The 41202-nt window shown below is 67.5% G+C and carries 37 protein-coding genes and 1 pseudogene (1 of these 38 cut by a window edge); 20 read left to right on the plus strand and 18 right to left on the minus strand.

Going from position 1 to position 41202, the window contains the following annotated elements; translation table 11 throughout:
• Together cobA and BLW38_RS08295 are read left to right on the plus strand one after the other, a co-directional pair.
• Positions 1–499, plus strand: the 3' portion of a protein-coding gene (gene cobA, locus BLW38_RS08290; protein ID WP_092816777.1) for a uroporphyrinogen-III C-methyltransferase. Its footprint begins 407 nt before the window's first position; the window shows 499 of its 906 coding nt (coding positions 408–906); the start codon falls outside the window, past its left edge; it ends in the stop codon at positions 497–499.
• Positions 496–1320, plus strand: coding sequence for a uroporphyrinogen-III synthase (locus BLW38_RS08295; protein WP_092816778.1), 825 nt, complete (start codon positions 496–498; stop codon positions 1318–1320). The genes cobA and BLW38_RS08295 overlap by 4 nt, the downstream gene beginning before the upstream one ends.
• A gap of 64 nt (positions 1321–1384) precedes the next feature.
• Here BLW38_RS08295 and BLW38_RS08300 read toward each other — a convergent pair whose 3' ends face one another.
• Together BLW38_RS08300 and BLW38_RS08305 are read right to left on the minus strand one after the other, a co-directional pair.
• Positions 1385–2749, minus strand: coding sequence for a hypothetical protein (locus tag BLW38_RS08300; RefSeq protein WP_092816779.1), 1365 nt, complete (start codon positions 2747–2749; stop codon positions 1385–1387).
• Positions 2746–3426, minus strand: coding sequence for a hypothetical protein (locus BLW38_RS08305; RefSeq protein ID WP_092816780.1), 681 nt, complete (start codon positions 3424–3426; stop codon positions 2746–2748). Before BLW38_RS08305 ends, BLW38_RS08300 begins: the two co-directional genes overlap by 4 nt.
• 91 nt (positions 3427–3517) lie before the next feature.
• Here BLW38_RS08305 and ligA point away from each other — a divergent pair, with 91 nt between their 5' ends.
• From ligA to BLW38_RS08330, 5 genes are all read left to right on the plus strand, one after another.
• Positions 3518–5740 (plus strand): NAD-dependent DNA ligase LigA, encoded by a 2223-nt coding sequence (ligA, locus tag BLW38_RS08310; RefSeq protein ID WP_092816781.1) that lies wholly within the window; start codon positions 3518–3520, stop codon positions 5738–5740.
• A gap of 122 nt (positions 5741–5862) precedes the next feature.
• Complete coding sequence (locus tag BLW38_RS08315; RefSeq protein WP_092816864.1) at positions 5863–6777, plus strand: ABC transporter ATP-binding protein; 915 nt, start codon at positions 5863–5865, stop codon at positions 6775–6777.
• Positions 6774–7667: an ABC transporter permease subunit gene (locus BLW38_RS08320; RefSeq protein ID WP_092816782.1), complete on the plus strand. Its 894-nt coding sequence runs from the start codon at positions 6774–6776 to the stop codon at positions 7665–7667. The genes BLW38_RS08315 and BLW38_RS08320 overlap by 4 nt, the downstream gene beginning before the upstream one ends.
• Before the next feature lie 163 nt (positions 7668–7830).
• Complete coding sequence (locus BLW38_RS08325; protein WP_092816783.1) at positions 7831–8433, plus strand: DUF7474 family protein; 603 nt, start codon at positions 7831–7833, stop codon at positions 8431–8433.
• 80 nt (positions 8434–8513) lie between these two features.
• Positions 8514–10319, plus strand: a complete 1806-nt coding sequence (locus BLW38_RS08330; protein ID WP_092816784.1) for a sensor histidine kinase — start codon at positions 8514–8516, stop codon at positions 10317–10319.
• A 62-nt stretch (positions 10320–10381) separates the two neighbouring features.
• On the opposite strand, the gene BLW38_RS08335 is transcribed toward BLW38_RS08330, so the two are convergent.
• Both BLW38_RS08335 and arcD read right to left on the minus strand, forming a co-directional pair.
• Complete coding sequence (locus tag BLW38_RS08335) at positions 10382–11125, minus strand: DNA polymerase sliding clamp (RefSeq protein ID WP_092816785.1); 744 nt, start codon at positions 11123–11125, stop codon at positions 10382–10384.
• Between the two features lie 175 nt (positions 11126–11300).
• The gene (gene arcD / locus BLW38_RS08340) at positions 11301–12791 is read right to left on the minus strand and encodes an arginine/ornithine antiporter ArcD (protein ID WP_092816786.1); all 1491 of its coding nucleotides are present in this window, start codon (positions 12789–12791) and stop codon (positions 11301–11303) included.
• 280 nt (positions 12792–13071) lie between these two features.
• Between arcD and BLW38_RS08345 the strand changes: the two genes are divergently transcribed.
• Positions 13072–15312, plus strand: a complete 2241-nt coding sequence (locus BLW38_RS08345; protein ID WP_092816865.1) for a hypothetical protein — start codon at positions 13072–13074, stop codon at positions 15310–15312.
• Between the two features lie 79 nt (positions 15313–15391).
• On the opposite strand, the gene BLW38_RS08350 is transcribed toward BLW38_RS08345, so the two are convergent.
• From BLW38_RS08350 to BLW38_RS08360, 3 genes are all read right to left on the minus strand, one after another.
• Positions 15392–15613: a DUF2249 domain-containing protein gene (locus BLW38_RS08350; protein ID WP_092816787.1), complete on the minus strand. Its 222-nt coding sequence runs from the start codon at positions 15611–15613 to the stop codon at positions 15392–15394.
• Positions 15614–15617: 4 nt separating this feature from the next.
• The gene (locus tag BLW38_RS08355; RefSeq protein WP_092816866.1) at positions 15618–15848 is read right to left on the minus strand and encodes a DUF2249 domain-containing protein; all 231 of its coding nucleotides are present in this window, start codon (positions 15846–15848) and stop codon (positions 15618–15620) included.
• A 150-nt stretch (positions 15849–15998) separates the two neighbouring features.
• A complete protein-coding gene (locus BLW38_RS08360) occupies positions 15999–16670 on the minus strand; it encodes a haloacid dehalogenase type II (RefSeq protein ID WP_092816788.1) in 672 nt (223 codons plus the stop codon).
• Positions 16671–16803: 133 nt separating this feature from the next.
• Here BLW38_RS08360 and BLW38_RS08365 point away from each other — a divergent pair, with 133 nt between their 5' ends.
• Together BLW38_RS08365 and BLW38_RS08370 are read left to right on the plus strand one after the other, a co-directional pair.
• Entirely contained in the window at positions 16804–17463 is a 660-nt protein-coding gene (locus tag BLW38_RS08365) for an NUDIX hydrolase (protein ID WP_092816789.1), read from the plus strand.
• A 106-nt stretch (positions 17464–17569) separates the two neighbouring features.
• On the plus strand, positions 17570–18409 hold the full coding sequence (locus BLW38_RS08370) for a CPBP family intramembrane glutamic endopeptidase (protein ID WP_394327077.1): 840 nt from the start codon (positions 17570–17572) through the stop codon (positions 18407–18409).
• A gap of 42 nt (positions 18410–18451) precedes the next feature.
• Here BLW38_RS08370 and BLW38_RS08375 read toward each other — a convergent pair whose 3' ends face one another.
• From BLW38_RS08375 to BLW38_RS08415, 9 genes are all read right to left on the minus strand, one after another.
• On the minus strand, positions 18452–19372 hold the full coding sequence (locus BLW38_RS08375; RefSeq protein ID WP_092816790.1) for a decarboxylating 6-phosphogluconate dehydrogenase: 921 nt from the start codon (positions 19370–19372) through the stop codon (positions 18452–18454).
• A 141-nt stretch (positions 19373–19513) separates the two neighbouring features.
• Positions 19514–20491 carry a phosphate ABC transporter permease PstA gene (gene pstA / locus BLW38_RS08380; protein ID WP_092816791.1) on the minus strand — a complete coding sequence of 326 codons (978 nt, stop codon included), beginning with the start codon at positions 20489–20491 and terminating at the stop codon, positions 19514–19516.
• Positions 20488–21432 carry a phosphate ABC transporter permease subunit PstC gene (pstC, locus tag BLW38_RS08385; RefSeq protein WP_092816792.1) on the minus strand — a complete coding sequence of 315 codons (945 nt, stop codon included), beginning with the start codon at positions 21430–21432 and terminating at the stop codon, positions 20488–20490. Before pstC ends, pstA begins: the two co-directional genes overlap by 4 nt.
• Positions 21433–21436: 4 nt before the next feature.
• Positions 21437–22405 (minus strand): PstS family phosphate ABC transporter substrate-binding protein, encoded by a 969-nt coding sequence (locus BLW38_RS08390; RefSeq protein WP_092816793.1) that lies wholly within the window; start codon positions 22403–22405, stop codon positions 21437–21439.
• Positions 22406–22517: 112 nt separating this feature from the next.
• Positions 22518–23834 (minus strand): histidine--tRNA ligase, encoded by a 1317-nt coding sequence (gene hisS / locus BLW38_RS08395; protein WP_092816794.1) that lies wholly within the window; start codon positions 23832–23834, stop codon positions 22518–22520.
• A gap of 90 nt (positions 23835–23924) precedes the next feature.
• On the minus strand, positions 23925–24518 hold the full coding sequence (locus tag BLW38_RS08400; protein ID WP_092816795.1) for a DUF7411 family protein: 594 nt from the start codon (positions 24516–24518) through the stop codon (positions 23925–23927).
• 1 nt (position 24519) lies between these two features.
• Positions 24520–24870, minus strand: a complete 351-nt coding sequence (locus BLW38_RS08405) for a DNA-binding protein (protein ID WP_092816796.1) — start codon at positions 24868–24870, stop codon at positions 24520–24522.
• A gap of 126 nt (positions 24871–24996) precedes the next feature.
• Entirely contained in the window at positions 24997–26385 is a 1389-nt protein-coding gene (gene metX / locus BLW38_RS08410) for a homoserine O-acetyltransferase MetX (protein WP_092816797.1), read from the minus strand.
• 93 nt (positions 26386–26478) lie between these two features.
• The gene (locus tag BLW38_RS08415) at positions 26479–27798 is read right to left on the minus strand and encodes an O-acetylhomoserine aminocarboxypropyltransferase/cysteine synthase family protein (protein ID WP_092816798.1); all 1320 of its coding nucleotides are present in this window, start codon (positions 27796–27798) and stop codon (positions 26479–26481) included.
• Positions 27799–28056: 258 nt separating this feature from the next.
• Between BLW38_RS08415 and BLW38_RS08420 the strand changes: the two genes are divergently transcribed.
• Positions 28057–28842 (plus strand): TrmB family transcriptional regulator, encoded by a 786-nt coding sequence (locus BLW38_RS08420; protein WP_092816799.1) that lies wholly within the window; start codon positions 28057–28059, stop codon positions 28840–28842.
• Between the two features lie 62 nt (positions 28843–28904).
• The gene (locus BLW38_RS08425; protein WP_092816800.1) at positions 28905–29792 is read left to right on the plus strand and encodes a hypothetical protein; all 888 of its coding nucleotides are present in this window, start codon (positions 28905–28907) and stop codon (positions 29790–29792) included.
• Between the two features lie 50 nt (positions 29793–29842).
• On the opposite strand, the gene BLW38_RS08430 is transcribed toward BLW38_RS08425, so the two are convergent.
• Entirely contained in the window at positions 29843–30466 is a 624-nt protein-coding gene (locus BLW38_RS08430; protein ID WP_143040825.1) for a DUF7344 domain-containing protein, read from the minus strand.
• 132 nt (positions 30467–30598) lie between these two features.
• Here BLW38_RS08430 and BLW38_RS15760 point away from each other — a divergent pair, with 132 nt between their 5' ends.
• On the plus strand, positions 30599–30790 hold the full coding sequence (locus BLW38_RS15760; protein WP_143040826.1) for a hypothetical protein: 192 nt from the start codon (positions 30599–30601) through the stop codon (positions 30788–30790).
• A gap of 155 nt (positions 30791–30945) precedes the next feature.
• On the opposite strand, the gene BLW38_RS08435 is transcribed toward BLW38_RS15760, so the two are convergent.
• Positions 30946–31494, minus strand: a complete 549-nt coding sequence (locus tag BLW38_RS08435) for a DUF7344 domain-containing protein (protein ID WP_321166954.1) — start codon at positions 31492–31494, stop codon at positions 30946–30948.
• A 343-nt stretch (positions 31495–31837) separates the two neighbouring features.
• Between BLW38_RS08435 and BLW38_RS08440 the strand changes: the two genes are divergently transcribed.
• The 7 genes and pseudogenes from BLW38_RS08440 to BLW38_RS16425 all read left to right on the plus strand — a co-directional run.
• The gene (locus BLW38_RS08440) at positions 31838–33451 is read left to right on the plus strand and encodes a vWA domain-containing protein (RefSeq protein ID WP_092816803.1); all 1614 of its coding nucleotides are present in this window, start codon (positions 31838–31840) and stop codon (positions 33449–33451) included.
• Between the two features lie 84 nt (positions 33452–33535).
• Complete coding sequence (locus BLW38_RS16500; protein ID WP_245710109.1) at positions 33536–35203, plus strand: SipW-dependent-type signal peptide-containing protein; 1668 nt, start codon at positions 33536–33538, stop codon at positions 35201–35203.
• Between the two features lie 136 nt (positions 35204–35339).
• Positions 35340–36962, plus strand: a complete 1623-nt coding sequence (locus tag BLW38_RS16240) for a CalY family protein (protein ID WP_245710111.1) — start codon at positions 35340–35342, stop codon at positions 36960–36962.
• A gap of 199 nt (positions 36963–37161) precedes the next feature.
• Positions 37162–37980 (plus strand): hypothetical protein, encoded by an 819-nt coding sequence (locus BLW38_RS08455; RefSeq protein ID WP_092816804.1) that lies wholly within the window; start codon positions 37162–37164, stop codon positions 37978–37980.
• Positions 37977–39590 (plus strand): hypothetical protein, encoded by a 1614-nt coding sequence (locus BLW38_RS08460; RefSeq protein WP_092816805.1) that lies wholly within the window; start codon positions 37977–37979, stop codon positions 39588–39590. Before BLW38_RS08455 ends, BLW38_RS08460 begins: the two co-directional genes overlap by 4 nt.
• Positions 39587–40822 (plus strand): signal peptidase I, encoded by a 1236-nt coding sequence (locus BLW38_RS08465; protein ID WP_092816806.1) that lies wholly within the window; start codon positions 39587–39589, stop codon positions 40820–40822. The genes BLW38_RS08460 and BLW38_RS08465 overlap by 4 nt, the downstream gene beginning before the upstream one ends.
• A gap of 110 nt (positions 40823–40932) precedes the next feature.
• A pseudogene (locus BLW38_RS16425) lies at positions 40933–41202 on the plus strand (hypothetical protein); the annotation flags it as partial.

Genomic DNA, 41202 nt, shown 5'->3' on the forward strand with positions numbered 1-41202 from the left:
GGCCGGCGTGCCGGTCGAGGTCGTGCCGGGCGTCACCTCCGCGATCGCCGGGGCCGGCGTAGCTGGGATCCCGGTGACCCACCGAGAGCACGCCTCCTCGGTGTCGTTCGTGACGGGTCACGAGGACCCGACGAAGGACGATTCGGCGGTCGACTGGGAGGCGCTTGCGGCCACCGGCGGGACGATCGTCGTGTTGATGGGCGTCGGCAAGCTGCCGGAGTACGTCGCCGAGCTCCGGAACGCGGGGATGGACTCGGAAACGCCGGTGGCCCTCGTCGAACGCGCGACGTGGCCGGACATGCGCGTAGCGACCGGGACCCTCGAGACGATCATCTCGGTCCGCGACGAAACGGGGATCGAACCGCCAGCCATTACCGTGATCGGCGAGGTCGCGGCGAGCCGTGACCGCGTGATCGACGTCCTGGAGAACGCCAACGCGGCACCAGTCGGGGCCGAAACGGAACGGGAACAGGAACCGGAACGGGGGACCGACCGATGAGCCGGCAGGTGCGCGTCGCCGTCTTCCGACCCGACGACGAGCGGATCGACGACGCGGTCGAGCTGTTGGGGTCGCTCGGTGCCGACCCGGTTCCGGACCCGATGTTGGCGGTTGAACCGACCGGGGAGACGCCGACGGACGCGCCATACGTGGTCCTCACGAGCAAGACCGGCGTCGAACTCGCCGACGAGCGCGGGTGGGAGCCGGCCGCGGACGCGACGCTCGTCGCGATCGGCCCCGCGACCGCCGCGGCGGCGCGGGAGGCGGGTTGGACCGTCGATCTGATCCCCGAGGAGTACACCTCCCAGGGACTCGTCGACCTGCTCGCCGACCGGATCGCCGAGGGAGGCGGGAGCGGCGAGGGGACTGCAGGCGCGGCGAAGCGGATCGCCGCGGACCAAAGCACCACGGGTCGGGGCGTCGCGATCGAGGTCGCACGCTCGGACCACGGCAGCGCGGTCCTCACCGAGGGGCTCGCGGCTGCGGGCGCCGACGTCCACGAGACGGTGCTCTACCGGCTCGTCCGCCCCGAGAGAGCCGGCCGATCGACCGAGCTGGCCGCCGCCGGCGAGCTGGAGGCGGCCGCGTTTACCTCCTCGCTCACGGTGGAACACTTCCTCGAAGCCGCCGCCGAGCGAGGGATCGAGGCCGACGCTCGCGAGGGACTCGCCGACGCGGTCGTCGGTACCATCGGGGACCCGACCCGGGAAACGGCCGAGGCGCACGGGATCGACGTCGACGTCGTTCCCGAGGACGCGACCTTCGAGTCGCTCGCGACCGCGGTGGTCGAACGGGCTGCGCCGAGCCACCGCGGCGAGTGAGCGCCTCGGTGCGGGATCGGCGCGGTGGCTCGGCGCGGAACTGGCCCGAAACGCGAGCCGGGCGTCACTCCCCGCTGCCGGCCCGGTCGTCGAACGTCGCCCACGCGTCGGGAAACGCTGTGAGCCGTGCCGCCGACAGCGTGTACAGCGCGTACTCCCGGTCCAGCCGGACCGTTCGATCCTCCTCGATCCAGCGGCGTATCCGGTCGTCCGTCGAGGCGAGCCGGGACCGTTCGGCCGCGAGGAAGTCGCCGCCCACGGTCGGATCAGCGGACGATGCGGGGAGGTTCTCGAGCGCCGCGACCGCCGACTCGCGGGCCGCCCGGACGGTCTCGGGCGTCGCCTCGCGATGTCCGCCCTCCTCGATGGTCCTTCGAGCGCGATCGAGTGCCCGCCGGTTGACGTCGAGTTCGAGGGCGGTCGCAAGCGATCGGCCGAGTCGGCGCCGGTCCTCGAACAGGGTCTCGTGGAGGTGCGAGACCACCCTGACGCCCTCGGTCACGATCTCCCGGGCCGGGTCCGCGTCGGTCCCGATCAGCTCGCGAGGATCGCCCGCGTCGTCAGTCGGGTATTCGGCCTCGCGAAAGTCCTCGCGGGCGGTTTCGAGCGCGGTCGTGAAGCGTTCCTCGTAGTCGACCGGCGGGCCGGCGCCAGAGTCACCGTCGCCGTCGACGCCAGCGTCGGCATCACCGTCTGCCGCGGCACGCTCGCGATGGCGCGCCGAGAGGTGATCCAGGGCCGCCAGCCGCGAGACGGCGCGTTCGACCTGGCCGGCCAACTCGCCGATCCACAGCGCGTGTCCCTCCGGCGCGGCGTGGTGATGCGTGGGCCGATCGAGATCGGTGCGGGCTCGATCGAGGAGCGACTCGAGGCGCACGGCGGTGAGCAGGGTTCGATGCGGGTCGATCCCCGCATAGGTGAGCGCATCCGTGCCGGTCGCGAGCCGATCGCGTGCGTCCGAGCGGGCCCCCTCGACGACGGACCGCCGCTCCGTCGTCGATCCGACCGCGGCGACCGTCTCGGCGGCGCTGCGGGCGTGTCCGCGGACCTCATAGGACTCCGCGAGTGCGTTGGCAGCAGCGGGTGCGTCCCGCACGGCGTCGAGTCCGCGAACCGCGCGATCACGAAACCGATCGATCTCCCGGCGTGCGGCCCCGTTCGGGACGTCGGCTGCGGTGAGCGGGTCCGGGACGTCGGCCAGCAGCGAGTCGATCCGGTCGACCGCCCCGACGACCGTTTCCCGGGTCGGCTGCACCGGCTCGGGCCGTGGCGGGGTCTCGACCGGCGACTCGATCGTTCCCTCGAGCGTCGCGGCATCGTACGTGGACGGCGTGTCCTCGCCGTGATCGAGGACGTCGAGACACCCGGCCGACGCGAGGGTCACTCCGGCGCCGACCGCACCGAGAACCGAGCGACGCGACCGGGTCACGCGTCATCACCGCCGTTTGTCTCGATCGACTCGGGTCGGCAGTTCGAGCTGGTTCCGAGCCCCATTCCCGACGGGGATGACTCGTAAGCCTGCGGGACGCGCAGCGCCGTCACGAGCAGGTGGCGGTCGTCCACCGCACAGGCCGCGTCCGCCGGACGGAGCTTCCGACAGCGGCTGGCGTGGAACTCGTCGTCCTCGATCTCGACGTACTCGGTCGAGAGCTCATAACAGGCGGCGATCGGCTCCTGGATCAGGACGGCCGACTCGGAATCGAAGTCGGTCGCTGCCAGAAACGACCGAAGCGCGTCGGTTCCCTCCGGCTCCCGTCGGAACCGCAGCCGATCGCGGTGGGCGTCCTCGAGGATGAACCACATCCGGTTTCGGAGCCGCCGGTCCGCGAGGTCGGGCGTCGGGGTGGCGGGAACGTCGCTCGAGTCGGTCACACCGCCGTCCGGATCAGTCGGATCGAACCCGGTCGGGATGATCGAGTCGAGCGACGGGTCACGGAGCGTCTCGACCGCGAAGTCGGTCGTGGCCGACTCGGGCGGGTGTGACGGGTCGTCGTTCACGGTTCGGCTGCGGGAGGACTGGCCGTCGAGACAGCCGGCCGCGGCGCTCGCCAGGACCGCTGCGCCCGCGGCGAGGAGGGATCGCCGGGACCGATGGAGGGCGGGCATACAACCGGCTGGGCCGTGCCACCCCAAATAGGTTGGGAACCCGTCCGGCTCGCGACGACCGCTTTTAGTCGATGGCGCAGACAGGAGTGGTATGAGCGACGAGCAGGATCGGGACGACGATCCGTCGCGGGATGCGGATCCGGACGACGAGCCGGCACGATACGCGGATCCGGCGGAGAACCCCTACGTGCGGGAGCCGCCGATCGAGTTCACGGACGTCGCCGAACTCGACGCGGCGACGGCCCGGGAACAGGCCGAACGCCTCCGCGCGGCGATCCGCGAACACGACTACCGGTACTACGTCGAGGCGTATCCGATCGTCTCGGACGCGGCCTACGACGCGCTCTTCGACCGGCTCGTGGCGCTCGAGGAGGCGTTCGACCTCCCGACCGAGGACTCGCCGACCCGGCGCGTGGGCGGGGAACCGGTCGCGGAGCTCGAGGCGGTCGAGCATACCGCGCCGATGCTCTCCATCGACCAGACGACCGATCCCGACGACGTTCGCGAGTTCGACGATCGCGTTCGGCGGGAGCTCGCGGAGTCGGAGGTCACCGTCGCCGGCGATGCCATCGAGTACGTCTGTGAGCCGAAGTTCGACGGCCTCTCCGTCGAGGTCGTCTACGAGAACGGCGAGTACGTTCGCGCGGCGACCCGGGGCGACGGAACGACCGGCGACGACGTGACCGAGCAGGTGGCGACGATCCGCGCCGTTCCGGGCCGGCTCCGCGGAGCGCCCGACGACGTGCCCGACATCCTCGCCGTCCGCGGAGAGGTCTACATCCCGCGGGACGCGTTCCAGGAGCTCAATCGCGAACGACAGGAGCGCGGCGAGGAGCCGTTCGCGAACCCCCGCAACGCCGCGGCCGGAACGCTGCGCCAGCTCGATCCGACCGTCGTCGCCGACCGGCCGCTCAGCGTCTTCTTCTTCGACGTTCTCGAGTGGACCGGGGCCACACCGGGGGATGACTCCGGCGGAGGAGGCCCCCGCGAACGGCCGGCGACTCACTGGGGGGAACTCGACGCGCTCGAGGGGTTCGGGCTGCGGCGGAACGACCGAACCGAGCTGGTGACGGACATTGAGGACGCGATCGACTACCGCGACCGGACCGCCGAAGTCCGCGACGAGCTCGCCTACGAGATCGACGGGATCGTGATCAAGGTGAACGATCTGGCGGCGTGTGAGACGCTCGGAACCACGTCCCGGTCGTACCGATGGGCGTTCGCCTACAAGTTCCCGCCGCGGACGGAGACGACGACGGTCGAGGAGATCGTCGTCCAGGTCGGGCGGACGGGACGGTTGACGCCGGTCGCCCTCCTCGATCCGGTCGACGTCGGCGGCGTCACGGTCTCGCGGGCGACCCTGCACAACCCCGCCGAGATCGAAACGTTGAACGTGAACGTCGGGGACCGCGTTCGGGTGTACCGCGCCGGCGACGTCATCCCGTACATCCCGGCAGTCGTCGAGAAGCGGAGTGAGGGAGCCTACGAGTTCCCGGAGGCGTGTCCCGTCTGTGACTCCCCCGTCGAGCGCGACGGGCCGCTTGCGTACTGTACCGGCGGGCTCGGCTGTCCGGCCCAGCTCGAGCGCGCGATCGAACACTGGGCGCGCCGCGACGCGCTCGACGTCGAGGGGCTCGGCCCGGAGACGGTCGAACAGCTCCGCGCGGCGGGCCTCGTGGAGTCGCTGCCGGATCTCTACCGGCTCGATCGTGAGGACCTCGCGGCACTCGACGGCTGGGGCGAGACGAGCGCGGAGAACCTCCTCGCGGAGCTCGAGGCGAGCCGGAACCCGCCGCTGCCCGAGTTCCTGGCCGCCCTCGGGATCCCGGACGTGGGCGCCGCGACGGCCCGGAACCTGGCGGCACACTTCGGCACGCTCGACGCGCTTCTGGCGGCGTCGGAGGCGGACCTCCAAGCCGTCGAGGACGTCGGGGAGACCGTCGCTGCGGAGATCCACGAGTTCCTCGACGGCGAGCGGAACCGCGAGACGATCGCCGAGCTCCGCGAGCTCGGGGTCGATCCGCAGCCCTACGAGACGGGGGCCGAGTCCGGCGGCGGGGAGTTCGAGGGATTGACCTTCGTGTTCACGGGCGCGCTATCGGTCCCGCGAAGCGAGGCGCAAGCGGTCGTCGAGCGCCACGGCGGCAACGCGACCGGGAGCGTCTCCGGCAACACGGACTACCTCGTGGTCGGCGAGGATCCCGGGCGGAGCAAGCGGCGGGACGCCGAGGAGCACAGCGTCGAGACGATCGACGAGGCGGCCTTCGCGAGTCTCCTTGCCGACCACGGGATCGAGTGGCCGCCGGAATCGTGACGAACGGAACCCCGGCGACCGCCGGAGTCGTGATGACCGACCGAACGGGCGGTGGCGAACCGACCCCCGCAAGCGCGTCGAACACCCACAACCATTTATCCGAACGGGCGGAACCGGGGCGTATGACAGCCATCGAGCTCTCCGGGGTGACCAAGCGGTTCGGGGAGTTGACCGCCGTCAACGATCTCGATCTGACCGTCGAGGAGGGCGACGTGTTCGGCTTCCTCGGGCCGAACGGCGCCGGGAAATCGACGACGATCAACGTGTTGTTGGACTTCGTCCGGCCGACGTCGGGGACGGTCCGTGTGCTCGGCCACGACGCCCAGGCCGACAGCGTCGCGGTGCGGGAGCAGACGGGAGTTCTCCCCGAGGGGTTCGACGTCTACGACCGGCTGACGGGGAAACAGCACGTCACGTTCGCGATCGAGTCAAAGGGGGCGTACGAGGACCCCGACGCGATTCTCGAGCGAGTGGGGCTCGCCGGCGACGGCGACCGCAAAGCGGGCGGCTACTCGAAGGGGATGCGCCAACGGCTGGCGCTCGGGATGGCGCTCGTCGGCGACCCCGATCTCCTCATCCTCGATGAACCGTCATCGGGGCTCGATCCGGCCGGTGCCAAGGAGATGCGCGAGATCGTCCGCGAGGAGGCCGAAGACGGGACGACCGTCTTCTTCTCCTCGCACGTGCTCGGACAGGTCGAGGCGGTCTGTGACCGCGTCGGCATCCTTCGCGACGGCCGGCTCGTCGCCGAGGACTCGATCGACGGGCTCCGGGAGGCGGTCGGGAGCGACGAGACGCTGATCGTCACCGTCGACGCGGCGACCGAGGACGACCTCGAGGCGGTTCGGGCCATCGACGGCGTCGCCAGCGCGGAGACGGACGGCGGCACCGTCCGCGTGAGCTGTGACAGCGGCGTGAAGACGGACGTGATCGGCGCCCTCGAGGAAGCCGGCGTGACGGTCCAGGACTTCACGACTCAGGAGGCCTCCCTCGAGGACCTCTTCATCGCCTACACGGAAGGGGAGGTGGCCGAATGAGCTATCGGGCAGTCGCGCGCAAGGACTTCCAGGACGCGGTCCGGTCCCGCTGGATATGGGTGCTGTCGGCGCTGTTCATCGTGGCCTTCGCCGGTCCGGCCCTGCTGCGGTTCACGCTGGGGATCGGGCTCGGCGACACCAACGAGGCGACCGGGATCACGGTGTTGTTCATCCAGATTATGAAGGAGGGAACCGCGATACTCGTGCCGATCATCGCGATCGTGGTCGGGTACGCGTCGATCACGCGGGAACGGGAAAGCGGGACGTTGAAGCTCCTGCTGTCGCTTCCCCACTCCCGTGGCGACGTCGTCCTCGGAAAGGTACTCGGTCGCTCCGCCGTCGTCGCGTTGCCGATCGCGATCGGATTCCTCGTCGCCGGGCTCGTGTTGATCCCGGCCGCCAGCTTGGAGGCCGTGAGCCGATTCGTCGCGTTCGCGCTGTTGACGGTCGTGCTCGGGGTCGTCTTCGTCGGGCTGGCCGTCGGGATCTCGGCGGCCTCCGAAACCGACCGACAGGCGATGGTCGGGTCGGTCGGCCTGTTCCTGCTCACCAGCCTCTTTTGGGGGACTGCGTCGAGCCGGATCGCCTCAGCGCTCAACGAGTACGCCGGCGTGAGTGTCCAACAGCAGTACCTCGTCGAGCTCGGGCTCAAGGTCGTCAACCCGGTTGCGGCGTACAAAACGCTAATCGACTCTCTCTATATGACCCAATTCGATGCACGTGTCGGGTTGTTCCAGTTTTTCTTGATCCCGAATCAAGATGCCATCGCGGCGCTCGGCAACGAGCTGCCGGTCGTCTTCACCGATCCGGTGATCGCCGCGCTGCTCGTGCTGTGGTTCGTCGTGCCGGTGTACGTCGGGATGACGGTCTTCGAGCGCGTCGATCTCTAGCTGGACCGGTCTTCCGGATCGGCCCTCCGAACGATCACTCGGATCGGTTCTGACACCGCGTTTCCGGGCCGTCGACGTCGATCGAACCGGCAACCGATCGACCGGGTGACGTCGATCGAACCGGCACGAAAGCCCTATTTCGGCCGGGAACAATCACTCGACAGTGCCGACGTTCCGTTACCCGTGTCCCGGCTGTCGCACCACGAACAGCCTCCACGAGGTCGACTGCGAGTTCGAGGGTGTCGACTGGCCGCGGATCGAGCGGGCCTACACCGATCTGTTGGCGGTGCTCACCCGGGAGCCGGACGGGATCGCGGAATCCGAGCTGCGGGCCGCGATCCCCGACGACTGGTCCGGCCTCCACGCGGCCGCGCTCGGGTTGTTGGAGCGTGAACAGCGTGTGGTCCGCGATGGAGGCGATGACGGACCCCTCCGGCTGTTGACCGCCGCGGAGTTCAAAGAGCGCGTCTCCGAGCCGACGCGGGAGCCGATGCGGACGATCTACGAACGCGGGTCGGTGCCGGGGTGTCACGACAACGCGGTCTTCGCGATGATCGCGTGGTACGAGATGGTCGGCCTCTCCTGGAGCGAGACGAAAGAACACGTGATCGACTGGCTGGAGACCTCCGGCGCGTGGGATCGGGGCGGCTTCGAGGAGTCGTCGCCGACGGAGCTCGTCGAGAGCAAGCGTCACGTCTACGACGCCGGGTACGGCTGGAAGGAGAAGGCGCAGGCCGCAAAACGCGTGATCGAACGGCACGGATGAAGCGCGAGGGGTCAACAGCGTGGACCGGGAAGGGACCACGACCGCGACACCTTTAGCACGCCGCCGTTCCTCGCCAGGGTATGGTCGGGATCACGACGCTCCCGTGGCCGGCGATCGGGTCGCTGGCCGCCGGAGTCGGCAGCCTCGCGCTGATCCGATACGTGCTCGACCACCGCGGAACGCCCGGGGCGAATTGGTTCATCGCGGTGTTGATCGCCCAGGCCGTCTGGTGTCTCGGCTACGGAGTCGGTCTGCTGGTCGCCGCACCGCGGGCACGGCTGGCCTTCGAGATGGCCGTCTGGATCGGAATCGTCTGGACCGGCCTTACCTTTCTGGCCTTCGCGCTCGAGTACACCGGTCGCGGGAACGTCGTTCACGGACCGGGCTACGGCGCGTTCGCCGTCTTCGGGATCGTGACCACGGCGGTGACCGTGACGAACCCGCTTCACGGCGCGATGTGGTCCGGCTTCGATCTCGATCCGGTCCTGGGTGTCGCGACGGTCTCGTACACGATCGGCGCGTGGGGGTATCTGACGCTGGGCGTTGCGACGCTGTCGGTCGTCGTGGCCGTGGTCCTGCTCGTGGACACGCTGTTGAGCTACGGACCGCTGTATCGGCGGGAGGCGGCCGCCGTCGCGTTGAGTTCGATCCCGCCGGGATTCGCCCTGCTGGCGTGGGCGTTCGAGGTCGGCCCGGTTCCACAGTTCAATCCGGCGCCGGTGATGTTTCTTCCGCACGTCGCGCTCGACGCGTACGCGTTCGGCCGGGCCGACCTCTTCGAGCGGAACCCGACGACGATCCGGGCGGCCGATCGGACCGCGATCGACGACCTGTCCGACCCGATCGTCATCCTCGATCTCGACGATCGGATCGTCCGGCTGAACGAGGCCGCAACGGCGGTCTTCGGCGAGGACGGAGCGTCACCGGTGGATGCGGGATTCTCCGCCGTCGTTGGAGTCGGTGCGGATCTCGACGCCGCGGCGGCGGACGACGGGACGCCGATCGATCCGATCGAACGCCGCGTCGACGGCCGGGATCGGACGTTCGCGGTGTCGGTCTCGCAGCTCCGTGATCCCGCTGCGACACACGTCGGATACACGGTGGTGTTCACGGACATCACGGAGCAGGAGCGGCGCCGGCAGCAGCTGGAGGTACTCAACCGGATCCTGCGACACAACATCCGGAACGACGCCGGAGTGGTTCACGGCTACGCGGAGTTGCTCGTCGAACGAGTCGACGCGGAGGACCGTCGGATGGCCGACGCGATCGAGAGACGCGCCGGCGCCCTGGCGGCGCTCGGCGAGAAGGCCCGCACCGTCGAGACGCTGATCGACGGTGAGCCGTCGCGACGGCTCTCGGTGGCTGCCCTCGTTCGATCGGTCGTCGCGGACGTCCGGGATCACGATCGACTCGACGCGTCGACCGCGGCGATCACCGTGGTCGTCCGGAGTGGTGAACTCGGCGACCCCGGCGACGGCGCCGAGGACGACGGGATCGACGGGGAGTTCCGGGAGGCAACCCTGACTGCGGCGGTGCGAAACCTCCTGGAGAACGCGATCCGCCATCACGACGGGGGCGGGAGCGAGCGACCGGACGGAAGCCCGTGGATCCAGGTCACCGTCGAACGCGACGGCGACGACGTCGTGATAACGGTCGTGGACGACGGACCGGGCATTCCCGATCACGAGCTCGAGGCGATCGCCGCCGGACGGGAGACGGCGCTCGAACACGGGTCCGGACTCGGGCTGTGGATCGTCCACTGGGCAACCGACGCGCTCGGGGGCACGGTCACCTACACGGACCGATCGCCGCGCGGGACGCGCGCGGAGCTTCGGCTACCGAACGGGGAGCGGCAGGGTGAGACGAAGGAGAAAACGGGGAGCTGAACCGGATGCCGGCGTCCGGAGACGGCCCGGATTGAGGCGATCGAGGAGGGCCCCGAACCGCGCTACTCGCTCTGGATCCGCGGAGCGAGCATGAACGTCACGTTGCCCATTCCTTCGGCGAAGGAGTAGTGGAGCTTGACCGGGAACTCCTCGCCGAGTTCGACGATCACCTCGGCGTCCTTGGGGATGGCCTTGTTCATGTCCTTCAGGTAGTCGAGCGAGAACAGCGAGTCGGCGGGGCCAGCCGTGAGATCGATGAGGTCGTCGCGCTCCAGGTTCAGGTCGACGTCGTCGGTGTCGCCCTCGGCCTCGATCGAGAAGGCCTCGGCGGCCTCGTCGATGCGGAGCCGAATGTGGTCCGAAACCATATCCGCGGCGGTGATGCCCCGGTCGATCTGGGCGCCCTCCAGAACGATCTCCGCGGGGAGATCGAGCTCGGGGATGTCGGGTTCCTGGCGGATGGAGTCCGGATCGATGAGCGCGAGGGTGTAGGAGAGCCCGTCGATCTCGATGTGGAGCTTGCGCGTCTCCTCGTCGAGTTCGAGGTGGATGAGATCGCCCGAGTTGGCCATTCCGGCGATGTCCTGCAAGCGTGCGAGATTGACGCCGATGACGCCGCCGTCGGCCTCGTAGGACTCGAAGGCGGCGGCTTCAAGCGAGAGGTCGACCATACCGACGTTCGCGGGATCGACGGCGCGAATGGCGAGTTCCTCCTCGTTCAGATGGATCTTGCACTCGTCGACCAACACGCTCACCGAATCGAGCGCGTCCTGGAGCGTCGACGCACTCACGATGGCCTTGAACATATACGAACCGATACGGCGCAATCCCCTAAAAAGACCCGCGATCCGGTAGAGCGTCTTTTCGCACGCGACGCGTGCGCCCGCTGTGAAGGCTCGAATCCGGACGAACCATCGAACGAATTCGCACGAACCGCCGACGGCGATCGTCGCAATGGATCGTGATGATTGATCGGCACCCTCAATCGTCGCCGGAAACCGGCGTCGACGTCGCGGTCCCGTCGGAGTCGGCGGTACCGGCCGGGTCGGCGGGGCCGGAAGCCCGCGTGGTCCGCGGGACGTCGATCCCGCCAAGCACCATCGCGAACAGCACGAGCGGCGAGAGGAACCCGAACAGGTAGAAGGGCGCGTACTCGAGGGTCGGGACGTCGGTCACGGTGGCCATGTACACGCCGCCGGCGTGCCACGGCAACAGCGCGCCGGTCGGCGTCCCCGCCGCCTCGAGGGCTCGCGAGAGCTGGTCGCTGTCGAGGTCGAACTCGGCGTAGAGGTTTCGTAGCGTGACGCCGGGAAGGACGATGCTCATGTACTGCTGTGCGGTGAGGGCGTTGATGGCGATCGCCGAGAGCCCGGTGCCGGCGACCAGACTGCCGGAGCTCCGGACGGCGCCCGTGAGCCCGTGTGCGAGGACGGCGAGGATCCCCGTCCGCTCGAGGACGCCGCCCAGCGACAGCGCCGCGACGACCACGCTGATCGTCCACGCGGATCCGGTGATCCCGCCCGCGGCGAGGAGGTCGTTCACCAGGGTGCTGCCCGTCTCCGGGGCCGTCCCGTACAGGAAGACGTCCCAGGCGGCCACGAAGCCGGTTCCCTGCACCGCGATCGTGGTCGCCACGCCGGCGAAGACGCCCGCAACGAGCGACGGCAGGGCCGGGTAGCCGCGCAGTGCGAGCCCGAAGGTGACCGCAAGCGGGAGGAAAACGAGCGGCGAGAGGTCGTAGGTGCCCGTCAGCGCCTCCAGGATCTCGGCGAGCCGGTCGGCGGGGATCGTCCCCGCGGCCTGGAGCCCGAGGATGCCGAACGCGACGATCGCGATCCCGAAGGCGACGAGCGTCCCGAACCGCATCCGGCGAATGTGGGTGTAGAGGTCGGTGTTCGTCACGCCGGCGGCGAGATTGGTGGTGTCCGACAGCGGCGACTGCTTGTCGCCGGCGTACGCGCCGGACAGCACCGCGCCGACCGTCATCGGGGCTGGCACGCCGAGACCGGCGCCGATCCCGACGAAGGCGACGCCGAGGGTTCCGACCGTGGTCCAGGAGGATCCGATCGAGAAGGCGACGACCGCCGCGAGCAGGGCGGCGACCGGCAGGAAGACCGTCGGCGTGAGAACCGACAGCCCGTAGTACATCAGTCCGGGGATCGTTCCGGACGCGACCCAGGTCGCGATGAGCGCGTAGATCGTGAAGAGGATCAAAAGCGCCTGAATACCCATCAACAGGCCGTTCGAGACGCCCTCGAAGAGGTCCTCCCACTCGTAGCCGAGCCACCGGCCGAGGGCGGCGACGAAGACGATGCTCCACAGCAGGGGTGCGTGGGGATCGAGGCCGAGGACGGCCGATCCAACCCCGAGGAACGCGACGACCGCGAGGACCGGGACGAGCGCGATCCGGAAGGACGGCCGCCTGTCCGTCGGGAGGTCCTCGTAGGTCGTCGGGGTGAACGATGATGCCATCTACGCCGATATATACACTCTGTGCATTAAAACTGATTGTATTATTCATATAGAACATACACAGTGGTAGCATCCACCACGAACCCGGCGACGTCGTTCGGGGAGCCAGAACCGTTTTCCGTCCGTATCGCGACCGGTGCTCACGACGATGACCGGAGATCGATCGGGGGGACGATCCGGAAACGGGGATCGGGGCAGCGATCGGAACGACCCGTCCGAGATCGAAACCGGCACACGTGGGACCCGCGACCGGCGAGCGACGGCCGTCGATCGACGAACGATGACCGTCGGCCGGCGAACGATGCTTGCCGCGATCGCCGGCGCGGGAGCGGCCGGGCTCGCCGGCTGTAGCGCGCTCGAACGCGGTGAGGACGCCACGACGACGCCGATCCCGGCTGGCGAGGACCGCGCCAGCGAACTCGCCGAACGGTTCGCGCCGCAGTTATACTTCGACACCTTCGAACGCTGGTTCCCGACCGATCCGCGACCGTATGCGAGCGAGGAAGACGGAACCACGGTCGTCGACGGGTTCGACGCCCTCGAGGGGTATCACGGGCAATACGACGACTCGGGCGAGCCGCCGAATCCCACGGTGTTCTACACCGTCCGGGAATACGACGGCTCACCGCTCGCGGTCGTTCAGTTCTGGTACTACGCCGCCTTCGACCAGTTTACGACGAACTTTCACTGGCACGACTGGGAGGTCCTCCAGGTCTTCGTCGACACGGAGACCGGGGAGCCGCAACTACACGTCGCAAGCTCCCATTCACGGGCCGTTCCGAACAACGAGTTTCTCGATCCGGATCCCGACCGGACCCCGCGGATCCTCTCCGAACTCGGGTCACACTCGAGCGCCCTCTCGGTCAACGACGTGCCGGATCGGTTCCAGCGCGTCGCCGCCGACGGGCTGTTGGCCGACATCACGAACACGGCGATCGAGGGGATCGAGGACCTCGCTGAGATCCCGCTGGCGTACGGCCTCCCCCGGGACGAGGGGTCACGGCTCCCGTACGTGGTGCCCGAGATCGACGGCAGTCCGGTGTATGATCACGAGGACCTGCCGTCGGTCACTCGGGAGTCGCTGATCGACGATGCCCTCACGATCCGGTCGTTCGAGGCCATCGAGGAGCCGCCGACCGATCTTCCGGTGCGTGAAACCGGGCTCGTCTTCGGGTACGCCGGGCGGACGGGTGGATCGGTTGAGGCGGCCGAATCGGACGGGATGGAGGTATCGGACGGGACCGATGAACCGGACGAAACGACTGACTCAACCGGGGGCGGTGACGATGCGGCGGCGATCGACGTGGCGTACGATCTCGTCCCGATCGCCGAGATCGAACACATCGACGACTTCGTCGGCCCGCAGTTGAGCTTCGAGTTCGCCGTTCCGGTGGCGATCGAGGACGCGATCGCGGGACACATCTCGACGACCGGAACCCCCTGGAGCCAGCCGCGGTACGAGAACCCCGCGGCGGACATCACGGTTCCGTTCCATCGACAGGCGTTGGCCGACCGATACGACGCGATCGGCGATGCGGCGCCGATCAACACCGTGTTGACGCGCGTGACGAGCGCGGTCACCGACGATGACGCACCCGAAGACGAGGGCGTCACGACCACCGAGTCGGGGGTCGAATCGGTCGCGCTGCTCGAGAGCGATCCCGTGGCCGTCCCGACGTTCGCCGGCGTCGCGGCGGTCCAGGACGTCCCGGAGGGGGACCACCAGTTGACCGTCAACGGAGCGGGGACGGCACCCCACAGCGAACGGGTGACCGTCGAGGGCAGCGGGGCGACGGTGACCGCGGGTGCCGAGGGCGAGGTGCCGCTCGTCGCCCGTGACCGAGCGAAACGGGTTTCGATCACCGACGAGGCCGCCGACGTGGACCTGTCGGGAGTCGCGATCGAGGACGATTTCGGCGGACGCCTGTACGACACCGCCGTCGATGGGTCCGACGCGGTCTACGTTCACGACGGCGGCGCGTACACGATCGAGTTCCGCGACGCGGACGACGCCGTGGGTGCCGACCGGGTCAACCCGGATCCGGCCGTTTCCGCCGAGATCCGGATCGATCGTCCCGAGACGGGAACCGCGTCACTCGCGTCCTTCGTGGGCGACATCGCCGCGGAAACCCACTCGGAGATCGCCGCGATCGAGAGCGGTTCGGGGACCACGGACGGGAACGACGGCGCCGATCGTGATGGCGACATCGGTGATGATGGCGACACTGACGATGACGACGATGACGCCCCGGAGGGGAGCGAGAACGCCGTCGTCGGGCTGTCCCGTGCGCTTGCGGCGATCGCGGAGAACGCGCGGGCGGCAGCCGAAGAGTCACGAGGCGGGAACCGGACCGCCGCAAACCGGCGGCTCGAGGCGGCTGCCGACCGCCTTCAGCGCGCACGCGACCGGCTCGAGGCGGCCGGCGGAAGCGTCCCTGCCCCGCTTTCGCGCGCAACGAGCCGGCGACTCGATCAGGCGTCACGCCGGGTCGAACAGGCCACGAACTCGGAGAAGCCGTGACCCGCTCGAACGGGGGAACAGCTGAACCGCCGTCCGAGCTGTCCCATCCGAACAGGCCCGTCGGAGCTGGTCCGTCCGATCAGGCTCGTTCGATCTCGACGTGCCACTCGTCGTCGGCGACGCGGGTGGTCTCATAGCGGAAGCCGCGACGCTCGAGCACGTCGTAGAGCGGTTCGGGCTCGAAGCCGTTCACGAGCGTCAGCCGGTCGTCCGGGCCGAGGTCGGTGAGAGCGTCGTTGATCCGTTCGAAGGGCGGGTCGTCCGACTCACGGACGTCGAGACGGGCCGTGGTCGCGCTCATCGACTCACTCCAGTTTGGGGAACTCCGCGCGATACTCGTCGGGCGCCGCCTCGGTGAGCTGATACCCCTCCTCGTCGAACGCCTCCACCTCGGCCGCCATCTCGTAGAACAGCGGCTTCGGCTCGTGGTCGTTGACGATCGTCAAAGTGTCGCCGGGATCCATCGCTTCGAACTCGTCGTGGATCGTCTCGTGGCGGTTGACCGGCGGGATGTCTCGAACATCGAGTGTTGGCATACGGTCGATGATCGGCGGTCCGCCGCCGTCCGTCTTCCGACGAACATATTCGACCGGGGGATCGCCGAGCGGGAGGTCGCCGAACGGCGTCGACAGGAACGACGCCACGGAGTCGGCCGGACGGCGGACGAACGAATCGACCGTGGGATCCTACGAAAGCTCGTCGGCCAGCTCGGCATAGGAATCGACGACGAGCCCGGGGTCGTGTCCGAGCCGGGTCGGCGGGACGTCGAACCGATTCACGAGGACCGTCTCCATGCCCGCCGCCGAGGCGCCGGCGACGTCGAAGGTGTGGGTCGCGACCATCGTACACTCCTCGAGCGGACGGTCGACGCGGCCCTCGATCGTCCGGTAGGCGTCGGGATGCGGCTTGTAGACGCCGACCTCGTCGACGCTCGCGATCCCGTCGATGTACTCGTCGAAGCCGGTGTTCCCGGCTAGCGTCCGGAGCATCTCGGGGGTGCCGTCAGAAAGGATGTAGAGGTCGTGGCCCGCCTCACGGAGACGCCCGAAATGGGACAGGTCCTCGTAGGGTTCGAGATGTTCGTAGGCGGCCAGCAACGTCTCGACGGTCTCATCGGTCGGGCCGACGCCGTAATACTCCAGCGCGTATCGCAGCGACCGAACGGTGAGCTCCCGCCAGTCCTCGTAGGCGTCCATCAGGGAGACCTCCATCGAGTACCCGATCTGGTGGTCGACCCACAGCCGCGAGAGGTCGGCGGCCAGGTCGGTCGGGAGTCCGGTGACCGCCGCGATCTCGTCGACGATCGAGTGCTGGTTGTGGGTCGACCCGTACACGTCGAAACAGAGTACCTCGGACATCGCCGGGTGAACGGACGGAGGTGCCAAAAATCCGAGGGTGGCCGAGGCGATACCGCCGTCGCTGAACCATCCGATTCGATCCGCACTCGACGAGTCATCCGATTTAAGCCCGTGCTCGGCCGATCACGGGTCGATGACCGAACGAGGACCGGACGCGGATCGAAGTGAGAACGGGGCGGATCGTGGTGAGAATCGCGGGGACGGGACGGACCGAGACGCGGTCGACGCGCTCGCCTGGGAGACCGGCGGGACACGGATCGACTACACGTGTCCGGGCTTCGACGTGCGCGCCGACGACGTTCGGTTCCCGGATGGGACCACGGACGAGTACCACTACGTCGACGAGTCGCCGGCGGTCGTGGTTCTCCCGTTCACGTCGGCCGGGGACGTCGTCGTGATCGACGAGTGGCGACAGGCGGTCGATCGGGTCAATCACGGGCTGCCGGCCGGGACGGTCGAGCCCGATGACGCGGACGGTCCCAAGGCGGCTGGGACGAACGACCTCGAGACGGCAGCGGCACGCGAACTCGCCGAGGAGACCGGGTATGCGGCACAGGGTGGCTTCGAGCACCTGATCACCGTCGAGCCAACCAACGGGATCGCCGACTCCGTCCATCACCACTTCATCGCGCGTGATTGCGAGCCGACCGCCGAACGGAACCTCGACCACAACGAGTCGATCGCGGTCGACGTCGTGGACTACGACGACCTCCTCGCGGCCGTCGTCGACGGAGACTGCCGGGACGGACGAACGGTGACCGCCGTCCTCCAGTACGAATTGACGCGGCGGTGAGCCGGCAGCGGGTGGGAACGATCCCGGGGCCGGCGGAAGGTGGGGACGATCCCGGAGTCGGTTCCGGAGTGCCAACCGTTTTGCGGATCGGTCGCATATCGTCGGTATGTCGATGAACGTGGTTCGCCGCTCCCCGCTCTCGACCGTCATCGCGGTCGTGAGCGCGATCGGATTGGGCGCCGGCGGCCTCCTCCTCGGGTTCCTGTTGACGTTTCTCGGCGGCGGCATTCTGATAATCGGGTTCGGCGTCGAGATCGGCGCGTCACTCGGGCTGGTTCTCAGCCTCGTCTTCGTCCAGGGGGTCGGCTGTGCGGGCGTCGCGCTGGCGTACGCACACCTCCGCCCCGAGATCCAACCGGTCGTTCGTGACCTGCTCGGGATGGCACCGGACGCGAGTCGCTTTTCGATCGGCGTCTGGGTCCCGACCCTCCGTGACGTGCTCGTCGTGATCGGCGGGTATGTGCTCGCGTTCGGTGGCGCCCTCGCCGGCGCGTTCGCCCTCTCGGCCTACCAGGTGGCGACCGGGACGGAGATCGACACCGGAACGAACCAGGCCGCCGAGGTCGGGATGTCGAACCCCGAGACCCTCCTCCTGCTCATCCCCGCCTCGATCCTGCTCATCGGCCCGGGCGAGGAGCTGCTGTTCCGCGGCGTCGTCCAGGGGCGCCTTCGGGAGGTCTTCCACCCCGTCGTGGCGATCCTGCTTGCGAGCACCGTCTTCGCCGCGCTTCACTGGTTCGCGCTCACCGGCGGGTCGGCGACCGGAAACCTCGTCAGCGTCGCGATCCTCGTCGTTCCGAGCCTCGTCTTCGGCACCAGCTACGAGTACACGGGCAACATCGTGGTGCCGTCGCTCATCCACGGCGTCTACAACGCGACCCTGTTCACGCTGCTGTACGTCACGATCGCCTACAGCGACGCGCTGCCGGCGATCGTGGCCGGATGACCGGCGTATCCGGTGTGACCGGCGTGTCCGTGACCGCCGCCGTCACTCCCGCCGCTGTACCTCGTGACGTCCGAACCCGTATCGAAGCCGGTTCGCGAGCCGGCGGGAGAAACGACCCTCGTTCCGGGAGTCGAACCGCTCGGCCAACGCGTCGTAGATGAGCGGGACGGGGACCTCCTGTTCGAGCGCCTCCTGAACCGTCCAGGTACCGGTCGACCCGCCGGCGACGTGGTCGGCGACGTCGCCCAGATCCGACCCCTCCTCACGGAACGCCTTCTCACAGAGTTCGAGGAGCCACGACCGGATCACGGCCCCGTTGTTCCAGGTCCGGGCGACCGACTCCATGTCCAGGTCGAAGCGCCCCTCGTGGAGCAGCTCGAACCCCTCGCCGTACGCCTGCATCAGCGCGTACTCGACGCCGTTGTGGACCATCTTCACGTAGTGGCCGGCTCCGGACTCGCCCATCCGGTCGTGGCCGTCGGGTCCCGTCGCGACGGCGTCAAGGACGGGCGTCATCGCCTCGTAGGCCCACTCGGGGCCGCCGACCATCAGGGAGAACCCGGCCTCGGCGCTCGCGGGACCGCCGGAGGTCCCGCAGTCGAGGTAGGCCGCGTCGGTCGCCTCGGCGCGCCGCAGCGAGGCCTCGAAGTGGGAGTTGCCGCCGTCGACCACGACGTCGTCGGCGTCGAGGTGGGGCTCGAGGTCATCGAGGGTGGCGTCGACCGCCTCGCCGGCGGGCACCATCAGCCAGATCCGCTTGCCGTCGTCGCGTTGGTCCTCGCCGTCCGCAGCGAGTCGGTCACACAGGTCCGCGACCGAGTCGGCCGGGTCCGCGCCGGCCTCGGCCGCAGCGGCGGTCGCCTCCGCCGAAAGGTCGAAGGCCACCACGTCGTGGCCCGCCTCGAGGCTTCGGTCGACGACGATCCGTCCCATCCGGCCCAAGCCGATGACGCCCAGTTGCATACGCGTCGGATCGCGAAGCCGGGCCCTAGTGGTTGCGATCGACGGCGGAGAACGAAGGGGTGAGCCGAAGCCGTGGGGAACCGGCGGACGAAACCGCCGGCGAGCGGGTCGACAAGCAGCGATGGCGGGGTGCCGCCGTCCTCAGATGTCCCGCCGCTGGTACCGGTTGCGCAACAGGATCGCGGTCGCGTTGAGGAGGATCATCGTCGCGAGCAGGACGACGACGCCGGCGGCGACCACGCCGTAGCGGAACTCCGGCTGCGGCCGGGCTCGCCAGTTGTAGATCTGCATCGGCATCGCGCTCACGCTGTCGAAGAGCGTGGTGGGGACGCTGAAGACGCTCGTGGCGGCGCCGATCATGATGAGCGGCGCGGTCTCGCCGATGGCGCGGCCGAGCGCGAGGATCGTCCCGGTGAGGATCCCGGGCAGCGCCTGCGGGAGCGTGACGTTCCGGAGCGTCTGCCACTCGCTTGCACCCATCCCGCGGCTCGCCTGCCGGTAGGAGTCGGGGACGGCACGCAGCGCCTCCTGGGAGGAGACGATGACGATCGGCAACACGAGCAGGCCGACGGTCAGCCCGCCGACGAGGACGATCCCGCTCTCGAGGCCGACCCCGCGGACGAAGACGGCCAGGCCCAACAGCCCGTAGACGACCGAGGGAACGCCCGCGAGGTTGGCGATGTTGATCTGGACGAGCTGGGTGATCCGGTTATCGGGGGCGTACTCCTCCAGATAGACCGCCGCGCCGACCCCGATCGGGAAGACGGCGAAGACCATCACGACCAGGATGAGCAGCGACCCGACGATCGGGGCGAGGAACCCGGCCTCGGACGGGGTCCGTGAGGGGAGGTTCGTGAGGAACTGCCAGTCGACCCAGGAGCCGTACTCGGGGTCGAGGATCGAGAAGGCGTCGAGCGCCACGTACGCGAGGAGGATGAACACCATCGCGATCCCCGACAGCGCGGCAAGCAGGAGCGCGATCGCGAACGCCTTGTCACGGAGGGCGCGGTAGAGCGGTCCCCACCCGCTTCGGGCGAAGGGGTTGGCCCCCGCGTCGGGGTCGGGTCCGTCCGCGGAGGGTCCCTCGTCGGCGGCCTCCGACGTCGTCTCGACGCTCATCGGTATTCCTCCCGGAGTCGGTCACGGATGACCTCCGCGCCGATGTTCAGGCTGAACGTGAACACGAACAGTACGAGCCCGAGGGCGAACATCGAGTAGTAGGCGGGCGTGCCGCCGCCGCCCTCGGCGTGGGCGACGTTGACCATCGCCGCCGTGATCGTCTCGCTCGACTGAAGCAGGTTCTGGTCGATGTTCAGGATGCTCAACATCCGCGGGGTCTGGCCGGCCGCGACGGTGACCGCCATCGTTTCGCCGATCGCCCGCGAGAGCGCGAGCACGAACGAGGAGAAGATGCCGGAGATGGCCGCGGGAACGACGACGCGGACCGAGGTGTCGAACTTCGTCGACCCAAGCCCGTAGGCGGCCTGTCGAAGATCGTCGGGAACCGCCGAGAGCGCGTCCTCGGAGATCGACGAGACCATCGGGATGATCATCACGCCGACCACGATCGACGCGGACAGCGCGTTGAACGTGTCCACCGGCAGCCCGACCCACGCGAGGAACGGCGTGATGTAGACGAGCGCGAAGTAGCCGTAGACGATCGTCGGAATCCCGGCCAGGATCTCGAGGGCGGGCTTCAGCACCGACCTGACCTGCTCCGAGGCGAACTCGGAGAGGTACAACGCGGCCGCCAGTCCGGTCGGGAGCGCGATGACCGCCGAGACCACGGTGATCAGGATCGTCCCGCTCAACAGCGGCAGGACGCCGAACTTGTACTCGCCGTCGCCGGTGAGCTGCGTCGGCTTCCACTCGGTGCCGGTGAGGAAGTCGACGACCGGAACCTGTGCGAAGAACGTCGTCGCGTCCCGAAGCAGGGTGAAGATGATCCCAACGGTGATGAGAACCGTCAGAACCGCACACGCGAGGAACACACCCTTGACGATGCGGCCGACTCGACGTTCTCGGTCCGACCGGTCGCCGATCGCGGTGCTTGCGGTCATCGGATCACTCGTTCACGGCGTCGTCGATCTTCGAGAGGTTGGTCTGTATCTCCTCGTCACTCATCGGGACATACCCGATATCGTCGGCGACGATCGACTGATCGCCGGTCATCTCGATCGCGAACCGCACGAACGGTTCGAGCGCCGGGTTCTCGGTCAAGCGGTTCCCGTTGACGTACCAGAAGATCGGCCGCGAGAGGGGATACTCGCCGGTCGAAGCGCCCTCGAGGCTCGGCGACGTACAGCCGTTCCCACCGTCGACGTCGAGCGCTTTCACCTGATCCTGGTTGTTCGTGTAGTAGGAGAAGGGGAGATACCCGTGAGCGTACTGACTGCCTGCAACGCTTGAGGCGATGATGTCGTCCCGCTCGGTGCCCTCGAAGTCGTCGCGGATCTGCCGGAACTTGCCGATGACGTCCTCGGTCCAGTAGTCGAAGGTCCCGCTCGTGGTGGCGGGACCGTAGAGCTCGAAGGGTTCATCGGGCCAGTCCGAGTTCACGTCCGACCAGAGTTCGTTCTCGGCGTCGGGGTCCCAGATCTGCCCGAGTTCCTCGATGGTCATACAGTCGACCCAGTCGGCCTCGTTGTTGACGATCGCGGTCAGCGCGTCGCCCGCACACTGGATCTCGATCGGTTCGAACCCGTTCTCCCGGCACCGCTCGACCTCCTCCTCAAGGATGGGCCGCGATGAGCCGTTGATGTCGCTGTCGCCGGGAATGAAGAACTGCTCGAAGCCCCCGGTCGATCCGTCCGAGGAGACGGAGATATTCACGCCATCGGTCTCCTGCTGGTACTCCTCAGCGACCGCCTCCGAAAGCGGGAAGACCGTGCTGCTGCCGGTAATGCGAACCTCCCGTTCGTCACCGCCGCCGAGGCAGCCGGCGAGGCCGAACGTCGCCGCCGCGCCCGCCGTCGTAAGAAATCGACGCCGTGTTCCGAGATTCGTTCGATCGCCGCGGGTGGACACGTCCATCACCCGATGCAAGTCGGGACGGAGGGATGAACGCTACTATTAGCGGTATCTATTCGACATATGTATATATAGAAATATATAGGAGAGAGAATTAGTATATATCTGGGCAGATCTAGGCGTAGTCGTCGTAGGTGGGACGACCCGCCTCGGGCGGGAACTCCGCGACCGGAGCAGTGGTCTGGTCGCCGCTTGCCATCTCCTTGATCGTCACCTCGTCGTTGGCGAGGTCTTGTTCGCCGACGATGACGGTCGTCTCGGCGTTGATCGAATCGGCATACCCCAGTTGGCCGCCGAAGCCGCGGTCGGCGAGGTCGGCCTCGACGACGTGGCCGAGCGCGCGCAGATCGCGTGCGATCCGAGCGGCCTCCGCGCGGGTGTCGCCGACCGAGAGCACGTAGTAATCGGTTTCGAGCGTCTCGTCGGGCCAGACGCCGGCCCGTTGGCAGAGCAGCTTGAGGGTCGCGTGTCCGGGGGCGACCCCGACGGCGGGGGTGGGCTGGCCGCCGAAGCTCTCGATGAGGTCGTCGTAGCGGCCGCCGCCGAAGACCGACCGGGAGACCTCGCCGGTCGAGTCGAAACACTCGAAGACGACGCCGGTGTAGTAGTCGAGCCCGCGGGCGGTCGTCAACGAGACGTCGCAGTACTCGCCGGCGCCGAAGTCGTCGGCGGCCGCCAGGACCGCCCGGAGGTTCTCGACGGCAGCCTCGACGTCCTCGCCGCCGGCCTCGGCGACCGCGTCCAGGTCGTCGACGCCGTCGACGCCGACGATGAGGTCGTCGAACTCGCGGGCGGTCGTCCGGTCCAGGCCGGCCTCCTCGAGCAGCGTCAGGTACTCGGCCTCGTCGATCTTCGCGCGCTTGTCGACCGCGCGGATCGCGTCGGCGGTGTCGACCGCGTCGGGGTCGGCGGCCAGCGCCCGCACCAGTCCGCCGAGGACGTCCCGGTGGGAGACCCGGAACTCGAAGTCGTCGCCGGTCAGCCCGAGGGACGTGAGCGCGTCCGCCGCGACGGCGAGGACCTCGGCGTCCGCCTCCGGTTCCGCCGACCCGAAGACGTCGATGTTGGTCTGATAGAACTCCCGGAATCGGCCCTGCTGGACCTGTTCGTAGCGCCAGAACGGACGCGTGGAGACCCACTTGATCGGCTTCGAGAGCTCCTGGCCCTTCGCGACGACCATCCGCGCGACCGTCGGGGTGAGTTCGGGCGTCAACGCGACGTCGCGGCCGCCCTGGTCGGTGAAGGAGTAGAGCTCCTCGACGATCCCCTCGCCGGATTTGTCCGTATACATTTGGGTGCGCTCGAGCGCCGGCGTGGCGACCTCTCGGAAGCCGTAGCGCTTCGCGGCGGCCTCGATCGTGTCGGTCACCTCGCGGCGAGCCGACTGCTCGCCGGGGTAGAAGTCACGAAAACCCTTGAGTTGGTCGTACATACGCCGCGGTTCGGCCAGCGGGCGCTTGAAACCATCCCTTCGGGCCCGCGTCGGACCGGTGGGTGTGGGGGAGTGAACCGTCCGCGCGGCTCACCCGGTTCGACCGCGGACGTAGGTCTGTTCGTGGTCCGGGAAGACCTCCGCGACCGCGGTCTCGCCGCGCGTCTCCGCGAGGAGGGCGCGAAGCTCGTCCTCGTAGTCGGCCTTGGAGATCTCCTCGCTGGGGCCGGTTTCGATGTCGAAGGCCTCCTCGACGAGTCGGTCGACCGCGTGGCGTCCGAACCCCGACAGCGGTGCCAGATAGTCGACGTCGTGGCGGTCCTCGAGGCTTTGCGCCTGTGCCCGCGAGACCGTCGGGACGCGGTCGTCCCGCCGGGTTCCGTCGGCGATCGCGTCGACGTCGAGGGCGGCGATCGTCTCGAGGGCGTGTTCGTGGACGTGCTGAATGCCGTTTCGTGGGTAGCCGTCCTCGTACATCCGGGCGACCGCCTCCCGGGCGACCGCCTCCTCGAGGGCGACCCGCTCGAACGGGAATCCCAGCACCTCGGCCGCCCGCTCCGCGTGTTTCCAGTCGTCGGTGATCCCAAAGCTACCGGTGACACAGCGGACGTCGTAGAAGCGGTCGAGCAGCAGCGCCGCAAGCGAGGAGTCCTTCCCGCCGCTGTACAGGAGGGCCAGTTCCATTTCAGCGTCGGCGGATGTCGAAGCTCTTCTGGTCGGGCTGGAGCTCGCGCAGGAGCTCCTTCATCTGGTCCTCGTCGATCCGCCCCTGCACGCGGCCGCTCTGGGCCAGCGCCGCCACCTGTTTTTTGACCTGCGCGGCGAAGTCGGGTTTCGACATCTCGACCGCGTTGAGCCGCTGGCGCGCGCCGTCGGTGAGGTGCTGTTTGAGCACGGCCTCCTGTTGAGCCTCCGCCTGCTGGCGAGCCGCCTCCTGAGTCTCCTCGTTCCCGCCGCCCTGGGCACGATCCTGGAGTTCCTGCCGTTTCTGTTCGCGGAGTTCCTCGATCCGTTCGTCATCTGGGCTACCGCTCATACGGGTCCCTTGTGGCTACTCGCGAAAAACGATTTCGGAGGTGCCAGCCGACATCGACGATCGAACGCCGGTCGTACTGGAACCGGTCGTACCGCGGCCGATCGTACCGTGGCCGATCCCGCGACGTCACCCGGAGAAGAGGCTCGAGTGAACCGGTGCGTGTGACGTCCCCGACCCGTCGGTCACCGGCTCGTCCGACTCGGCGGCGTCGACGATCGATTTGCCGTCGATTCCCGACCGGAGGAAGTCCCGAACCGGCGGCCCGACGCTTTCGGGTTCGACGAGGAAGGCGTCGTGGCCGTGGTCGGAGTCGACGATGTGGTGAGCGACCGGGACGTCGGCGTCGCCGAACGCGTCGGCAAGGGCGACCGACTGGTCGACCGTGAAGTGCCAGTCATCGGTGAACGACATCACGAGTGCCTCGCCGGTGAACGCCGCCAGCGCGTCCGCGTCGCTCGCGTAGCCGCCCGCGAGGTCGTACTCGTCCATCGCCCGGGTTAGATAGAGGTAGCTGTTCGCGTCGAACCGGTCCGCGAAGGACCCCGCGTTGTAATCCAGATACGACTCGACCTCGCGGTACGGGAAGAAGGCCGCCGTCGGGTTCTCGGGGACGTCAAGCCCCTCCCCACGCGTCAGGGAGTCACGGCCGGCCGAGCGCCGACCGAACTTCCGGTCCATCGAGGACTTCGAGAGGTACATCACGTGGCCGATCTGTCTGGCCAGCCCGAGGCCGGTGTCCGGACCGGGGCGGTCGCCGTAGTAGTCGCCGCCGTTCCAGTCGGGGTCCGACCGGATGGCCCGCCGGGCGATCGCGTCCAGCGCGAGACACTGCGGGTCGAGGCGGGCCGCGGTCGCGATGGCGACGAGATGGTCGGCGTCGTCGGGATACCGTTTGCCCCAGTCGAGGACGTTCATCCCGCCGACGCTCCCGCCCACGACCGCGTGCAGGCGCCCGACGCCGAGGTGGTCGAGCAGCCGGCGCTGGGCGCGGGTCCAGTCGCCCACCTGTACGGGCGGAAAGTCGAGCGCCCAGCGGTCGTGGTCGACCTCCCGATCGGGATCGACGTCGTCCGGGCGACGACTTGCGGGCCCGGAGCTACCGTAACACGACCCCGGAACGTTCGCGCAGACGACGTAGTACTCGGTGGTGTCGATCGCCTTGCCCGGTCCGACGACGTCGTCCCACCACGCGCGGGCTTGGCCCGCCTGGTTCGGCGGGTCTCCATCGGCACCGGCATCGATCTCGGCGTCAGCGTCGACCCCCTCATCAGCCGCCGCGTCACTCCCGACGGCATCCCCGGTGCCCGCGCCTCCGCTCGCGTCGGTATCCGGGATTTCGGGCGTCCGCGCGACGTTCTGGCTGCCGGTCAGCGCGTGGCAGACGAGGACCGCGTTTTCTCCGGTGAACTCGCCGTAGGTCTCGTAGGCGATCCGTAACTCGGGGATCGACCGGCCACACTCGAACGTGAACTCGCCGAGTGGGACGATCCCGCTGTCGTGTGGTGTCGTGGTCATCCGTGGAGTGTCGTCGTCATCAGTATGGTGTGAGTGGAACGTCGGTTCTGGCGACGTCGGGGGGAGCCGACGATCGGTCGTCGGTCCCGACCGTCACCGGTCGGTCTCGACCGGCGAGGCGTCGGTTCCCTCGCCGGCGTCGGAGCCGGCCGCGAGGCCGGCATCGAGATCGGCGAGGATGTCCGCGGGGTCCTCGAGGCCGACCGAGAGGCGCAGCATCTCCGGGAAGACGCCGGCCGACCGTTGGGCCTCGCGGTCCATCTGTGCATGCGTGGTCGAGGCGGGGTGGATGATTAACGATTTCGCGTCGCCGACGTTCGCGAGGAAGCTCGTCAGCTCGACCGACTCACACAGCGTCTTAGCCGCCTCGTAGCCGTCCGCGACGCCGAAGGTGACCATCCCGCCGTAGCCGTCGAGGTATGTCGAGGCGGCGTCGTGAGTCTCGTGGCCCTCGAGGCCGGGATATGCGACCCACTCGACGCGGTCGTCGTCCTGCAGGAACTCCGCGACCGTGTGGGCGTTCTCGCAGTGGCGGTCCATCCGCAGCGGAAGCGTCTCGATCCCCTGGATCGTCTGCCAGGCGTCGAAGGGGGACTGCTGGCCGCCGGTCGGCCGGACGCCACGCTGGCGGGCGACGTTCGCGAAGGCGGCGTCGCCGAACCGCTCGACGAAGTCGATCGGAAACGCGGGGCTTTGCCCGGAGAGCTCGTCGTAGTCGGCGTCCGGGTGGTCCCACGGGAACGTGCCGCCGTCGACGACCACGCCGCCGACGGTCGTGCCGTTGCCGGTGATCCACTTCGTGGTCGACTCCCAGACGATGTCCGCGCCGTGTTCGAACGGCCGGCACAGCGCCGGGGTCGCGAACGTGTTGTCGACGACCAGCGGCACGGCGTGGTCGTGAGCGATCTCGGCGAGCCGTTCGAAGTCCGGAGTCACGAGCGAGGGGTTGGCGACCGTTTCGACGTGGACGAACGCCGTGTCCTCGTCGATCGCCTCGGCGTAGTCGTCGTACTCGAGGGTGTCGACGAGCCGGGTCTCCACGCCGCGGCGGTCGAGGACCGTCGTGAAGTACGTGGACGTCCCGCCGTACATCTCCGCGGCGGCGACCACGTTATCGCCGGCGGACGCGAGCACGGTCGTGATCGCGTCGATCGCGGCCATCCCGGAGCCGGCCGCGACCGCGTCGCTGCCGCCCTCGAGGTCGGCGATCCGGTCCTCGAGCGCCGCGACGGTCGGGTTCGACAGCCGAGAGTAGATGTGGCCGTCGGCCCGGAGGGCGTACATCTCCGCCGTGGTGTCGGCGTCCTCGAAGACGTACGACGTCGTCTGATGGATCGGCGTCGCGCGCGAGCCGGTCGCCGGATCCGGATCGGTTCCGGCGTGGAGACTCCGGGTGTCGAACCCTCTGGACATGTACTATGTGCATATCGTTCGATGTATCTATAACCGTCAGTTACGGCAAGGTCTGCCGGACCCCGATCGTGGTGCCATACGACACGGGCATACAGCAGCCTGATCGAAACCGGCCGATAGAACTATGTAAATAAATCACATAGTCGACAATACCGACGGAGGACACGAGAGTCACTCCGAAGCGGGGATCGAGCCGGCTGATTCCGTGAGCATAGCAACGTGAGGATATCTACCAATGCAACGGGGGAATGATCACCAATGACAACACCGGATTCGATCGCAGAGGCCGCCGAGGCGTTACGACAGTTCGAACTTCGGGAGTACGAATCGAAGTGTTTCGTCGGCCTGTTGCAGCTCTCGACGGGGACCGCAAAGGAGATCAGCCAGATAACCGACGTCCCACGGACACGCGTCTACGACGCAGTCCGCGTGTTGGAAGCTCGTGAGCTGGTCACGATCCAACACTCGAGCCCCAAGCGGTTCCGAGCCGTTCCGCCCGAGGAGGCGATCCGCACGTTCCGTGAGCGGTACGAGCGGGAACTTGAACGGCTCGCGGCGTCGCTCGACCGAGTTGCGGACGTCGAGGAGATCCCGAATCTGCCGGACGTGTGGACGATGACCGGGGAAACCCGGATCGAAGACCGGATCCGGCGACTGATCGATGAGGCGATGAGCGAGGTCGTACTGGTGGTCGGCGACGGGGTGTTTCTCTCGGAGACGGTGGTCGAGGCACTTACGGACGTCCGCGACGGAGTCTCGCTGCTGATCGGCGGGACCGATGAGTCACTCCACCACCGGATCCGGAGTGAGGTCCCGAGGGCGGAGACGTTCGTGTCGGGGCTCGAGTGGCTGGCCGGCGGGTACGGCGGGGAACGATCCATCGGGCGGCTGTTGCTGATCGACCGGTCGGCGGCGCTCGTCAGCACCGTCGGGGCGGCGGCCGACGGCGAGCACGCGATGTTCGGCGCCGGGAGCGAGAACGGACTGGTGGTCGTCACCCGCCAGCTGCTGGCTCGGGACGGTCCGCTCACGCTCACCACCTGAACCGGAATACCGAGCGACGGTAGGACGATCATAACTACCCGCCGATGAGCCGATCGGCAGGTATGAAGACGTCGAGTGAAACGGGCGTGTTGTCCCGACTGAGACGGCCGGAGTATACGGGCGACAACCGGTGTACTCCCTGCACGATACTCAATCTCGGCATCGCGATCATCCTCGCGATCGTTGCGGGGTACGCCGCACTAACGATCGAGCTGTCGCCGATCGCCGTCGGTGTCGTGACGCTGTCGGTCTCCCTCCTCGCGATCTATCTTCGCGGATATCTGATCCCGGGGACGCCAACGATCACGAAACGATATTTTCCGGACCGAGTGCTGGCGTGGTTCGAGAAGACGCCGGAACCGGTCGGTGGGGAGCACGTCGATCCGGAGCGGATGGCCGGTGGAGATGCGGGCCTGGAGACCGACAATCCGGAGGCGGTGCTGCTCGATATCGGCGTCGTCATCGACGATCCGGCGAACGAGGACCTGATCCTCGACCCCGAGTTCGAACGGGCGTGGGGGGGGACGGTCCGCGACCACTGGCGCGAGGAGCAGTCGGCGAAGCGAAGCCTCGGAACGTTCGTGAACGCCGAGCCGGACGCCATCGAGTTCGACGCACACGCCGGCTCGTTTCTGGCGTGGGCGGACGACGCGTATCTGGCCTCCTGGCCGTCCCGGGCGGCGTGTGTGGCGGATACGGCGGCGGCCACGGAACTCCCGGCGTGGGACCCCGACTGGGATCGACGATCGCTTGCGTCCCGTGCGGAGATCCTCGGTGCGCTCCGGCTGTTCCTCGAGCGATGTCCCGCCTGCGGGGGCGCGGTCGTGTTGTCCCAGGACGTCGTCGAGTCCTGCTGTCGGAGCCGCGACGTGGTGACCGCCACGTGCCAGTCGTGTGACTCACGGCTGTTCGAACTGGACGTCGATCCGTCGAACCTTCCGGAAGAGTAACGATCGTCCCCGCGAACGGATCTCTTCTCCCGGCAACCTCGTCCGGTCCTCTAGAGACGGACACGACGGTCCGAGACCGCGAACGCGATCGCCGAGAGGGCGATCGTCGAGACCACGAGGACCGCCGAGAGGTGTCCGTGTTGGGAGAAGTAGGGGAGATATCCGAGGGTCGCGGTCGTGACGAACGCCAGCGAGACGGCCGCAAGCCCGAGCCAGTACTCACACCACGAGAGATGGCTATCGGGAACCGACTCGAGGTAGACGGTACAGTCCGACGCCGTGGGCGCCAGCTCGACGACCCCCGACCGCTTCTCGTACTCGACGATCCCGTTGTCGTCGAGGGTCGGCAGGTGGATCTGATACAGCGAGGTGTAGACCCGCTTGCGCTGCTTGTAGGTCACCTCCCGCCGGGAGACGTCGTTCTCCTCGGCGGCGATCACCTCCGAGAGGTCGCGGATCGTCATCCGGCCGTCCTCCGCCTCGCTCAGGTGTTCGATGACGCGACGGCGGCGCCGATTCGACAGCATACTGAAGACCGTATCCTTGGAGAGTTCCCTGCCCGTGGTGTCGTCGGCGTCGGTCGCGTCGGTCGCGTCGTCCGCATCCGGACCGGCGTCGAACTCGGCAGAGTCGACCGCACGGCCCTGCGTCGCCAACGTGACGAGCCCCGTCATGGCGTCTGCACCCCCTTGGTCGATGGTCGACGCGGATCGATCGGCAGCGGTGCAGGCATTCCAGATTCGATCTCGTACTCGGGTGATTGGGTCGATCGATACGCGCGATCGGATCGGGGTGATCGGGGATGTGTGGACGAAGCCATTGGTGTCGGGTGGGGAGTTGTCACTCGTCGATGCGATGCGCGGATGGATTTCGAGCCGGTGGTTCCGATGGACGGTTTCGACCGTGACGACTCCGCCGCCCGCGCCGTCTCGATGGCACCCAACGAACGAGAAGAGCATATACATACGACATTTTCACTCGATCCCGAAATCGTGTGAGGACGAGTGACAATGGGCGTCGAACCGTCCCTGGACGGCCCGGATCCGTCCGATCGGCCGACCGGGGAACGACCCTGAATGGAGGGGACACCTGCCCGAACGAGCGGGCAACGGAACTGATCAGTGAGTACCGAAGCGACGTCGAACGTCATCCGCTATCGTGCCCCCCGATCAAATCCACGGAGCGAGCGAAGCACGTACCACCGGTGGGTCCAGAACTGGGTACCGATGGCAGCCGCGAAGGCGAACAGGGAGAGGCTCGCCCACAAAAGCGGATCGACGCGCGCGATGAGTGGCGCATCCAGCAGCGCCGCCACGACGACGAACAGCGACAGCACGCCGAGCGTCCGATACAGCTCCCCCCACGTGATACCGTAGGACGTGATCACCTCCATATAGGTGTCCACGTCTCGTGCGCGCTCGCGGAGGCGAATGACGTGTGTGTCCGGATCGTACTCGACGATGCCGAGGTCGTCGAGCATCGGGAGGTGGGTCTGGCGAAGCGAGCTGCGGACGCTCTCGTAGGCCGCCTGCGGCGGCGGTGATTCCTCCGTCTCCTCGGCTGCGATCGCCGTGGCCAGTTGGCCGAGCGTCACGGTCCCGTTTGCGGTGGTCAGGTGACGGACGGCCTCACGACGGCGCGCGTTCGCAAGGACGGTATACACGTCCGATTCTGGAAGGTCGTTCGTTCGAAACATGGGCATATCGACATCATCTCCGGGTTCTCGATCGGTGTGTGAACTGGTGACGTCGTCAAGCCGGGATTGTATCGGGACCACCGTCAGGATGGGGACCCTACCGGTCACGAACACCGCGTTGGATCGACCGTAGGGGTGGTCTACGGTGCCTGAATCATCGGTTCGTTGCGGAAAACGATCGGTTCGCCGGCGCCGGTTTTCGCGAACGAGACCGTTACGAGGCGCGTATTCTCCCGAATCCGTCGTTCCACAGTGACGTGTCGACTCGTAACTACGTGGTATCCACTCACAGGGACGATCAACTGAGCGGGCGGACCGTCGGGGTCCCGACCCCGTTCAGGGACCACTCATGACCGACGACACACCACACCGACACGGGCTCTCCCGACGCCGCATCCTCGGCGGCCTCGGCGCGATCGGCGTCGCCTCCGCGGGCGCCGGCCTCGGGACGACGGCCTACTTCAGCGACGAGGAGCGCTTCGAGGGGAACAGCCTCACCGCGGGCGAGCTCGACGTGAAACTCGACTACAAGGCGACCTACGCGGGCGGGCCGGATCGCCTGGAGGAGATCGACGGCTGGTACAGCAAGGACGGACCCGGCGAGCCCTTCAAGGTCGAGGAGGTCGCCAGCGAGGCGGGAACGTACCTGATCGGCGAGGTTCCGGACGCCAACGCCAACGAGATCTGGGAAAACGAGGTCCAGAACACGGATCTCTGTGCCGCGGACCTCGGTCTGATAAACGGCGACGAGATCCCGGTATTCACCCTTGAGGACGTCAAGCCGGGCGACTCCGGCGAGGTCACCGTCAGCCTCCACATCTGTGACAACCCCGCGTGGATGTACATGAACGGTGAGCTGACGGCCAACGACGAGAACACCGTTACGGAGCCCGAGGCGAGCGCCGGCGGCGAGAACAACGGGATTTCGGACAGCCCGATCGACGGTGACGGCGAGCTCGCCGACGCCATCCAGACGAAGCTGTGGTACGACGAGAACTGTAACAACGTCCACGACGGCGGCGGGCAGGAGCAGCGTGATCGACCGGTCTGCATCCAACTGGTGATCGATTCGTCGGGATCGATCGGGAGTTCCACGATGGCAGATGTTCGGAGCGCTGCGAAGGAATTTGCCGGCCAATTCCTCCCGGAAGATGAAGGGGAGGAGACGGACAATATGGTCGGTGTTGTCGACTTCGAGAATTCTGCAGACCCGGTTCAGTCCCTGACGGACAGCCTCAGTGATGTTGAGAGCGCGATTGACGGCCTTACATCCGGAGGCGGTACCAGTATAGCGAACGGCATCAACGTCGGGCAATCCGGAGACGACGGAGAATCCGGCCTTCTGGATTGTCCTGACGGAAAAGACCGAATAATGGTCGTGTTCACCGACGGCCAGGACAACACCGATTCCACTGGCAAGGGTGATGCCGCCAAAGCAGCGGGAACCACGATCTACGCGATCGGCGTTGGCGGGGCCGATATGGAGCAACTCGAGGGATTCGTCGGAGAGGGCTACGATTCGAGCTCGGGAGAAGAAGAGCCCGAGATCGATCCCCAGAACTACATCTTCCCGAGCACGGTTGATACGTCGATCGATCAGCTCTTCTCACAGGTTTCCGAGACGATCGCCGGCGATGAGACGGTCATCAAAGAGGGCTCGCTCGCCGAGACGATGGCGGCCCTCGAGAACGGGATCGCCCTCGACGGTGACCGCTCCTCGGAGGAGATGGATCCGTTCGTCGGCGGGATGACCCACTGTCTCGGCTTCGAGTGGGAGCTGCCGGAAGACGTCGGCAACGAGGTGCAGACCGACTCGGTCGGCTTCGATCTCGGCTTCTACGCGCTCCAGAGCCGCCACAACGATCAGCCGCCGGACAACCCGTTCGACGGCAACTTCACCGACGACAACGGGCTCCCGTCGGGCGGGAACAGCACGAACGCCACCAACGGCACCGCCGACTGATCGAGAACCGCCCACAACGGACCACGGGGCTTCCCCCCGTGATACGGCGGTTCGACTCCGCCGGTGGGTTTCCCCGCAAGGGGGATGAGACGAATGAGAAAGAAAAACACGATCGGGCTATCACGCCGACGGGTACTCGCGAGCATGGGGGCGATCGGCGTCGCCTCCGCGGGTGCCGGCCTCGGCACGACGGCCTATTTCAGCGACGAGGAGAGCTTCGAGGGGAACAGTCTCGCTGCGGGCGAGCTCGACCTCAAGGTCGACTGGCAGCAGACCTACGACGGACCGATCCCGACCGGCGAGAACGCGGGCCAGGTCAAGGAACACGCCGTGAACGCCTACCCAGACACCTCGGGTGACAATGACTACGGCGACGGTCTCCAGGACCTGAACGGGGTTCACTACTCCGGTGCCGGCGAGATCGACCCGGTGTTCAACGCGGCCGAGGTCCCCGCCTGCTGTGACTGTGGAGAGGACGAGTACTACGTCACCTACGGCGGCGAGTCCTACTGCATCACTCCGGTTACCTCTGAAGAGGCGATCGAGCAGTTTTACGACTACACCGAAGCGGGCGGCAGCATCGAGTACTCCTCTCAAAATGACGATATTCAAAAGGAGGACACCAGCGTGATGTTCCTCCACGAGGACGATGCTGGCGACCTCAGCCTGGTCGTGGTAAACGACGCGTACACGAACGAGGATGGTGGCGGCGCCGCATCGATGACGATCGAGGGCGCGCCGAGCAGCTCCGGCTGGTTGGTCGGCAGCGGTGACTGGAAGGTCACGGACGACGTCGAAGGAGACCAGAATCAGGGATTCGAACAGTACGAGGAATGGGAGGTCGACTGGTCCTGGGGAACCGACCGGACCGACGGCGGCGCGATCGGCCACCTCGAGGACGACTTCGCCCTCCGGATCTCGGCCGCGTTCAATCAGGCGGCCGCACGAAGCCCGAACGGTCCGGGTGGGATCCAGGAACTGGTCGTGCTGAGCGGCGGCTCCGGGTTCGGAAGCTCGGAGGAGATCGCTCTCGACACAGTCACCGAAGCCGGCGACAACGTCGAGGAGATCACCATCCACAGCTCGTGTGGAATCGACAGCGGCGTCGAGCTGGAAACGCCGGACGTCTTCCGCAGCCAGAACTACCCCGATCAGGAACACCTCGTCCAGTTCGACGACGTGAAGCCGGGCGACAGCGGCGAGATCACCTTCTCGCTGCACCTCTGTGACAATCCGGGCTACGTCTGGATGACCGCCGCCAACTTCAGCGAGAACGGCGGCACGCTCACCGAACCCGAGATCGACGCGATACTCGACAACGCCAATGCCAGCGACGTCGATGAAGTCGATGACTCCGGCAATCTCGGCGAGTACATCCAGGTCACGGTCTGGTACGACGAGGACTGTGACAACGTCTACGACGACCCCGAAGATGTCCAGGAGGGGGAAGACGGCGAGGAGGCCATCTTCGAGGGAACGCTCCGCGAGCTGATGGAGGGTACCTTCGAGCTCGAAACCGAGGAGGACGAGGGAATGGTCCAGCTGGGCGAGGACTGTTACCCCGCTCGAGCGGGCTTCTGTATCGGCTTCGAGTGGGAGGTTCCCACCGAAGTCGGCAACATCATCCAGGGCGACGAGGCGCACTTCGACCTCGGCTTCTACACCGAGCAGTGCCGCCACAACGAGGACCCCGGAAACACGACGGCTACCACGACTCCGACGCCCACGCCGACCGGGACTCCCCCGTCGTAATCTCGCCTCGAGACGCATCGCTCCCCGAACTTTCGTTTCGGCGATCCGGAACGCACCCCGCGGATACGACCGCAATGGTCGGGATCCAAGGCCGGTTCGACTCCGGCCGCGGGCCTCCCCAACCCGGGGATCACCCATGAGCAACGATGACCCATCCGGACTCTCACGACGAACGGTGCTCGCCGGGCTCGGTACCATCGGCGTCGGATCCGCCGGCGCCGGCTTCGGGACCACCGCCTATCTGAACGACGAGGAAACGTTCGCGGGGAACGCGATCGCCGCCGGGACGCTCGATCTCAAGGTCGACTGGGAGGAGCACTACTTCGACGGCAGCGCGGGCAGGGAGCTCGGCAGCTACCTCACGGCCGACGAGGACCCCGGCGACCGCCGGGGCTTCCCGAGCGACGATCCCGTCTTCGCGGTCTCCCAGGGGAACGTCGACGCGTTCATGGACGCGACGGCGCTCGAGGCGTACCCGGACGACACCGACAACGGCGTCCAGAGCCCGCCGGCGGGCTGGGACGATCCCGAGTCGGACGAGTACGTCTGTGCGCTCGGCGCCGACGCCCCGGAGGATATGGATCCCCGCGAGGAGGGCGCAGGAACCGGCCTCCGGACGGACAACGACGACACGTGGAACGAGGAGGAGGGAACTCCAAAGCCCCTCGTCTCGCTGTCGGACGTCAAGCCGTGCGACTTCGGCGAGGTGACGATCAGCTATCACTTGTGTGACAACCCCGGCTACATCTGGTTGACCGGCGAGCTCACCGAGAACGCCCAGAACGGCTACACCGACCCCGAACTGGATCGCCTGACGGAACTGTACGACGGACTGCCCGAGGAGGGCCAGCTCGCGGAGCAGATCTTCGTCCGACTGTGGTACGACGACGGCGACAACCTGATCCAGGACGACGAGACGGAGATCGTCGCCGGACCGCTGGGGTCGGTGCTGGCACTGCTCGAGCAGGGTCGGGGCATCCCGTTGTCCCCGAACGGCAGCGCGGGCGGCGCGGACGGCGCGGTCCCCCCCTCAGTCGTCCCGGTCGGCGAGGACGGGATCACCCTGACCGAGGTCGACTGCCACGTCGAGCAGGGCAACCCCAGTTGCAGCGACCACGGACTCCTCCGCGCGATCAAAGTCGAATCGGAGGACCTCCCGAGCGGGCCCGACGAGTCGCTGACCTACCCGACCGCCGTCGGAACCGTGACGATCACGGTGACGGAGTGGGACGACGAGGACGACGAGGTGCTGGAGTTCAACGTCGAGTTCGACGGGTTCCAGGCCCACACGGTCATCGTGAAGGGCGGCCGGAACGCGAACGTCTGCAGCCGGAGTGAGGACGGCGAGGTCCTGACCGCGAGCGCAGGCAGGGAGCTCGGCGCCCCCTTCCGGACCGGAGACGAACGCTACGGCGTGAGCCACGTCAGCATCTGTTACGACGCCGAGACGCCGGCTCCCGATCCCGACCCAGATCCTGACCCGGATCCAGATCCAGATCCCGACCCGGATCCCGATCCGCGATGTTTCGAGCCGTCGACGACCCACTACGTTGGCCTGGAGTGGTGGCTGCCGTGTACGGTCGGCAACGAGGTGCAGACCGACTCGGTCGGCTTCGATCTCGGCTTCTACGCCGAACAGTGCCGCCACAACGAGTCGCCGGGGGTCGAAAACGCGACCGGATCCGGGACCGGGAACGCGACCGAGGACAGGAACACGGCCGGGACCGAGAACGGTGACGAAACCGGGGGAGACGTATGACCCGACGCTGGGACCGGCTTTCGGTCCGGACGGCGGCGGTCGAGGGGCCACACAACATTGCCCGTATCGGCCGGTATGAGGAGTATACCGTCGAAGCCCGTGGTGGTAGGATATCCATGCATATGGTCCGAGAGTGTGATGGATCCACTCGAACAGGGGCGATCGATCGCCGACGATTCACCCGGAAGTGACCTCAGAGATGACGGACGATACCCAACCGACGTTGACCCGACGCCGCCTCCTTGCCGGGGCAAGCAGCGTCGGCGTTCTCGGACTGACCGCCGGCCGACGTGTCGCACCGAGCCGTCCGTCAACCGATGTTCCGGATCGATACGCCCGGTACACGTACGCCGGACCGTCGAACCCGGACGACGACGACCAGCCGGCGATCCGGGTCGGCTGGAACAGCACGTATAACGGGGACCCCGTCGACGTCGGGACCGAAACAGATGCGGAAACGGACGCGGACGGGAACGAGTCGGACTCCACGATCGAGCCGAGCGATACGAACGGCAGCGGCTCCGGGACCCCGGACGGACCGCAGTTCGGCGATACCGACGGCGTCCCGGGACCCCTGATCGACGCGTCGAACGTCCTGCCGGGCGACTCCGGAACGGTCAGCATCGGGCTGACGGTCGAGGAGATGGACGCACGCGTCCGGCTGTTCCTCACGGACGGGACCGGGGAGAACCCGGTCTCAGGAGCGCTCGCGGACGTCATCGAGGTTGCGCTCTGGTACGACACCGGGATCCTCGGGATCGGCGGCTGTCGCGGGGCGGAGTCGATGCCGGAGAACCCGGCGATCGAGACGACGCTCCGAGACCTGGGCGAGCAGTATGGTCCCGACGGCGAGGGACTCCTCATCACGGACGGACTCGAGGACTGTCTCGCCGAGGGCGAGCACTTCTGTCTGGGCTTCGCCTGGCGGATCGACGAATCGGTCACGAACGCCTACCAGGGCGCGGCCGCAGACTTCGGGCTCGCGTTCCGGGCCGAACAGTGCGGAGGCGGCCAATGAGCCGAGACCGCCTCGACGTGAGCCGGCGACGGTTGCTCGCGGGCGTGAGCGGACTCGGCGCGTTCGGGTTCGCCGGCGGAGCGACCAGCGCCGCGTACCTCTCGGACCGCGAGACCGTCTCGGGGACCCAGCGAACCGGCAGCGTCGGCCTCGACGTGACGTGCGACGACTGTGTCACGGAGGAGCACAAGACGACGTTCGCCCTCGAGAGGATCGAACCCGACGAAAGGCGAACCGAACGGTTCGGGCTCTCGATCGAGGGGAATCCGGTCCGCGTCTGGCTACGAACCACGTGTCCACCGGCCGTCGATCCGCTGGGTGAGGCTCTCGAGGTCCGGCTCCACGTCGCGACGGACTGCGACGGCGGTCCGCGACGAACGCTTCACCCGAGCAGCGGCTGGACGACCCTCGCGGACCTGCGTGAGACGCTCGTCGACGGCGTCCGCGTGGACGACCCCACGGACCCCTGCCTCTCGGCGGCCGACGACCCCTGTCTCGAGTTCGACTACCGGCTCCCGAACGACGCCGCGTGGGCGGGCAGCGCCACCGGCGAGTTCGCGTTCGAGCTCCTCGCCGAGCAGTGTCGTCACGTTCCGGAATCGGATGCAACTCCACCGTTCGAGACGTCGACGTCCTCGTCGGCGTGTCCCGACGTGGAGTGTGAGACGTGTGCCGAACTCGGAACGATCGACCTCGACGGCGGCCGGCTCGTTCCCGGCAAGAGATACCCGCTCGACGAGCGGAACGAACACGAGCTGCAGGTCCTGCAGACCACCGACGCCGTCGACGGCGACGGAAACCGGGAGACGGTCTGTGCCGCGGTCCGACTCCTGCGGGACGCCGACGGGACCGGGGAGTTCGAGGAGGGCGCCGCGCCGCCGATCTGTGCGATCACGGTGACCGGACGCACGGACCCGGGTCAGGAGCTGGAACCCGAGACGCGAACCGCCCCCCACGACGTCGTCCCTCCGCTCACCCGAACGCGCGGGAAGGTCTGCACGCCGAGCGACGAGAACGGCGGCGACGAGACCCGACCGGGGATCGAGTCGATCACGATCTCGACGTGTGCCGACGGAAACGGCGACCAGAACGGGGATAACGAAGATGGAAACGGAGACAACGGAGACGGAAACGGGGATGGTGACGGCGAGAACGGCGACTGCGTTTCCTGTGGGTCGGATTCGAACGATCGCCGCGTCGGTGGTGCGACGTTCCAATACGACGGGCCGGCGGGGAACAGCGTGACCGTCGTGATCGATCAACAGTCGGACGGAAACCCGCCACAACAGTCGAACGGAAACCCGCCACAACAGTCGAACGGAAACCCGCCACAACAGTCGAACGGAAACCCGCCGCAGAAGACGGTCACGGTCGAGGACGTCGCGCCGGGTGACTCCTTCACGGTCCAGATCGCCGGCCGCGGACGGTCGAAGTTCGAGATCTCGGTCCGCGATCCGAACGACGACAAGTGGACGCGCGGGACGATACACACGAGGTGTTCGCAGTCGTTCGGGCCCGGAACGACGGTCGGCGACGAGACGCGGACGCTGACCGTTCTCGAGGCCGTGACGAAGGACGGGACGCCCATCTGCGGGGTGAACGACATATGAACCGACGTACCGTGTCACGCGTGCTCGGAGTGCTCGTGTTGCTCGCGCTCGTCGCCCCGTTCCTCATCTACGCGGTTCCGGGCGTCGTCGGCGCCGAATACGGCTTCGTGGTGCTCACCGGCAGCATGTCGCCGGCGATCGAGCCGGGCGACGTCGTGATCGTCGACGAAACCGACCCCGACGCCGTCGAAACGGGAGACGTGATCACCTTCACTCGTGAGAACACGGAAACACCGGTAACACACCGCGTCATCGACGTCCGCGGAAGCGGTACTGACCGGCAGTTCGAGACCAAAGGCGACGCCAACGAGGACGCCGACATCCGCGCGGTGCCGGCGGAGAACGTTCTCGGCGAGGTCCGGTTCACGATCCCGTACATCGGGTACGTCATCCAGGCGGTCAACTCGCGGGTCGGATTCCTCCTGCTCGTGGCGGTGCCCCTCGGGCTGTTGATCGCAACGGAGCTGTGGTCGCTGCTGGCCTCGAGTCGAACCGGGCCGGCGCCGAGCGAGGAGCCAGCCCCGTCCGACGCCGCCGGGACAGCGACCGCAATCGACGCCGACAGGTCGGCGACCGCACCCGCCGACGCCGAAGACGGTGAAGAAGCGACGGCAGGAGCAAAGACGACGGCGGGAGCAAAGACGACGACCGAGACGGGCGGGACGACGACCGCTCCGGACCGGGCCGATGACGTCGTGCTCACCGAGAACGACCTCCAGCTCTCGACGTGGGTGTTGGCCCTGATCGTGCCGTACTGCATCTACATCGCGTGGGAGCTGCAGACGGCGCTTTCGCTTGCGGTGGCGTTCGCGACCACGCTGTCGGCGATCGCGATCGGCGGCGCGATGGTCTCGCTTCGCCGGAGCCGCGATCACGATGGTTCGGGACGGTCGGATCCGACGCCGAACGCCGACTCGGCTCCGAATCCGAATTCGGACTCGACGCCGAGATCGACGGGGATGGCGGGGACGACCAACACACCGGCGGCCAGCGGAGCCGGCGCAGGCACGTCCGTCGACGGAGCTGGAACGCCGATCGACGGTCCCGAGACGTCGGCCGGGACCAGCGGATGGGGTCGCATCGAGATCCCGATACTCGGCGGCGCCGACTCCGATGAGCCAGCTGCGGGCGAGATGGCCGATCGGGAGACGCCCGCTCCGACCCAGCTCTTCGACGATGACTCGAAGGGCGTGACGACCCGCGGCGAGGAGATGGAGGGGGACCGAAAATGACGCCAAACGGATACGATCGGGTCGTTGTTGGGGTCGTCTGTCTGTGTGTCATCCTCGCCGCCGTCGGCAGCGGCGCGGCGACAGTTGCGCTGCTCGGCGATTCGGCGTCGGTGAGCGGAACGATCGAGACCGGCGAGACGTTCACAACGGAGGAGGTGGACCGGGTACTGAACTCGACCTCGGGTGAAAACGTGTCGGCCGGGTTCGAGAAATCGAAAGACGGGAACGACGAGAAGAAGGACGAACGCGGCGATAAGAACACCGAGGGGGAGAGCAAGTCCGGAGAGACTCCGGAACAAGCGAACGGTAAAAACGCCGACAAACCTGACGACAAAAACGCCGACAAACCTGACGACAAAAACGCCGACAAACCTGACGAC

Origin of the sequence: Halopenitus malekzadehii, from assembly GCF_900108505.1 — an archaeon.
Lineage (GTDB): Archaea > Halobacteriota > Halobacteria > Halobacteriales > Haloferacaceae > Halopenitus > Halopenitus malekzadehii.

What these genes read in the sequence shown, in the direction of transcription:
- BLW38_RS08400 (WP_092816795.1), bottom strand. Translation starts at nt 24,518, where the DNA reads ATGGAACTGGCCCTCCTGTACAGCGGCGGGAAGGACTCCTCGCTTGCG.
- arcD (WP_092816786.1), bottom strand. Translation starts at nt 12,791, where the DNA reads ATGGCATCATCGTTCACCCCGACGACCTACGAGGACCTCCCGACGGAC.
- BLW38_RS08370 (WP_394327077.1), top strand. Translation starts at nt 17,570, where the DNA reads ATGTCGATGAACGTGGTTCGCCGCTCCCCGCTCTCGACCGTCATCGCG.
- BLW38_RS08460 (WP_092816805.1), top strand. Translation starts at nt 37,977, where the DNA reads ATGAGCCGAGACCGCCTCGACGTGAGCCGGCGACGGTTGCTCGCGGGC.
- pstA (WP_092816791.1), bottom strand. Translation starts at nt 20,491, where the DNA reads ATGAGCGTCGAGACGACGTCGGAGGCCGCCGACGAGGGACCCTCCGCG.
- BLW38_RS08440 (WP_092816803.1), top strand. Translation starts at nt 31,838, where the DNA reads ATGACCGACGACACACCACACCGACACGGGCTCTCCCGACGCCGCATC.
- BLW38_RS08320 (WP_092816782.1), top strand. Translation starts at nt 6,774, where the DNA reads ATGAGCTATCGGGCAGTCGCGCGCAAGGACTTCCAGGACGCGGTCCGG.
- BLW38_RS08360 (WP_092816788.1), bottom strand. Translation starts at nt 16,670, where the DNA reads ATGTCCGAGGTACTCTGTTTCGACGTGTACGGGTCGACCCACAACCAG.
- BLW38_RS08350 (WP_092816787.1), bottom strand. Translation starts at nt 15,613, where the DNA reads ATGAGCGCGACCACGGCCCGTCTCGACGTCCGTGAGTCGGACGACCCG.
- ligA (WP_092816781.1), top strand. Translation starts at nt 3,518, where the DNA reads ATGAGCGACGAGCAGGATCGGGACGACGATCCGTCGCGGGATGCGGAT.
- BLW38_RS08415 (WP_092816798.1), bottom strand. Translation starts at nt 27,798, where the DNA reads ATGTCCAGAGGGTTCGACACCCGGAGTCTCCACGCCGGAACCGATCCG.
- BLW38_RS08465 (WP_092816806.1), top strand. Translation starts at nt 39,587, where the DNA reads ATGAACCGACGTACCGTGTCACGCGTGCTCGGAGTGCTCGTGTTGCTC.
- BLW38_RS08405 (WP_092816796.1), bottom strand. Translation starts at nt 24,870, where the DNA reads ATGAGCGGTAGCCCAGATGACGAACGGATCGAGGAACTCCGCGAACAG.
- metX (WP_092816797.1), bottom strand. Translation starts at nt 26,385, where the DNA reads ATGACCACGACACCACACGACAGCGGGATCGTCCCACTCGGCGAGTTC.
- hisS (WP_092816794.1), bottom strand. Translation starts at nt 23,834, where the DNA reads ATGTACGACCAACTCAAGGGTTTTCGTGACTTCTACCCCGGCGAGCAG.
- BLW38_RS08355 (WP_092816866.1), bottom strand. Translation starts at nt 15,848, where the DNA reads ATGCCAACACTCGATGTTCGAGACATCCCGCCGGTCAACCGCCACGAG.
- BLW38_RS08425 (WP_092816800.1), top strand. Translation starts at nt 28,905, where the DNA reads ATGAAGACGTCGAGTGAAACGGGCGTGTTGTCCCGACTGAGACGGCCG.
- BLW38_RS16500 (WP_245710109.1), top strand. Translation starts at nt 33,536, where the DNA reads ATGAGACGAATGAGAAAGAAAAACACGATCGGGCTATCACGCCGACGG.
- BLW38_RS08375 (WP_092816790.1), bottom strand. Translation starts at nt 19,372, where the DNA reads ATGCAACTGGGCGTCATCGGCTTGGGCCGGATGGGACGGATCGTCGTC.
- BLW38_RS16240 (WP_245710111.1), top strand. Translation starts at nt 35,340, where the DNA reads ATGAGCAACGATGACCCATCCGGACTCTCACGACGAACGGTGCTCGCC.
- BLW38_RS08335 (WP_092816785.1), bottom strand. Translation starts at nt 11,125, where the DNA reads ATGTTCAAGGCCATCGTGAGTGCGTCGACGCTCCAGGACGCGCTCGAT.
- BLW38_RS08390 (WP_092816793.1), bottom strand. Translation starts at nt 22,405, where the DNA reads ATGGACGTGTCCACCCGCGGCGATCGAACGAATCTCGGAACACGGCGT.
- BLW38_RS08420 (WP_092816799.1), top strand. Translation starts at nt 28,057, where the DNA reads ATGACAACACCGGATTCGATCGCAGAGGCCGCCGAGGCGTTACGACAG.
- BLW38_RS08315 (WP_092816864.1), top strand. Translation starts at nt 5,863, where the DNA reads ATGACAGCCATCGAGCTCTCCGGGGTGACCAAGCGGTTCGGGGAGTTG.
- BLW38_RS08330 (WP_092816784.1), top strand. Translation starts at nt 8,514, where the DNA reads ATGGTCGGGATCACGACGCTCCCGTGGCCGGCGATCGGGTCGCTGGCC.
- BLW38_RS08305 (WP_092816780.1), bottom strand. Translation starts at nt 3,426, where the DNA reads ATGCCCGCCCTCCATCGGTCCCGGCGATCCCTCCTCGCCGCGGGCGCA.
- pstC (WP_092816792.1), bottom strand. Translation starts at nt 21,432, where the DNA reads ATGACCGCAAGCACCGCGATCGGCGACCGGTCGGACCGAGAACGTCGA.
- BLW38_RS08455 (WP_092816804.1), top strand. Translation starts at nt 37,162, where the DNA reads ATGACGGACGATACCCAACCGACGTTGACCCGACGCCGCCTCCTTGCC.
- BLW38_RS08435 (WP_321166954.1), bottom strand. Translation starts at nt 31,494, where the DNA reads ATGCCCATGTTTCGAACGAACGACCTTCCAGAATCGGACGTGTATACC.
- BLW38_RS08365 (WP_092816789.1), top strand. Translation starts at nt 16,804, where the DNA reads ATGACCGAACGAGGACCGGACGCGGATCGAAGTGAGAACGGGGCGGAT.
- BLW38_RS08295 (WP_092816778.1), top strand. Translation starts at nt 496, where the DNA reads ATGAGCCGGCAGGTGCGCGTCGCCGTCTTCCGACCCGACGACGAGCGG.
- BLW38_RS08430 (WP_143040825.1), bottom strand. Translation starts at nt 30,466, where the DNA reads ATGACGGGGCTCGTCACGTTGGCGACGCAGGGCCGTGCGGTCGACTCT.
- BLW38_RS08345 (WP_092816865.1), top strand. Translation starts at nt 13,072, where the DNA reads ATGACCGTCGGCCGGCGAACGATGCTTGCCGCGATCGCCGGCGCGGGA.